The organism is Archangium violaceum (genome assembly GCF_016859125.1).
In the GTDB taxonomy this organism is placed as follows: Bacteria; Myxococcota; Myxococcia; order Myxococcales; family Myxococcaceae; genus Archangium; species Archangium violaceum_A.
This window is the reverse complement of record NZ_CP069338.1, coordinates 12,543,445-12,598,960: the sequence shown is the minus strand read 5'-3', so window position 1 is coordinate 12,598,960 and position 55,516 is coordinate 12,543,445. Positions and strand designations below refer to the sequence as shown.

At 66.6% G+C, this 55,516-nt stretch carries 57 protein-coding genes and 1 pseudogene (2 of these 58 running past the window's edge); 24 read left to right on the top strand and 34 right to left on the bottom strand.

The features are described from left to right. The 23 genes from JQX13_RS53270 to JQX13_RS53160 form a co-directional block, all read right to left on the bottom strand. Positions 1-1,471 carry the 5' portion of a baseplate J/gp47 family protein gene (locus tag JQX13_RS53270; protein WP_203412628.1) on the bottom strand. 35 nt of this gene lie to the left of the window's left edge, so only the first 1,471 of its 1,506 coding nucleotides appear in the window; it begins with the start codon at positions 1,469-1,471; the stop codon falls past the left edge of the window. 165 nt (positions 1,472-1,636) lie between these two features. After that, entirely contained in the window at positions 1,637-2,425 is a 789-nt protein-coding gene (locus JQX13_RS53265) for a DUF1643 domain-containing protein (RefSeq protein ID WP_203406988.1), read from the bottom strand. A gap of 71 nt (positions 2,426-2,496) precedes the next feature. After that, a complete protein-coding gene (locus JQX13_RS53260; protein WP_203406987.1) occupies positions 2,497-2,877 on the bottom strand; it encodes a hypothetical protein in 381 nt (126 codons plus the stop codon). A 10-nt stretch (positions 2,878-2,887) separates the two neighbouring features. After that, positions 2,888-3,562 (bottom strand): hypothetical protein, encoded by a 675-nt coding sequence (locus JQX13_RS53255; RefSeq protein ID WP_203406986.1) that lies wholly within the window; start codon positions 3,560-3,562, stop codon positions 2,888-2,890. An 11-nt stretch (positions 3,563-3,573) separates the two neighbouring features. Then, on the bottom strand, positions 3,574-4,152 hold the full coding sequence (locus JQX13_RS53250; RefSeq protein ID WP_203406985.1) for a phage baseplate assembly protein V: 579 nt from the start codon (positions 4,150-4,152) through the stop codon (positions 3,574-3,576). A gap of 13 nt (positions 4,153-4,165) precedes the next feature. After that, the gene (locus JQX13_RS53245; protein ID WP_203406984.1) at positions 4,166-5,449 is read right to left on the bottom strand and encodes a phage late control D family protein; all 1,284 of its coding nucleotides are present in this window, start codon (positions 5,447-5,449) and stop codon (positions 4,166-4,168) included. Further along, complete coding sequence (locus tag JQX13_RS53240; protein ID WP_203406983.1) at positions 5,446-5,787, bottom strand: LysM peptidoglycan-binding domain-containing protein; 342 nt, start codon at positions 5,785-5,787, stop codon at positions 5,446-5,448. Before JQX13_RS53240 ends, JQX13_RS53245 begins: the two co-directional genes overlap by 4 nt. Beyond that, the gene (locus JQX13_RS53235; protein WP_203406982.1) at positions 5,787-6,299 is read right to left on the bottom strand and encodes a peptidoglycan-binding protein; all 513 of its coding nucleotides are present in this window, start codon (positions 6,297-6,299) and stop codon (positions 5,787-5,789) included. Before JQX13_RS53235 ends, JQX13_RS53240 begins: the two co-directional genes overlap by 1 nt. A gap of 12 nt (positions 6,300-6,311) precedes the next feature. Further along, complete coding sequence (locus tag JQX13_RS53230) at positions 6,312-9,113, bottom strand: phage tail tape measure protein (protein ID WP_239014421.1); 2,802 nt, start codon at positions 9,111-9,113, stop codon at positions 6,312-6,314. A gap of 3 nt (positions 9,114-9,116) precedes the next feature. Continuing rightward, positions 9,117-9,308 (bottom strand): hypothetical protein, encoded by a 192-nt coding sequence (locus tag JQX13_RS53225; protein ID WP_203406981.1) that lies wholly within the window; start codon positions 9,306-9,308, stop codon positions 9,117-9,119. Further along, on the bottom strand, positions 9,305-10,078 hold the full coding sequence (locus tag JQX13_RS53220) for a hypothetical protein (protein WP_203406980.1): 774 nt from the start codon (positions 10,076-10,078) through the stop codon (positions 9,305-9,307). Before JQX13_RS53220 ends, JQX13_RS53225 begins: the two co-directional genes overlap by 4 nt. 56 nt (positions 10,079-10,134) lie before the next feature. Further along, complete coding sequence (locus tag JQX13_RS53215) at positions 10,135-12,279, bottom strand: DUF262 domain-containing protein (protein WP_203406979.1); 2,145 nt, start codon at positions 12,277-12,279, stop codon at positions 10,135-10,137. A gap of 97 nt (positions 12,280-12,376) precedes the next feature. Next, positions 12,377-12,838, bottom strand: a complete 462-nt coding sequence (locus JQX13_RS53210) for a phage tail protein (RefSeq protein ID WP_203406978.1) — start codon at positions 12,836-12,838, stop codon at positions 12,377-12,379. 11 nt (positions 12,839-12,849) lie between these two features. Beyond that, positions 12,850-15,072 (bottom strand): phage tail protein, encoded by a 2,223-nt coding sequence (locus JQX13_RS53205; protein ID WP_203406977.1) that lies wholly within the window; start codon positions 15,070-15,072, stop codon positions 12,850-12,852. Positions 15,073-15,394: 322 nt separating this feature from the next. Continuing rightward, the gene (locus tag JQX13_RS53200) at positions 15,395-16,297 is read right to left on the bottom strand and encodes an IPT/TIG domain-containing protein (RefSeq protein ID WP_203406976.1); all 903 of its coding nucleotides are present in this window, start codon (positions 16,295-16,297) and stop codon (positions 15,395-15,397) included. Continuing rightward, positions 16,297-16,767, bottom strand: a complete 471-nt coding sequence (locus JQX13_RS53195; RefSeq protein WP_239014420.1) for a phage virion morphogenesis protein — start codon at positions 16,765-16,767, stop codon at positions 16,297-16,299. Before JQX13_RS53195 ends, JQX13_RS53200 begins: the two co-directional genes overlap by 1 nt. Positions 16,768-16,898: 131 nt before the next feature. Then, entirely contained in the window at positions 16,899-17,432 is a 534-nt protein-coding gene (locus JQX13_RS53190) for a hypothetical protein (RefSeq protein WP_203406974.1), read from the bottom strand. After that, the gene (locus JQX13_RS53185; RefSeq protein WP_239014419.1) at positions 17,432-18,034 is read right to left on the bottom strand and encodes a hypothetical protein; all 603 of its coding nucleotides are present in this window, start codon (positions 18,032-18,034) and stop codon (positions 17,432-17,434) included. Before JQX13_RS53185 ends, JQX13_RS53190 begins: the two co-directional genes overlap by 1 nt. 37 nt (positions 18,035-18,071) lie before the next feature. Continuing rightward, complete coding sequence (locus JQX13_RS53180) at positions 18,072-18,455, bottom strand: hypothetical protein (protein WP_203406972.1); 384 nt, start codon at positions 18,453-18,455, stop codon at positions 18,072-18,074. Positions 18,456-18,469: 14 nt separating this feature from the next. After that, positions 18,470-19,408 carry a phage major capsid protein gene (locus JQX13_RS53175; protein WP_239014418.1) on the bottom strand — a complete coding sequence of 313 codons (939 nt, stop codon included), beginning with the start codon at positions 19,406-19,408 and terminating at the stop codon, positions 18,470-18,472. Positions 19,409-19,429: 21 nt separating this feature from the next. Beyond that, positions 19,430-20,236 (bottom strand): hypothetical protein, encoded by an 807-nt coding sequence (locus JQX13_RS53170; protein ID WP_203406971.1) that lies wholly within the window; start codon positions 20,234-20,236, stop codon positions 19,430-19,432. Continuing rightward, the gene (locus JQX13_RS53165) at positions 20,233-21,576 is read right to left on the bottom strand and encodes an XkdF-like putative serine protease domain-containing protein (RefSeq protein WP_203406970.1); all 1,344 of its coding nucleotides are present in this window, start codon (positions 21,574-21,576) and stop codon (positions 20,233-20,235) included. The genes JQX13_RS53170 and JQX13_RS53165 overlap by 4 nt, the downstream gene beginning before the upstream one ends. Beyond that, complete coding sequence (locus JQX13_RS53160) at positions 21,569-21,751, bottom strand: hypothetical protein (RefSeq protein ID WP_203406969.1); 183 nt, start codon at positions 21,749-21,751, stop codon at positions 21,569-21,571. Before JQX13_RS53160 ends, JQX13_RS53165 begins: the two co-directional genes overlap by 8 nt. A gap of 188 nt (positions 21,752-21,939) precedes the next feature. Between JQX13_RS53160 and JQX13_RS53155 the strand changes: the two genes are divergently transcribed. From JQX13_RS53155 to JQX13_RS53140, 5 genes and pseudogenes are all read left to right on the top strand, one after another. Next, positions 21,940-23,448: a PQQ-like beta-propeller repeat protein gene (locus tag JQX13_RS53155; protein ID WP_203406968.1), complete on the top strand. Its 1,509-nt coding sequence runs from the start codon at positions 21,940-21,942 to the stop codon at positions 23,446-23,448. Between the two features lie 29 nt (positions 23,449-23,477). After that, positions 23,478-23,756: a hypothetical protein gene (locus tag JQX13_RS53150; RefSeq protein ID WP_203406967.1), complete on the top strand. Its 279-nt coding sequence runs from the start codon at positions 23,478-23,480 to the stop codon at positions 23,754-23,756. Further along, positions 23,753-24,313: a helix-turn-helix domain-containing protein gene (locus tag JQX13_RS53145; protein ID WP_203406966.1), complete on the top strand. Its 561-nt coding sequence runs from the start codon at positions 23,753-23,755 to the stop codon at positions 24,311-24,313. The genes JQX13_RS53150 and JQX13_RS53145 overlap by 4 nt, the downstream gene beginning before the upstream one ends. Continuing rightward, a pseudogene (locus JQX13_RS56770) lies at positions 24,310-24,414 on the top strand (hypothetical protein); the annotation flags it as partial. The gene JQX13_RS53145 and the pseudogene JQX13_RS56770, both read left to right, overlap by 4 nt. A 72-nt stretch (positions 24,415-24,486) precedes the next feature. After that, complete coding sequence (locus JQX13_RS53140; RefSeq protein ID WP_239014417.1) at positions 24,487-25,434, top strand: hypothetical protein; 948 nt, start codon at positions 24,487-24,489, stop codon at positions 25,432-25,434. Positions 25,435-25,437: 3 nt separating this feature from the next. Here JQX13_RS53140 and JQX13_RS53135 read toward each other — a convergent pair whose 3' ends face one another. The 3 genes from JQX13_RS53135 to JQX13_RS53125 form a co-directional block, all read right to left on the bottom strand. Next, entirely contained in the window at positions 25,438-26,559 is a 1,122-nt protein-coding gene (locus JQX13_RS53135) for a head morphogenesis protein (RefSeq protein WP_239014416.1), read from the bottom strand. A 250-nt stretch (positions 26,560-26,809) separates the two neighbouring features. After that, positions 26,810-28,612 (bottom strand): phage portal protein, encoded by a 1,803-nt coding sequence (locus JQX13_RS53130; protein ID WP_203406964.1) that lies wholly within the window; start codon positions 28,610-28,612, stop codon positions 26,810-26,812. Further along, on the bottom strand, positions 28,609-28,818 hold the full coding sequence (locus JQX13_RS53125) for a hypothetical protein (protein ID WP_203406963.1): 210 nt from the start codon (positions 28,816-28,818) through the stop codon (positions 28,609-28,611). Before JQX13_RS53125 ends, JQX13_RS53130 begins: the two co-directional genes overlap by 4 nt. 301 nt (positions 28,819-29,119) lie before the next feature. Between JQX13_RS53125 and JQX13_RS53120 the strand changes: the two genes are divergently transcribed. The 3 genes from JQX13_RS53120 to JQX13_RS53110 all read left to right on the top strand — a co-directional run bounded on the left by JQX13_RS53120 (position 29,120) and on the right by JQX13_RS53110 (position 32,140). Further along, a complete protein-coding gene (locus JQX13_RS53120) occupies positions 29,120-30,205 on the top strand; it encodes a serine/threonine-protein kinase (protein ID WP_203406962.1) in 1,086 nt (361 codons plus the stop codon). Between the two features lie 313 nt (positions 30,206-30,518). Further along, positions 30,519-31,472: a serine/threonine protein kinase gene (locus JQX13_RS53115; protein WP_203406961.1), complete on the top strand. Its 954-nt coding sequence runs from the start codon at positions 30,519-30,521 to the stop codon at positions 31,470-31,472. A 278-nt stretch (positions 31,473-31,750) separates the two neighbouring features. Then, on the top strand, positions 31,751-32,140 hold the full coding sequence (locus JQX13_RS53110) for a hypothetical protein (RefSeq protein ID WP_203406960.1): 390 nt from the start codon (positions 31,751-31,753) through the stop codon (positions 32,138-32,140). 121 nt (positions 32,141-32,261) lie between these two features. Here the strand turns inward: JQX13_RS53110 and JQX13_RS53105 are convergent, their stop codons facing one another. Continuing rightward, entirely contained in the window at positions 32,262-32,600 is a 339-nt protein-coding gene (locus JQX13_RS53105) for a hypothetical protein (protein WP_203406959.1), read from the bottom strand. A gap of 173 nt (positions 32,601-32,773) precedes the next feature. Here JQX13_RS53105 and JQX13_RS53100 point away from each other — a divergent pair, with 173 nt between their 5' ends. Next, complete coding sequence (locus tag JQX13_RS53100) at positions 32,774-34,141, top strand: IS4 family transposase (protein ID WP_203406958.1); 1,368 nt, start codon at positions 32,774-32,776, stop codon at positions 34,139-34,141. A gap of 336 nt (positions 34,142-34,477) precedes the next feature. Then, a complete protein-coding gene (locus JQX13_RS53095) occupies positions 34,478-35,446 on the top strand; it encodes a DUF4268 domain-containing protein (protein ID WP_239015541.1) in 969 nt (322 codons plus the stop codon). Here the strand turns inward: JQX13_RS53095 and JQX13_RS53090 are convergent, their stop codons facing one another. Continuing rightward, on the bottom strand, positions 35,447-36,940 hold the full coding sequence (locus JQX13_RS53090; protein WP_239014415.1) for a terminase large subunit domain-containing protein: 1,494 nt from the start codon (positions 36,938-36,940) through the stop codon (positions 35,447-35,449). It abuts the gene before it with no gap. 29 nt (positions 36,941-36,969) lie between these two features. On the opposite strand from JQX13_RS53090, the gene JQX13_RS53085 reads away from it, so the two are divergent. Next, the gene (locus tag JQX13_RS53085) at positions 36,970-37,587 is read left to right on the top strand and encodes a tyrosine-type recombinase/integrase (protein ID WP_203406956.1); all 618 of its coding nucleotides are present in this window, start codon (positions 36,970-36,972) and stop codon (positions 37,585-37,587) included. Positions 37,588-38,340: 753 nt separating this feature from the next. Here JQX13_RS53085 and JQX13_RS55205 read toward each other — a convergent pair. From JQX13_RS55205 to JQX13_RS53065, 4 genes are read right to left on the bottom strand one after another with little or no spacing between them, the layout of a single operon-like run. Beyond that, positions 38,341-39,618: an AT hook motif domain protein gene (locus JQX13_RS55205; protein WP_239014414.1), complete on the bottom strand. Its 1,278-nt coding sequence runs from the start codon at positions 39,616-39,618 to the stop codon at positions 38,341-38,343. 11 nt (positions 39,619-39,629) lie between these two features. Further along, positions 39,630-40,427 carry a hypothetical protein gene (locus tag JQX13_RS53075; protein ID WP_203406955.1) on the bottom strand — a complete coding sequence of 266 codons (798 nt, stop codon included), beginning with the start codon at positions 40,425-40,427 and terminating at the stop codon, positions 39,630-39,632. Continuing rightward, the gene (locus JQX13_RS53070) at positions 40,424-40,630 is read right to left on the bottom strand and encodes a hypothetical protein (RefSeq protein WP_203406954.1); all 207 of its coding nucleotides are present in this window, start codon (positions 40,628-40,630) and stop codon (positions 40,424-40,426) included. Before JQX13_RS53070 ends, JQX13_RS53075 begins: the two co-directional genes overlap by 4 nt. A 50-nt stretch (positions 40,631-40,680) precedes the next feature. Beyond that, the gene (locus JQX13_RS53065) at positions 40,681-41,115 is read right to left on the bottom strand and encodes a hypothetical protein (protein ID WP_203406953.1); all 435 of its coding nucleotides are present in this window, start codon (positions 41,113-41,115) and stop codon (positions 40,681-40,683) included. A 704-nt stretch (positions 41,116-41,819) separates the two neighbouring features. Here JQX13_RS53065 and JQX13_RS53060 point away from each other — a divergent pair. From JQX13_RS53060 to JQX13_RS53050, 3 genes are all read left to right on the top strand, one after another. Next, on the top strand, positions 41,820-42,593 hold the full coding sequence (locus tag JQX13_RS53060) for a hypothetical protein (RefSeq protein WP_203406952.1): 774 nt from the start codon (positions 41,820-41,822) through the stop codon (positions 42,591-42,593). Positions 42,594-42,610: 17 nt separating this feature from the next. Beyond that, positions 42,611-42,814 carry a hypothetical protein gene (locus JQX13_RS53055; RefSeq protein WP_203406951.1) on the top strand — a complete coding sequence of 68 codons (204 nt, stop codon included), beginning with the start codon at positions 42,611-42,613 and terminating at the stop codon, positions 42,812-42,814. Positions 42,815-42,973: 159 nt separating this feature from the next. Next, on the top strand, positions 42,974-46,069 hold the full coding sequence (locus tag JQX13_RS53050; RefSeq protein WP_239014413.1) for a hypothetical protein: 3,096 nt from the start codon (positions 42,974-42,976) through the stop codon (positions 46,067-46,069). On the opposite strand, the gene JQX13_RS53045 is transcribed toward JQX13_RS53050, so the two are convergent. Beyond that, complete coding sequence (locus JQX13_RS53045) at positions 46,035-47,180, bottom strand: hypothetical protein (protein WP_203406950.1); 1,146 nt, start codon at positions 47,178-47,180, stop codon at positions 46,035-46,037. The two genes, JQX13_RS53050 and JQX13_RS53045, sit on opposite strands and share 35 nt — an antisense overlap. Before the next feature lie 58 nt (positions 47,181-47,238). Continuing rightward, positions 47,239-48,429, bottom strand: a complete 1,191-nt coding sequence (locus tag JQX13_RS53040; RefSeq protein WP_203406949.1) for a hypothetical protein — start codon at positions 48,427-48,429, stop codon at positions 47,239-47,241. A 150-nt stretch (positions 48,430-48,579) separates the two neighbouring features. Here JQX13_RS53040 and JQX13_RS53035 point away from each other — a divergent pair, with 150 nt between their 5' ends. The 10 genes from JQX13_RS53035 to brxC form a co-directional block, all read left to right on the top strand. Then, positions 48,580-48,831: a hypothetical protein gene (locus JQX13_RS53035; RefSeq protein WP_203406948.1), complete on the top strand. Its 252-nt coding sequence runs from the start codon at positions 48,580-48,582 to the stop codon at positions 48,829-48,831. A gap of 94 nt (positions 48,832-48,925) precedes the next feature. Continuing rightward, positions 48,926-49,459, top strand: a complete 534-nt coding sequence (locus JQX13_RS53030) for a DUF2924 domain-containing protein (RefSeq protein ID WP_203406947.1) — start codon at positions 48,926-48,928, stop codon at positions 49,457-49,459. Continuing rightward, the gene (locus JQX13_RS53025; protein ID WP_203406946.1) at positions 49,456-49,638 is read left to right on the top strand and encodes a hypothetical protein; all 183 of its coding nucleotides are present in this window, start codon (positions 49,456-49,458) and stop codon (positions 49,636-49,638) included. Before JQX13_RS53030 ends, JQX13_RS53025 begins: the two co-directional genes overlap by 4 nt. Beyond that, positions 49,635-51,212: a recombinase family protein gene (locus JQX13_RS53020; RefSeq protein WP_203406945.1), complete on the top strand. Its 1,578-nt coding sequence runs from the start codon at positions 49,635-49,637 to the stop codon at positions 51,210-51,212. The genes JQX13_RS53025 and JQX13_RS53020 overlap by 4 nt, the downstream gene beginning before the upstream one ends. After that, a complete protein-coding gene (locus JQX13_RS53015; RefSeq protein ID WP_239014412.1) occupies positions 51,209-51,664 on the top strand; it encodes a hypothetical protein in 456 nt (151 codons plus the stop codon). The genes JQX13_RS53020 and JQX13_RS53015 overlap by 4 nt, the downstream gene beginning before the upstream one ends. 155 nt (positions 51,665-51,819) lie before the next feature. Further along, positions 51,820-52,029 carry a helix-turn-helix domain-containing protein gene (locus tag JQX13_RS53010; protein ID WP_203406944.1) on the top strand — a complete coding sequence of 70 codons (210 nt, stop codon included), beginning with the start codon at positions 51,820-51,822 and terminating at the stop codon, positions 52,027-52,029. After that, complete coding sequence (locus JQX13_RS53005) at positions 52,026-52,589, top strand: BrxE family protein (protein ID WP_203406943.1); 564 nt, start codon at positions 52,026-52,028, stop codon at positions 52,587-52,589. The genes JQX13_RS53010 and JQX13_RS53005 overlap by 4 nt, the downstream gene beginning before the upstream one ends. Beyond that, a complete protein-coding gene (locus JQX13_RS53000) occupies positions 52,586-53,371 on the top strand; it encodes a BrxA family protein (RefSeq protein ID WP_203406942.1) in 786 nt (261 codons plus the stop codon). The genes JQX13_RS53005 and JQX13_RS53000 overlap by 4 nt, the downstream gene beginning before the upstream one ends. Then, positions 53,368-53,946: a BREX protein BrxB domain-containing protein gene (locus JQX13_RS52995; protein ID WP_203406941.1), complete on the top strand. Its 579-nt coding sequence runs from the start codon at positions 53,368-53,370 to the stop codon at positions 53,944-53,946. The genes JQX13_RS53000 and JQX13_RS52995 overlap by 4 nt, the downstream gene beginning before the upstream one ends. A gap of 11 nt (positions 53,947-53,957) precedes the next feature. Next, a protein-coding gene (brxC, locus tag JQX13_RS52990; protein WP_239014411.1) for a BREX system P-loop protein BrxC crosses the window boundary here: on the top strand, positions 53,958-55,516 show its 5' end (the start). The gene runs 1,981 nt beyond the window's last position; 1,559 of the gene's 3,540 nt are visible here — the first part of the coding sequence; it begins with the start codon at positions 53,958-53,960; the stop codon falls past the right edge of the window.

Below are 55,516 nucleotides of genomic sequence, written 5' to 3'. Positions count from 1 at the left end.
TGACATTGGCCAGCACGGGGAACTCGCGCACGCTGAGCTTCACGTCGGCGGGTAGCCCGTTGAGCGTCAGATCCAGGCGCGCAGAGCCCATCTTCCGCACACCTGGCGTGTCGCGGATGACATCGAAGATGTCCGACCAGGCCACCTCGCCCACCGGGTTGCCCTCGGCGTCCTTGAGGTTGAAGCCGAAGTCCACGCGAGGGTTGGGTGTGCCGTCCGGCTCGCTCACGCGGAAGTAGGCGGCAAGGCGCTCGCGGATGCGATCCCTCACCTCAGCAGCCGAGGAGCCCTGCCGAAGGAAGAGGCGCGCGTCAATGGCGATGGGCCTGTAGACCGGGGCCTGCACGCTCACCTGGAACGTGAGGGTGCAGGGGTAGACCTCCGTGACTTGCCGGAGGACTTGGTTCTTGAGCGCTGGCGTAGGCAGCCCGCCACCCTTGGGGATGACGTAGAGGATGCCCGAGTTCTCGGAGATGCTCGGGTCCTCGTTCGAGGTGAGCATGAGCGCCCTGGCGACGCCTGGCAGGCGGCGGGCGTTGAGCTCAAAGTCCTCGCGCGCCACGGAGCGCGTGAGGGCCCGGAGGCTTTCGGGGGCGAGTAGCTTGGCAGAGGCCACCGTCTGCCTATCCGAGCCGCCCGAAGCCGAGGCAGGGTTGCGAACCGAAACCTGCACTGGGTTGCCGTGGGCGTCCTTGAAGGCGCCCTCGATGACGACGAGGCGCTCGGCGTCGACGTTGCCGGCGCTCCCACCGCCTGTTTTGTAGGTGATGGTGATGGTACCGCTGGGAGGCATGCCGCTCACGCCGTTGCCGAAGCGAAGGGTGGCGCGATCGTTCTGGTCCACGCTCACGACGAAGTGCAAGTCACTGGGACGTGAGTCGAGGAAACTCTCCACCTCGGAGAAGGTCCCCTGTGGAGTCGTCACGCGGGCGGAGCCGTCGAGGTAGGGGGTGAAGTCGAGGTGCACCTCGAGGTCCGCCAGCCCTCGCGAGTCGAAGAGCTGCGTGTACATCTTCGAGTGCTCTGCGAGAGCAAGCACGCGCGGTGGGGTGAGCCCTGCCGGCAGAGTAACGGGGGCGAGGAGCTGGAAGCGGATGGGCTCGGTGACTTCCTGCGTGCGAATGAGGGTACCCGCGGGAAAAGTGACGGGGGCAGCGGGGGGCCGTGCGAGCTGAAGTTCCACTTGGGCGGTCGCGGCCTGGGCTCCGTGGAGCCGGTAGCCCAGCATCCGCGCGAGTGCCATGACGTTCTTGCGCTGCGTGGCGGTGACGAGCCGTGACTCGCGCGCCAGGTTGTCCTGGTAGAAGGTCAGCACGTCGCCGACGAAGGCGTACATCTCCAGGAGCACGTTGCCGAAGCTGGCGACGGCGAAGTCCGTCCAGTCGGGGAAGACACTCTGAAGGAGGGAGATGAGCCGTGCCCGCAGGGCATCGAAGTCCTTGTCGGTGTAGTCGACGGGCTCGGGGAGCATGGCCACGGCGCAGGAGCCTCCGGGATGGCAAAGTCGAGGCCCTCCGCAGCCCGGGGACGCCAGGGGCTCAGCGAGGCAGGGGCACGTCCACGCTCGCGGAGACGTCTTGCTCGCGCACCCGGAGCCGTAGGGTGCTCGCGGCTCCCTCCTGCTCCACGTCGAGGCTCACGAGCTGGGCTCTTGGCACCCAGCGCTGGAGGGCGTCGCGGACGTAGACGTGGCCACGCGGACGAACAGAGGCTTCTCGTAGAGCAGCTGCGGTTTATGGCGAGGGAAGCGGCGCGGGCTCGGGTGGCCCGGCGGCCGGTATCCGTCACCCTTCAATACCTGGTTGGCCAGGACGGTGAACTCATCGTCCGCGTTCTGCCGTGCCCAGACCATGCTCAGGACGCAGTCTTCGCCTGTATTCCAGGCGTCGCAGCAGGAGTCGGTGCAACCACGTGGTCTGGAGCCCCAGGCCAACCAGACGGCGGAATTCGACAGGACGCAGGTGATGGCCGCCCAATTACCCCGATCCTGGAGATCCTTCATGGTAATGCGGACCTGATGGGAATCGGTCTTGTAGACGGGGCTCAGGTTGCACTGGTCGATGCCGCCGAAGCCCCACAGGTAGGCTTGGTTCACCGTGACGTGAAGGGTCTCGTCAAGCACCCGGCGGGTGGCCCGCGAGGGGTTGCAGGAGATGACGCCCAGCAGCGGTTTGTTGAGGTCCCAGACATACCGCAGTCGGTGGCGGCAGAGCGGCCGCGTCTCAGGGGCCTGCTCCTCCGGAAGGCTGTCCGGCAGGTTCCTGGGCCAGTGCCTGCCGCATACTGCGCCGCTCGACAAGTTTGCCTCGAAGCCAGCCCAGTCGAGTGGCCAGGCCCCCGTGTACAAGCGTGCTTTCGCAGAGGGCTGCCCCGCCGCATTGGCGACCTTCTTCTCGATGATGCGGTAAGGCCGGCGTGCGGGCAAGGTGACCTCCCTGCGACAATGGTCCGAAAGCCATCCTAAGAATTCGTCCCAAAGGAGGCAAAGCCAGGACGTCAGCGAGGCAGGGCCACGTCCACAGTCGCGGCCACGTCCTGCTCGCGCACACGGAGCCGGAGGGTGAGCACGATTCCCTCCTGCTTCATGTCGAGGCTCACCACCTGAGCCCCCGGTACCCAGCGCTCGAGGACGTCGCGGACGTAGACGCGGGCCAATTCCTGGAGAGGAGCGTCGTTGCGCTGGTGGCGCAGGAGCGGCAGCGCGGCGCCGAAGTTCGTGCGCCAGGGCAGCTCGCCGGAGGAGCGCGCCGTCGCCCCCTCTGTGAGTAGCGCCTGTCGCACCTTGGAGGCGAGCAACTCCGGGCCCGAGCCCGCGGCAAAGTCCCGCTTCTTGTCCCTCCGGAAGGGGACGAGGAGGTTCTGTGGCTTGCGGCTCACGGGTTCTTCCTCACGGCAGCGGCACGGCCCGGCGCACAGCCTGGAGCGCCTCCACGATCGCATCTAGTGGGGCAATGGCCTCGTTCAGCGGGCGGCCCGAGAGGCTGGTCAGGTCGGGCACCTCAGGCGCTCCCACCATGCCGAGGAAGATGTTGAGCAGGGCCACGAGCTTGCTGAGACTCGCGAGCGCCTTGCCGGTGTTGGCAGCCTCCTGAGCCACGTTCGCCTGTGCGCAGCCAGCAATGGCCAGGAGCCCCGGATCGCCGAGCTGTCCTGCCTTGTCGATGGCGCCCTGGATCTGCTGCATCCGCTGTAGGAGGTGGAGCAGTTGGCCGCGCGCCTTCTGGAGCGTGTCGAGGATGAGATCGATGGTGCCGATGATGGTGTAGGGGAGCGACAGCTGGGGGATGAGCCTGAGCAGCTTCATCACCTTCTCTGCCAACTTCGAGATGCTGGCGACGAGTGCGGAGGGGTCTGGTGGCGGCCCGAGCGAGTCGGGGATGGCCTTGATGCAGTCGAAGACCGCAATGACAGCATCGACGATGTCGAAGAGGGGCATGAGCGGCGTGAGCGCCGGCTGGATGGCCTTGAGCAGTTCCTGCTGCTGGAGGGTGATGCCTCCTGGCAGGGTTACAGCCAAGGGCTCGGGGGCCTCGGGAATGTGCAGGCAGATGGGCAGCGCCATGGCGGGCCTCCTCAAATAGGGTCTGCGATGGGCCGCACGACGCGGCCGGCGATACTGACTTGCGTGGCCTCAATGGAGATGGCGCCCACCGCGCGTAGGGTGAGGGCCGTGGTCGCCTCGAGCGTCACGGTGTTCTCCTCGGCGTCGAAGACGAGGCGATCCCCGGTCTTCTTGTTGGTGAGCTGGAGCCTGCGGCCCCCCTGCGACTCGTCGAGCTCGATGCGGAATGTCTGCGTGGCAAAGACGCGGTTGTCCGGCGACTCGAGCTGGGCCTCCGCGGGCACCTCGCTCTGTCCGTTCGGCTTCCCCCAATGCGCGCACAGGTAGTAGGGGGCATCCACATCGCCCTGGTTGAAGAAGACGGCCACCTCCGCTCCCTCCTCGGGGACGGCGAAGAGGCCGCGATCCTTTGAGCCCCCACCCACAGTGCCGAGCGGCCAGGCCCAGGCGCTCTCCGGCTCGAGCAGCCCCGGGATGCAGACGCGAACCCGTCCGAGCCGCTCCGGGTCGTCGCGCTTCGTTACGTACCCCACGTACATGCCGTACAGCCGGCTGTCGTGTGCGTGAATGTCGTCGTCGAAGGTGCTCATGGGGGAGGCCCCTTCATCGAGGGATGCTCATGCGGGCCTCCGGATCCTCGGCACCGAGGGGACGCCCGTCGCGGCGGTACTCGAGGTGCGTGGCTCCGGACTCCGGGTCCACCACCTCCAACTCGGTCATCGCCCCACCTGTGGCTGGGGCACTTTGGTTGGGCTGTCCGCCCTGTGGCTGTCCCTGTGCCTGGGGGCCTGCTTGGCGCCGCGGGCCGGTGCCGTCCCGCGTGAGCTTCAGGTCGACGGTGTAGCCCGAGGCGGAGATGACGTGCTTGGCCTCGTTCACGTAGTACCGCCCTGACAGCAGGCTGGAGATGCCGCGTACCTCCACCACCGTTCGGGCGCGCAGGGTGGGGTCGCCCACAACCTGGAGGGAGAGTTTCACTGTGTCCCGCTCAGCGCGCCGGTAGCGAGCGGCGGACTCGCGCTCAGCACGTGCAGCCGTCGAGGCCGAGGTGGGATGGACGCTGGTTGTCGCGTTGCGCTGCTGGAGGGAGGTGGCTCCAGTCTCCGGGTCCACCACCTCAAGCACCTCCCCGAGCGTGGCGCGCTCCACGCTGGCGCTGCTCGCTCGGGACTCCCGGGTGGCCCGCCGGAGCGGATCTCTCCCGCGCACTTCGACGCGGCCCACTCTGCGGACGAGGTCGGACTCGACGTTGAGGGAGAGGATGTCGCCCCGGCCCGGGTCCGAGTACCAGGTGAGCACGTGCATGGGCGCGCTCGACGGATTGCGCGAGCGCCAGTGCAGGCCGCTGTCATCGATAGAGAACTCGAACTCCTCGCGGGCCGCCAGCCGCCGCAGGAAGCGGGCATCCGTCTCCGCAGCCTGGTTGATGACGTCGAACACCTCCCGGGTGTCCTCAACGTCGAGGGAGGCCCCTTCGTAGCCGTACTCAGCGGCCACCTGGCGAACCACCTCGGAGCGCGTCTTGTTCTCCCAGGAGCGCGTCCGGGCCTCACGGTTCATCAGCACGCTGGTAGCCAGGCCCTCGACTGTGAGCGTCTGGAAGCCCTTGAGCTTCTTGAGCACCACCCGGCGAGGCGGTGCCATGTGACCGGGGTAGCCCCAGGACACCTCGAGCACCGCACCCCCAACGAGCTCCTCTCGCTCGAAGAGGGCCAGGTCGAAGTTGTCGAGCAGGAGGGAGACCTGGTCCGCCTTGCTCGCGGTGTCCTCGTAGGTGAATGAGAGGAGGCGTCCGCTGAGCTCGAGCGGCTCTCCGCTGTGGGCTCGCTCGCTGGGCAGCAGCGTGAGGCGCACCCCTGGTGCACTGCGGTCCAGAGGGGCCGTCATGCCTCGAACCTCCGGCGCTGCTCGCCAAGGATGACGTCGGTGAGCACACGCAGGCTGGGGATGAGAAGGCGGCGCCCGGGCTCCAGCTCCAGCGTCGGGTCGATGATGGGGTCGGGCTGGAAGTCGGCGATGGCCCACCAGAACCCACAGGCCCTGGGCAGTGAGGCGAAGTAGCGCCCGGCCAGGTCGAAGAGAGTGTCGCCCTGGGCAACGACGTGGATGCGCGAGTCAGCGTGCTCCCGGAAGCGGTACGGCTCTCGCTCGGTGAGGAAGAGGCGCCCGCCCGCATCTCGAATGCCGAGCGTGAAGGAATGGCGGGAACCGGCATGTGGGGCCATTACTCCACCTCCTGCCGTAGCGCTTCAGAGGTGACGCGCGTGTCGAGGATCTCCTCGAAGGTGACGCTGGCTGCGTAGACGAGCACAGTGCCGTCGATGGCGAGCTGCCGGTACTGGAACTCGATGCTGGCAACCACGCACTCGACTGTCACAACGCGCGGCCAGATGAAGAGCACCCGAGGCGGTGCGGTGGCGGGAACTCCCTCGGTGCCCTGCGGTGGCACCGTGAGCGCCCGGAGGAACGCTCGGAAGTCGAGAATGTCGACGTCCCCGGGCTGCTCGGCCGCGAAGAAGCGGTCCAGGTAGAACTCCACCCCCGCGAGCTGGCGATTGGAGGTGCCCTGGAATTGCAGCACCTGATGGGAGAGCCCCGGCACCACGAGGCGGTTCCAGTTGACCTGCAGCTTCTCGGAGAGCTGGGTGGGGTTGAAGAGGCACTGCATGGACTCGCCGCTGGCGACATTCACGAGCCAGCAGCGAGGGGCACGGGCAAGAGCGGCTGCGAGCGACACGGTGTGTCCTCCTCAGTACGCCGGCACCGGCGAGAAAGAACGGGAGGCGGCCTCGCGCTCCGCACGGTGGGTGGCTCGGGCGATGGTTTCGCCGTCCACCTGGACGTTGATGGTGAAGGGCGGCGCAGCCCCCTGGCGCCCTGCCTGGGGGCTGGCGAGCGCGAGCAGCCCCTGCTCAAGCTGGGCCAGACTGCCTGCACGGCTCCGTGCATCCGCAGCGGCGGGCATGGCCCACGTCGCCACCTCGGCGCGCGCCGCAGGGCCTGGGGCTGCCAGGGTGAGCGGGGTAGCCGGCTGCACCTCTGCCGAGAGCGGTAGCCTGGCGAACTCCTCCAGGCTGGAGGGGAGCAACTCGCTGGGGAGCTTCCGGAGCAACCTGATGACGGAGTCAGTGAGGGCGTTGAACACCGCATGGAGGGCTCGGCCAACGGCGCTGAAGAACTCCACAACGGGGCTGAAGAAGGCCCGGAGACCGTCAGCGATGGAGCTGAAGAGGCCGAGGAACCATTGGCCAGCCCCAAGGAAGAACTGCCGCGTGGAGCGGAAGAAGCCGGTGAGCGTGGACCACGCCGAGGAGATGGCAGCCGGGAGGGTTTCGGTGAACCACAGGTAGAGCCTCGCTGCAGTCTCGCCAATCCACGTGCCAGCGATGACGAAGGCATCCTTGAGGGCCACCACCACCCCGAGGGCCACGGTGGCAGTGTCGATGAGGACAGCAAGGGCATGGACCGTGAGCGTGAGGGCGCCCCCCACCACCCGCCCGAGGAGCTCGCCGAGCTGGCGCCAGGCGCTCGTCGACTTGTCGGTGGCACTCGTGGAACTTGTGGTGGCCCCGATGAGGTTGTCCCACACCCGTCGGAGGCCGGCGAAGGCCTCGCGCACGGAGTCCACCGCAGGAGCGAGGAACACCTGCATGGCGCGGAAGCCCGAGAGGAAGCCGGCGTAGACCCGTGCGGAGAGGGCGATGACCTGGGCACCCCAGGACACAACGGTCGCCAGCGCCGAGCCCACGGACTGCCCGAAGCTGCGGAACTCGGACGAGGGCAGGCTGGCGGCCTTGCCGGTGAGCCCTGCGAAGAGGGTGGCCAGCTCCTCTCCCAGCGAGGACAGGGCGTTCACCAGATCCTCGAAGACGGGGCGTGCCTCCTCAAGGGAGCGCGTGAAGCCGGCCTTGAAGCCCTCCCAGATCTGCTGGAGGCGGTAGACCACCTGGTAAGTGGAGATGAGGAAGCGCTTGAGCCCCATGCTCTCGGCGCGGCTCAACTCCTCGCGCACGGCCCCGGAGAAGGCTCCCTGCTCGAAGAGCTGCATGAGCCCTCGGAAGAACAGGCTCACATGGCTCATGAGGCGCCGGGCGAAGTCGGCGATGCCGCCGAGGTTGCTCCGGAAGGCGTGGACGAAGCCGGCGACGGCAGCTCCCAGCAAGGTGACGGTAAGGATGGCCGGCAGCAGGGTGGCGATGAGCCCACCGGCAGTGATGCCGAGCGCCTTGAGGCCGATGGCCAAGAGCGCGATTCCAGCCTTGGCCGAGATGGTAGCCCCTACGAGGGCGACAACGGCTCCGGCGCCGACGGTGAACGCCGCGAGCGCCCGCTTCACCGGGGCAGGGAGTTGGCGGAAGACGCCGAGGAGGGCGTTCACGACACCCACGAAGGCCGTCACGAGGGGCTTGAAGACCTGGGCGAACGGCTCGCCGAGGACGATGGCGAGCGTCTCCAGGGAGCCCGCGAGGAGCTGCTTCTGTCCCTCGAAGGTGTCGAGCATCTGCTCGCGGAAGCGAGCGGCCGTGCCCCCGGCGTTCTCGAACTGGTCCCGCAGGTAGCGGATGGCCTCGGCCCCCCGGAGCGTCTCGCCGGTGCTGGTGCGCAAGCCGTTGGTAACCTGGGTGAGGATGGCGTTGACACCCCCGAGCGCTTCGCGGCCGAAGGTCTGGAGCAGAAACGCCGAGCGCTGGGCCTCGTTCATCCGGTCGAGACGCGGAGCCATTTCGCCGAGAACATCCAGGAAGCTGCGGAAGCGGCCCGCCGAGTCCGTGACCGCTACACCCATGCCCCGCAGGCGCTGCTGCACCTCCGGGTCAGCCATGCGCTCCATGGCTACGGCCACGGCGGTGGAGGCGCGCTCGACGCCGGGGATGACGTTCTTCACCAGTCCGAGGGCGATGAGCGTCTCGGAGAACGACTGGTGGAGGGCCTGGGCTCCGCGGGAGGCCGTGCCGAGGGCGAGTGGTAGCTCGCTGGCGTTGAGAGCGAAGACGTTGACCGACTGCAGCATTCGGTCGACGGAGATGGAAGCCTCGTCGACGGAGAGGCCGAAGGCCTTCATCGCCTGGGCAGCGAGGCCCGCGGCCTGCTGAGGGGAGAGTTCACCGAGGGAGCCCCCTGCCAGATCGAGCACGGGGAGGAGGAGCTTCATGGACTCCTGGGCGTTGAAGCCGGCCTGGGCCAGCTCGCGGAGGCCGAGCGTCGCCTCGGTGGGGGAGAACTGGGTCGCCATGCCGGCCTCAATGGCGGCGTCGCGCAACTGCGCCAGCTCGGTGGCCGAGGCGCCGGAGACGGCTGCCACCGCCGCCACGGCCTGGCCGAAGCGCCCCGCGGCGTTGGCCAAGTAGAAGGCTGCTGCCACGGTGGCGGCGCCTGCGGTGAAGACGGAGAGCCCCACACCCAGTTGCTGGAAGGCGCTCTGGATGCGCTCGGTGCCGAGCCCGACGCGCCGGTCGAGGCTCATGAAGTTGCGCTCAAGGTTCTGGATGGCACCGGATGCCAGGTCTCTCGCAGTGAAGACGAAGCCCAGGCCGAGGTTGTTGAGCGCCATGAGCTACCTACCCTTCGCGGCCTTCTCGAGTTCCTTGGCTTCGCGTGAGCGCTGCTGACCGATGCGCTCGAGAAGCCAGTCCCGGTCAGAGGTGGGTAGCTCGAGAGCGTCGCTCAGTGAGAACGCGAGGCCCGAGCCGCCATACTGGTGCCAGCAGAGCTGGAAGAGCCCCTCGCGCCATACCTCCAGGGTCACCTCGGGGAAGAGGCGCTCCGGTCCCGACGCCTCGCTATCCGCTCCTTCCCAGGCAGGAAGAAGCCCCTGTCGAAAGGGAGGTCCACGTCCTGTACGAGGAAGCACTCGGGGCATTCCACCTCGATGGTGGTGTCCACCCCGCAGTCAACGCGGTCGAACTCGTTCATGAGGAAGTCGGCATCGCGCATGGACAGGTCCTCGAGGAAGCGGCGCTTGTCGCGCGGCTCCACGCCGTCGATGTCGAGGACGCGATAGGCGAGGACCGAGGACAGGAGCTTGTCGGGGGCGGCACGCTGGAATTGGGGGAGCCGGCGCTCGTCATCACCGGTCAGGAGCTTGAAGCGCACCCGCTTGTCGGCGTCCGGCAGCAAGGTTTCGAAGCGATTCCCACCAACGAATGCGGCGCGGCTCTCGTCGGGGAGAGGCCGGACGGGGAGCTTCGTGAGGTCGAGTTCCCACTCGAAGCGGGCCCGACAGGCATCGCTTCGACACTGGAGCGCGAAAGCGTACTCCGGCCCGTAGGTGAGGGCCCGAACCATGAGGAGCGCGAAGAAGCGGTCACCCTGCAGCACTCTGCCCCAGTCCAGGGGTTGGTCGCCGAGCGCATAGGGCCCGGGGGTTAGTGTCTCCTCCCAGCACGCAGAGAGGAGTTCGTCCATTTGGCCTCCGCTCCTGGCGAGCTTCCGATCAGCAAGGACGCGCTCCTCGCGAACCTTCATGCCGCGAACGCGGCCTGAGAGCCCCGAAGGGCACGTGATGACGTCTGCCATTCGCTGCCTCCTCGGGGGCAAAGTCCACGAGAAGGCGAACGGGGACAGCCACTGCGCTAGATGTCCGCCCGCTGCCGAGTGCCTGCGATGTACTCCTTCAACTCAGTCTTCATCTTCGCCGTTCGACCCTCGACTACCAGCCGAATCGCCGCAGCGGTCTTTCCACTGGGATCGACGAGGTCGGCATCCACGCCGATTGCCTTCGCCCAGTCATTGACCTTGAGAGCGCCGGTCTTGAACTCGTGGACACGATCAAGGAACGCGCGGAGCGGTTCAGCGCCCTTCGCGATGTTGAAGGATTTCTCAAGGAGGCAACAGTTGCCGAGTGCGTTCATCGTGGTCGACAAGTCCTCCATCGTTAGCGCCGACTCGTCCTCGCCCTCTTCCGCAGCCGTCTGAGGGGCGCCCTGGAGCGTCTCCCAGAGCTTCACAGCGACAACATGATCGACGTCGAAGCTCAGGCTGCCTCGCTTCGACTCCCGCAGCGGCAACGCGGAAGCTTTCCAACGCGCCGCGTCGAGTCGGTGCCACAGCCAGAGAGGCAGGTAGTACTGGTGTACGGCGTCGCGGGTGAGTACGCCGAGGTCATCGATGTACTTCGACGACTCCGCTTGGAGCCCGCTGATCCAAGCCTCCATTCGGTGCTTGAGGATCGCGATCACGTCATCGGGCGCGGTCAGCTTCCGGATGCTTGCCCAGTCCGCCGACAGGTCCTTGATGTAGTCAGCGAATGCCTTGTCGGTCGACTTTCCCCATCGACCGGACCATTGAGACAAGAGGATCCAGCGATCGCACGAAGCTGCGAACGCGGCATCCAGAGACTTCTCGAAGCTATCCTTCGCTGTGACACCGAGAGAGTGCTCTGCCAGCCACTGGCGACCGAGCAGGCGCCAGGAGAGGAGCAGCGTGAGCACGTTCAGCGAGCGGTAGTGCGTCCCGAAGAGGAAGCCACGATCATCAACGAGCTTCGCGCCGTCCACTGCGTTCGCCGCTAACGTCTCCCAGTTCTGTACGAGGTCCTGCACCATCGGGCGAACCTTCTCGCCGCGAAGCAGGTCGTTCGCCGTGAGCAACGCGCCATCGCGGTGGAGGACCGACCACATGGCGGAAACGGCCCCAACGAGGGCATCGATGTCGAGTGCTACGCCTTCCTCGGCAAGAGCCTCACCGAGTTCCTCGAAGCACTTGCCAGCGGTGCGGTGGCCCGTCTTCGCAGAGTCCCACCCCGTCTTGATCCATGCGAAGGTGATCTCCTGACGTGTGAGAGCACGCCCGGCGGTGTTGAGGCGGGTGAAGATGTTGACGATCGCGTCGTTGTAGAGGTCCTGGCTGAAGACTTGGTCGTTAAACGGCGCGAGCTGAAGGTAGCTCACTTTCGACTGCTTGATCGCGACAAGCGTAACAACGAGTTCCGCGAGGGGTTCGAGCACGGCGTCGATCACGTCCTTCGGAACATCATGTTGCGCGAGCAGCGGGGCGAGCTTTTCGCGGAAGTGCTTCTCAAAGAGCCCAGGCTGGGTGGACGCCAGATCCCACAGGCGGCTCAAGCGAACGAAGCGGCCCTTGTTCTCCACGTCGAGGCTGCTTGCGATCGGGTGTTTGTAGTTCACGGGGCGCTTCAGCGTTGAGCGCCCACCATCTGGGCTCTGAACGACCCACGCAAGAACATCGCGAAAATCAACCTTCGCTACTCCTCCAACTGCCTGCACGCGCTCGCGGAAGGTCCAGACATCGAGGCATAGGTGACCAAGAGACCAGTGGCGCTTCGCGTTGCGGCCGCGTGGGCGCTCAGCGTCGAGCACCGTCGACCACTCGTGGTCGAGCAGGCGGAACCCCCAGCTGTCACCGCCGAACGCGAGCAGGAGGCTCTGCAGACGCTGCTGCCCGTCGAGAACCATGCGGAACTGAGCTGGAGGGTTGCTCTTGCTAACCTGCGCGTCGTCGAACTCGCCGGTTCGATCCACTACCCGCCAGAACGGCCTCGATGGGATACCGGCGAGGTCCTCCTTGTGAACGCTCCAGAGCAGCAGGGTGCCGAATGGCCAACCCCGGAGCAGTGAGTCGACAAGGAGGGTGACTTGGCTTGGGCTCCAAACGTACGGCCGCTGTAGGTCAGGAACGAGCAGGGTCGCGCCCTGGTCCGAACTCGCGGCGCGGAGAAGCTCGTGGAGTGGTTCGGAGCCCTCGTCGTAGATTTTCATAGTGCTCGCTCGATGTCCTGGACGCTTATCCCACATCCGGCCGACAATCGGCCGAGAGGAGCTCCCGGCGGATGCTCCAGAATCCCGGACTACCGGGCTATTGTACCAGCTCGAAGTAGTCGTAGGTGAGCGTGGCGGACTCGATGACGTTCTCGTCGCTCTCGTTGTCCCACTCGCCGGCGACGAACTTCACCGGCCAGGCCCGCGAGAGCGACCAGCGCCGGAGCGTTGTCCCGTCGCGGTCCTGCTGGACGATGTCGAGGTTGCGCTTGTAGGCCGGGTCGGTGAGCCCCACGCCGCTCGCGGCGGTGGCGACGTCCTGGAACCAGTCGTAGAGGTCTCGGTCCTGGGTGGCGCCCCTCTCGAGCGTCACGTCCGAGAACGTGAGGCGCCCCGGGCTCTTGTTGGGGATGAGGGAGCCTCCCTCGAAGTACTGGACGTTGGCCACCTCGACGGACAGCTCGCTGCATTTCTGGAAGCCCGCGTGCCCCACGCTGTCGATCTCGACGACGAACTTGAAGCGCTTATGGAAGCTCCTGGGGTTGCCGATGACGGCCATGGCTTACCTCCTCATGCGCCCGTCGCAGCCAGCTCGGCCTCGAGGGCCCGGGTGTCCTGGCTGATGCGGAGGATGATGAACTCGGCCGGCTTGTTCGTGGCGAGGCCCACGCGGGCGATGAGCTTGCCGGCGAAGATGACCGTGGGCGTGTTGAGCTGCTCGGAGACGTCGACGAAGAACGCCTTCGCGGGCTCGCGCGAGCGGAACGCGCCATTGTTCATCTGCGCGAGCAGGAACGCGGTGATGGTCCGCCGCACCTGCGCGCGCAGTCCCTCGGTGTTGTTCTTGTGGCGCGCAAACTGGAGCCCCTGCTTCAGCGAGCGCTCGATGAAGATGACGCCGCGACGCTCCGCGACGTACGGGAAGTTCCCGTCTCCCTTGAGCGTGCGCGAGCCGTCGATGTAGCGCGGCAGGCCCGGCCCCGTGGTGAGCGGGTTGATGCGGTGGGGGTAGACGAGATCCCTCTTGCGCTCCTGGAGCGCCTCGTCCGTTTCGAAGCCCAGCACGCCGAACAGCCGGCCGCTCTCGATGCCTGCGGGCGGCTCGTAGATGCCGCCAGGGCGGGCCGCATCCGTTCGCGCGTAGACGCCCGCGATGATGCCTGAGGGGGCCACCACCAGCTGCTCCGCCGCGCCGAAGACGCTCTTCTGCGGGTTGAGCACCTTCACGCGCGGCCAGTAGAGAGCGCCGTACTCGGAGGCACCCTCGAGTGCAGCCGTCGTCGTCACGTACGTCACGATGGCCGTCGCGCTCTGGTTGGCCGGAGGGTCGAGGATGGCGAACACCATGCCCTCCCGGTCGACTTCACAGTAGCGCAGCATGGCATTGTGGACGGCGGACGTCGCGTGACCTGGAACAAGGAGGAGCGAGAGGTCCTGCACCTGGTCGAGGGCATGCAAGCCCGTCTTGCCAGCCTCGGAGCCGATGAAGTCGCTGTCGCCGAGCTCTACCAGCCCATCATTTCCCCCGGTAAGGGCCACCGTTTGCACCGTGGGTACGGGAGTGGCAGGGAGCCGCTGGTCAGCGACTCGGATGTAGATGGAGCCCGTGCGCTCATCATTCACGATGCGTTCGATGTAGCGCGGAGCATCCGGCTCCATGGAGAGGTTGGGGAACGTCTCTCGGTAGACGCCGTCCTCGACGACGAGTAGGTCGAAGGCGCTCGGTGAGCCATCAGTGGCGGTGCGCACCTCGACCTCGATGCGGTTGGCGTAGGCGCCAGGATCTTTTCCCTCCACGCGGATGGCGTTTGCGGTGCCTGAGGCACTGCCAGCCTGGAGGGTGCTGGGAAGGCCGAATGCTGCTGCAGTCCCCACCCGGGCCTGCAGGGTGGCTGAGGTGCCTGTGGCGATGGTGCGGACCTGCAGCACACCACCGGGGCCCGCCTCGGCCACGACTCCCGCGACGGCTGCCTCGATGAGCGCCTTCGCCTCCACGAGCTGGACGGCGCGGAGGCTCGCGACATTGCCGCTCCCCTGGACGGCTGTGGTGGCGAAGCCGAGAGCTGTGTTGGCCGTGCCTCCCGTCACTTGGATGCGACTGGAGGTGCCCGCGGTGTCACTCGCGAGGTGCACGATGCCTCCGGTCGTTGTAGCCCGGCCACCGACAAGGGCCGCATTGAGGGCGGCGGCCACTTCAGCCGCGGTGGCATTGGTGATGTCGGCAAAGTCCGTTGCACGGAAGGTCACTGCCTGCTCGGGTCCTCCATCCACGCGCAGCAGGAGCATCTGCCCGTCCGAGAGCGGATACGGCTCCGCGGCTCCGGTGGACACCGTCGCTGGAGTGCCGTTGAAGGCGACATCCACGTCGGCGCCTCCGTTGGCGGAGAGCACGAGGCGGTCGCCATCCTGAAGGGCGAAGGGCGCGGGCGTCACTCCCGTGAGGACGGCAGGCGTGGGGCCGTTGCCGGCGACGAGGAACCCCGTGGCCCTGAGCGCTGTGTGGGAGGCCGGGTCGGCCGTATTGGCGTAGTGCACCGTGCGGACCACCCAGAGCTGGCTGCCGCCGTTCTCGAAGAAGCCCATGGCGGCGAGCGCCAGGTCCGAGTCCGGAGTGAAGCCGCCGAACCTCGTCTGGTACTCCTCGAAGGAGGAACAGAGGGTCGCCTGCCCGATGGGGCCTCGCTCGGTGAGACCAACCGCGCCCGCGACGGACGTGGGCACCGTGGGGATGCCCCGGATCGTCGGCTCTTCCTCGATGATGACGACCTTGGATGACAGGAGCTGTCCGCTCACCCTGTACCTCGCTTCTTCTTGGCTTGGCGGCTCGGTGACTCGACAGCCGGAGCCAGCGTGGGAGTAGTGAGGAGTTCAGGCTTGCGACGCTGCACGGAGAGTTCTCCCCGCCGTACGGCAGCGGCGATCTCCGGGACTGCGAGCATGGCGTCAGGGAACTCCTCGGAACTCATACCGGTGGGCAGGGTGAGCGAGCGTGCGATGCGTCTCCCGCCACGGCCGGGCTGCATGTCGCACATGCATTCGCCGAGCGCGCGGCAGTATGCCTCGTGTGCGAGCACGAAAACCTGACAGCGACCGCTCGTGTTCGTGAGCATCACGGTCATGGAGCACCCCCGGAGAAGGCGTTCGTCTCGAGCTGGGGCTCGGTTACAGCCTTGCCGAACTCGAGTGGCAGCCCCTCGTCGACATCAAAGCCTCGGATGACGAGCCCACAGGTGAAGGCCCGCACATCGTCCCTGCCCTGTAGCTGCGGGCGGAACTCACCCTCTGCATCCATTTCCCAGCGCGTGGTGCCCTTTTCAGGGGCCTCAGCATCTCTCGGCATCTCCAGCCACCGGTTGCGGTTGAGAAACGCCGCCACCGCGGCCATGAGGTTGAAGAGTTCGGCGGTGCGCTCGGAAGCGCCGGTGAGGGTGAAGACGAGGTCCACCGTGTACGAGGGCCTGCGGCGGAGCAACTCAGGCCCGCCTGCGCCGGGCACTACGTCCTCGTGGGGGACGTTCGCCGAGTAGAAACGGTTCTCCCGGAGCGTAGGCCCCGAGAGGACGAGGGCGGGGAGGGTGGCGAGGGCGATGACGTTGAGGCCGTCGATGACGGTGTCGTCGTAGTCCACGGAAACCGTGGTGCTGACGTTGGCGAGGACTTGCTTCTTGAGCTCTCGCAGCAGCGTGCGAATGAGACGGGTGAGATCTGCCTCACGAGCCACGCGCGGCCGGAGGAACCTGTATGCCCCGGACAGGACGGAGACTTCGCCAGGCACGGGGCTGCCGCTGCTGTCGAGGTTGCGCAGCTCGACATCGACGATCGCCGGCTCGTGGGCGGGCGTCCGCACATCAGCGAAGGAGGTGCCTGCCTCGCTGCGGACAGAGAGGACCTCGGCCATGAGCCCACCGAGGCGAACCTGGATGCGAGAGCCGAAGCTCGTCCCGGCGAGTCGGAGGAGGTCGCCTCCGCTCGTCGGGCCGCTCGCAGGCTGCACGCTGGTGAGGGTGGGCACCGCCATCAGCTTGGTCCTCCCATGCCCAGGTGCTTCGCCACGCGCTCCAGGAAGCGGCGCCCTGCACCCTGGCGGAACTTCTCGAAGGCGGGCCGGAGGAACGGCCGGGCCGGTACCTGCACGACGACCACGCCTCGCCCCGTGCCCCCAGTGGGCTCCTGGCCGGCTCTCTTCAGCAGGGCGAACAGGTAGCGGCGCATCCGCGGCGTCAGGGGGATGACGATGGGGGCCGAGCCATACTCGTGGACGCGCGCGAGCTCCACGAGACTCTCTCCGTTGCGGCTCCGCGCCGAGCGAGGCACGCCGATGAAGGCCTCGTCGCCTTCGACGATGACGGTGATGGAGTTGCGCAAGTCCCCTCGGACCAGGAGGGCCTTGGTGCCGCCGAAGCCCTCGAGCTGGCGCGCGGCGAGGGTGAGCGGCGAGGGGGGACGCAGGGGCTCTCCGCCCGGAGCCTGCTGAGTCAGGCCCTGCACGATTTCGTTCCTCAGCAGGTGCGCCTCCTGGCGCAACGCGGTGTGAATGGCTGTACCCAGCCGAGAAGCCCCTGCTGAGAGGAGCGCGCGGGCACGGGCCCAATCTCCAGAGCGCTGGACAGCCATGGGACTCACGCGAGGACCCGGCCTGCAGGCCTGTCCTGGAAGGTGACGATGAGGAGGTTGCGGCGGGGGCGCTGGCGGTGGAGGCCGAAGCCGCTGGGGCGCGCTTGTGTCACGTACAGGCCCGGAGGAGTCCGGACTGCCTGTACGAGGTCTCCCAGCACGTCGTAGAGGGCCCCGAGGCGGTCACTTGGGCGGATGAGTGCATCCCCTGTAGCAGCGTCGACGAGGCCGAGCCGCTCGAGGTCCTTGAAGTGGAAGACCAGGTCGATGTTCGACCGGGGCGTGTTGCCGGAGGGGAGCATCCGCAGAGCCTCAAGAGCCTCCGGCTCTACCTGACAGGGGACGCGCACTGGCGGGTACTCGCGGCGTATGGGCTCCGCGACACCATCGTCGTCTGCGTCGAGGAGCACAGGTTCCTTGAAGTCCAGGTCATAACCCCCTGTGAGTGGGCCAGCCCCATCGGGGTCGGTCATGGCCATGGCCTGGGAATCGAGGCGGTACAGCTCAGCGAAGAATGAGAAGATGAGCCGGCCCCGCATCACGCTGCTCCGAAAGGGGAGGGCTTCATGTAAGGCTCGAGGAGAGCGTCGATCTCCGGGTCGCCGGTGAGGAGCCGGGGCTGCTGGTGGAAGCCGTCGAGACGGTAGCTCTGGTCGCGAGTGCGCTCCTCGAGGATTCGCCAGCGGTTGCGCGCCTCCAGCGAGGCATCGTCCGCGAGCGGGGGGAGGTTCCGGAGAACCAAGAGCATGCAGGCCCGCCGAATGGCAAGCGGCGTCCGGCCCTCCGGGGAACCGTCCTCCTCGGTGAATCCCCAGCGCCCCTCGGCGATGACGTTTCCATGGCTGCGAGGGAAAGCGCGCCCATAGCGCAGTGTCAGCCGCGGGCCGTCGAAGCCAGGACCTACTGGAGCCCCCACGACGACGAGGGACTCGGGCGTGAGTGGCAACTCGCTCCCCTCAATGGCGAGCCGGTCCAGTCGGATGGGAGGAACAGGCGGCTCGATGGATGGAGTGCCTCGCCCGTCCAGGCGCAGCGTTGCCTGGCGGGGCTCGAAGAACCACCCCGTGAGGCGGTCAATGGCTCGAGTCGCCTCGTCGAGGAGCTGAGCGAGGCGTGCGTCGCCCGCTACGGTTGCCGTCACGCCCTCCCCACGCAGGTCGGCCACCGAGGCGTACACGTCACTCTCGCTCTCGCTTGCCGCGGCGGTTGTCCTTGTCGTCCGCAGGGGGGCTGGGCTTCGGCAGGTCTTCCGTGGTGACTGCCCCCACGGGCCGCGCCGTGACGAGCTTGATGTCGTCGGTGGCGCTACGCTTGATCTTCGACTCCTCGGCCTCACCCGCCTCGAGGGCCTTGGCCTCGGCCTCGGTGCACACGTCAAAGGCGAGCGGTGAGTGCTTGTCGCTCGGCAGCTGGCGCACGGTGCGCAGGTAGTCCGCGACAGCCTTCTCCACGCGGTACCAGCCGCGCTCCTCCTGGAATTTGATGCCGGCGTAGGTGAAGCGCCGCAGCACGTGGCCACGGCGCGCGTCATAGGGCTTGAGGCGGACGAGCAGCGTCTCCATGGAATTTTCTCCGCTCACAGCTGGACGTTGATGGCCTTGGCCACGCCGGGCTCCTCGGCGTACTTCACGTCGAAGCGCAGCGTCGCCACGATCTTCAGCGTCCCCTCGGAAATCTCCCGCGCGGACTCGATGCGGATCTGCCGCCAGATGCCGACGTGGATGTTCTTCGGGTTGCACAGGAGGATGACGGAGCGGTCAGCGCTCGGCCCCAGGTTCTCAGGGAAGAGGGGGATGGGCTGGAGTGGAACGCCCGAGTAGAGGACCGGTGCGTCGCCCTCGAGGAACTTGTCGCCCACCGCGGTGGCGCGCTCGGCGAGCGTGTTGCGGTAGTCGAGGTCCGCATCCACGCTCGTCAGGAAGCGCATCGCGCTCTTGTCGCGCAGGTGCTCCGAGGGGATCGTCTTGAGCATGTCGCGCAGCAGGTCCTTGGAGATGGGAGTGCCGGCGGCATCGACGACGTGGCTCGTGGCCTGCTTGATGATGCCATCCAGCGTCGCGAGGAACGGATCCACGGAGGCGGTGTCGCCGCTGACGAGCACCTCTTCCATGTCGCGGGCGATGGCGTCCGCCATCATCTCCATGAGCGTCTGGCGTAGCTCGCCCCGCTCGATGCTGTCCTCGAGCACCTCGTCGGAGAGGCGGACCTCGGCCTTGAACAGCTTGGCATCCAGCTCGACAGAGGACAGGTCGGGAGCAGCACGCTGGGCTGCGGGTAGCGCGGTGGCCTCCTGGCCGGGCCGGAGGATGCGGCTGCCGAACTTGATTTTGGAGGTCTGCTGCTTGGGCGAGGCCATCGGGACGACGGTGACCAGCTGCATCAGCACGGACTGCTTGATGAGCAGACGCATGAACTTCAGCGCCTGGGCGGGCTTGAGAATGCCGCCGCCCGCAGTGAGGTCCGCGAGCGCGAGGTCGGCCTTCTCCAGGATGGTGCGGTTGTCGAGGTAGCTCATGGCGAATGTTTCCTGGGGGGCTCAGAGGTCATGGAAGGAGACCGCCTTGTCGACGCTCTCCCGGCTCATGGGCTTGTTGAGGTCAAGGGGCCACCCCACGTCCTCGGGAGCGGCCTTGGACACGCGTTCGGCGGGCGCGGCGCTGTTGGGCAGGCCGGAGTGCTTCTCCAAACGGCCGAGGCGTTGCTGCTGCTCCCTCACGGTGTCCGAGAGGGTGCGCAGCGACTCGGTGAGCTTCGCGAGGCCCTCCGTGAGCGCGGTTGGCTCGGAGCCCGGAAGCGGTTGCTCACGCTTCTCGGCTCTGGCTGCCTGGGCCTGGGCCGTGAGTTCGTTCAGGCGAGAAAGGGCGTTCCTGGCGGCCTCCAGGTTCTTGGCGAAGGAGCTGTCCGCAGGCGGGGCTTGGTTCGACTTGGCGCTTGCCTCGACGGGCTCAGGTGGGGAGTCCGGTCCTACGGGAAAGCCCGTCTGCGCGAGGATCTGCTCCGCTGTCGCCCGCAGTTGCTGCGCGAGCGCCGCCAGCCGGGTATCAGCGCGGTCGGCTCCGAGCGAGCCGAGCAGCTCAACGATGGCTGTCAGGCTTTCGAGCGCCGAGAGCGCGGCTCCCAGCGGTGAGTCATCCGGAACGGTCCACGGAGCAGCGTTGGGGCGCATGGAACCATCGGCACCCTCCGGAGCCTTGTTGACCTGGGTGGTGTCATCCATCGCGTCATCCCTCTTCACGATGAGGAAGCGGTGTTGGTTGGCGGCTCGGTCGACGAGAGAGACTTCCTCGACGACCATGTCGAGGAGGCGGTGGACACCCTCGGTATCCTTGGCAGGGGTGCTCATGCGGCCTCCGCCTGTGGCTGTTCAGTGGGGGAGGGGGGACCGGCGGGCTCGGGCACGCGGCGGGCTGAGCCGCCAATGGAGAAGCCCGTCAGCGCGCCGTTCTTCACCCGCTCCCAGAGCTCATCGGACAGGACGCGCACGGCGAGCAGCCATGTGCCTTTGCGAACCTGCACCTCGCCCACGGTGAAGTCTGTGGGGGCCAGGTAGCTCTCGAGCACCTTCACTTGGCCATTCACGCGCAGGCGGTGCATGAGCCCGAGGCCACCGAACTCCTCCATGAAGCGGTGGGCTGCGCGGCGGATCTCCTCGGTGGAGTAGATGTCGCCCTGGGCGTCCACCACCTCGGGCTCCAGGACGATGCCGAGAACGTAACGCTCGTCATTCGGATCGAGCCCTTTGAGGAGCAGCGTGCTCTTGGTGAAGGGCTGCGCGGAGGCCTCACTCGCGCCCTGCTCACCATGCGACCAGTCGTCAAGCTCGAAGTCCTCATCGAGCCCCTTCTGCGCTGGCTCGTAGTTCGCCACGAGGAGCTGGGTAAGAACCGAGGAGCCCCCTACGCCGCGCATGGAGGCGATGCTGCGCGGCGTGCGGATGCGCTTGACGAAATAGCCGGCCTCCTTCAGCAACCCGGGGAGCTTGCCCCGGATGCCGTAAGTCATCAGGAACCTGCCCCGGAGCGACTTGAGGACGCCGAGGAAGCGCTCCTCGTCAAACTTGGACTCGCCGACGTCGACGTTGTAGCCAGGGTAGGGTGGGTCTAAGAAGAAGACCGTGTCCTTGGCGTCGTACTTGCGGACGACGCGCTCGTAGTCGCCGCTGTAAACCTTCACGTGCTTGAGGCGGGGGGCGAAGCGCTCAATGCGCGTGACGGTCTGCGCCTCGACGCCAGCTCCCGCCGGGCTGAAGCTGCGGCCGCGCAGCCGCCCGTAGGAGAAGTGGGACAGGTAGAGGAAGCGATACAGCCGCTCGAGATCGCTCTTGGGCTCGGAGTCGTAGAGGCTCTTGAAGGTCTTTTCGTCGCCCACCCAGGGCATCTTCCGCAGGCGCTCCACCTGCTCGGGGGAGAGCTTCTTGAGGAGCCGGAAGGCCTCGGCAATCTCCGGGTCTGCGTCGTTGATCACCTCAACCCTGGAGGGCTCCTTGGCGAACAGCACCGCGGCGCTGCCGGCGAAGGGCTCGACGTAGGTTTTGTGGGCCGGGAGCATCGCCACGAGACGGTCGGCGAGGCGCTTCTTGCCCGCGGGCGAGCCCCAGATGGTCTTCTCGACCTCCGTCTCGCCCCGGATCGCGGCGAGCACTCGGCGGGCGTAGGCGATGGCTGCCTCGCGTCGGTCACGCATCGCGAAACGCCTCCGGGTCGGAGCCCCAGACCGGGTCCTTCGTCGTAGGCGCATTCATGTCGCGCGGCCAGACCACGGGCTCATCCCGCTTCTGCTCGCGCGAAGCCGCGGACGGAGCTTTCCCGGCGCCCTCGTCGGGGCGCTCGAGTTCGCGCGGCTTGGCAGTCTCGGGCATGCGTCGACCTCCGCTGGGGGCAAAGGAGCCGCCCGCACGCGGAGGGGACAACCCCGCAGAAACACATCGTGGACCGGAGCTACCATCCGCCGGCTTAGTAGATGATGTTGGATATAGTTGACATTGCGTTTTGAGCCGCTCATTGTTGGCAGGTGAGGTTACCCATGCCCAGCGAACCGAGGTCGCGCATGCCCGACGAACCGAAGCCGAAGGATCGAGCAGACAACACGGCAGCAGCAGGCAGCGCGGTTGCCGCCGCGAACGCCGTTCATCCAAGCGTCACCGCTCGTGCAGTGACGGACCCCGGGGTGCTCGACCAGGGCCGCGTCTTCGCAGAAGCCCTCAACCAGACGCGTCCTATCGCTGCCCCAGGCAGCGCCAACGCGCTCCGAATTGCGGACATGATTCGCGACGGGACGGCGAGGCTGAACGGCCTAACCCAGACGGCTGCCGAGCAAATGGCGACCTCGGGCCGGTCTCTGGACTCGTTCATCAATGGGGCCAACCCCGGCGGCAAGGCAGCAGAGGTCATCGCTGCGTCGGATTACCGAGCCCTCCACGCTGGGCATGAGACAGGCATCGTCAACCCGCCCGAGCATGTCGCGGCGAACGTCCGCGACATCCGCCTCGCGCCCGACTCTTCGAGCCGCAAGGACGTCGTCTTCGCCTTCAACACCAAGAACGGCGAGGTGGTGTGGAAGTACAACGGGCAGGTGAAGACCGGTGGCCCGCGGTACGTCGCGGACACGCTTGTCGAGATGGCGAAGACTCCCGGCTACGGCAAGGTCGGCTATGTCGACGCACGCTACGTCAACGCGGATGGGACACCCCGTGTCGCGCCCGACGCCTTCACGGAGGGCCAGGCGCGCCGCCTTCAGGAAGCCAAGGTCCGTCTGCGCGGGATTCCGAGCCTGGAGAAGCGGGCCGAGCAGTTGATGGCGAACATCAAGGCCGGCAAGGTCGACGGCCTCGACCCCGTTGCCCGCCAGGAGCTGAAACAGCTGCGCGACGATATCACCGCCGCGTACAGGGCGCGTGGTGTCATCGGCCGCATCGGCGGTGGCGCCGCGATTGCCGCCGCGTCTGCGGCCGTCGTGTCCCTCGTTGTGCAACTCGCCACCGAGGGGAAGGTCAACGCGAAGACCGTCGGCAAGGCTGCTGGCACCGGGGCGATCTTCGGTGCTGGCGGTGCAGTGGCCGACGCCGGGCTCTACCACCTGGGCACCAAGGCGCTCGAGATGGCGCCGGAAGTTGCAAAGGAGTTCGCCAAGCAGGGCGTTGCGGTCGGCTTCTGCGTGCTCGCTGTGGGCACAGATCTTCTCTCGGAGATCCGTGCTGCACGACGTGGGGAAGTGACGGTGGCTGGCGCCATCGGAGGAACCGCCGCGAAGACCGCGCTGGACCTGCTCCCTCTCGTAATGGCGCCGCTTGGCCTCGTCGGCCTTCCCGTTCTCGTCGGGGCCCAAGTCGGTGGTCGCTGGCTCATCGGAAAGGCGCGCGAGGCGGATCGCGTGATCGAGCAGGCGATCACTGCGGACATGGCACTCGCCGACAGCCTCTCGGAGCGGATGAGCGAGTTCACGCGGGTCGTCGAGGACGTGACCGCTGACTGCGCGACCACCGACGCCCTCTTCAACGAGCTCACCGGCAGCGCTCTGCCCGTGGCGCACCCGACCCTGCGTCTGGTGAAGAGTTGATCAACGACCCAACAACCAGGAGAACGAACATGAACCCCATCGTCCTTTGGCGCATCGTGGCAGCGGTCGGAGTTCTTCTCGGGATCGGCGGTACGGCGTACGGTGTCGACCAGCACCAGAAGCGGAAGAAGGAGCAGGCTGCGAACCGTGCTCGCCTGCAGCAGCTCGAGGCCGAGCTTGCCGCCAAGGAGCAGCAGCTCGCTTTGCTCCGCGCTCTCCTCGGGGACAAGAACGAGCAGGTGCGCATTCTCGCTGCCGAAGTCGCGCGTCTGCGCAGCGCCGCTAACGACATGAGGCGCTCGGCATGACGGATCGCGCTCCTGACTTGGTGCCCCTGGCCCTGCCGCTCGAGGAGGTGCGAGACACGCTCGCTCGCAACCTCTCGGCGGCGCGCAGCGCTCTTGGGCTGTCCCAAGACCAACTCGCCGCCGCTGGTGGCGTTTCGCGGGCGACGATCAACCAGCTTGAGGGGGCCGAAGGAGACCCTCGACTTTCGACGCTGGTCGGCCTCGCCGCCGCGCTCGGTGTCTCCCCCGTGTTCCTCTTGCTCGGCCGAGATGAACTCGATGCGATCGCCAAGGTGCCGGGTAGCAAGGAAGCCAAGGAGGTTCAAGCCCATCTGACGCCGGAGGAACTGGACACGATGCGCCGGCTTCTGCGGTCTGGCGTGGCCAAGAACCGGACGAAGGCCGTCGCGATGGGATCAACGGCCGTCGCCACCGCAGGTGTGACCGCCGGAGCGCTCGCAGCAGCAGCGATCGGAACGGCGCTCTTGCCGGGGATCGGAACGGCCATCGGGGCAGCATTCGCTGCCTCCTGGCTAGCGAGGAAGAAGGCCGAGGAAGAGAAGGACGACGACGAGTGAGCACGCCATCTCCTACCACCATCACGTGCATCTACTGCCGCCAGGTGCGCGAGCCAACGCGGGAACACGTCCTTCCTCGATCGCTCGGAGGCGACTTTGTCCAGCCCATCCTCTGCGGGGACTGCAACTCCCGGCGGCTCTCCCCGTTGGACCAAGCACTGGCGGAACGGTCGTTGGTGGCGCTCTCGCGGATCGGCTTCACGCCGAAGGCTGCGTTCGACGTGCGACTTGGCGGCGATCATTTCGTCAAAGACGAGGCCACGGGGCTCATGATCGACGTGGCCCTCACGAACGAGGTGCGCCCCGTGGTTATGCCGCAGGTCCACGTCGCGCCAGATGGCAGTCTCGCGAGGATCTGCATCCTCACGGCCGACACCGACTCCCTGAAGCGCCTTGATGCCTTCGTCATGAGGCAGATAAATGCCGGTCGTCTCTCCAAGATGTACGTCAAGCTCGGTCCCAGCGACGCTGGTCCCTATGCGCGCCTTGTGATGCACCGCGAGAACGACGGCTACCTCCGGGCCCAGACGGCCGAGGATGCCCAGCAACTCGTGGCGGTGCTCCAAGCGAACTGGCAGGCAGCGTACGCACAGCATGCTTCTCGTGTGGCAAGTGGCGAGGCGATTGCCGAGGGGCAATCGATTCCCAACCCATCGGTTCACGTCAACATGTCGTACTGCCCCGACGACGTGAACAGAGCTATTGCCAAGATCGTGCTCAACGTCCTGGCTGCCCGCGTCGGCTCCCAGTTCGCGCTTGCACCCGAGTTCGACGAGTTGCGCCGCTATATCTTGGGCGAAGACATCCGCCATCCCGAACGCCTCGCACCGGACCAAGTCGCGGTCGACTCCAGGTTCGTCTTGCAGCTTCCCCACGGTACGCAGCCGATCGTCCCGACAGACGAACACGCGGTCACGCTCTTCTATGTCCCGCCCTCGCTGTACGGATGGGTGACGCTCTACGGATCGCACAACTTCATCGTGAAGCTCGGAGAAATCGCGCTCTCGGAGAACCTCTTCGCCGTCCATGAATTCTCATCGATTCGTCGTGGAAACGAAGCGCTCGATATCTCGGAGACCTACAAGCGAATTCGAACTGTTCGCCAGGACGGCCAGGAGTAGCCCTCAAACGACCGCGAGCGTCGTGGTGCGGCAGAGCCCGTGGTACGGCGGGAATCCGATGCCGGCCTCCCGGAGAGTTGCCTCCGAGGCCGTTGGCCGGAACTCGCCGCGATCATCTCGGGTGCCAGCGGCGGAACGGAGCACCTCAGCAAGCGTCGTTTGTTCGCCGCCTCGGTCCACGTAGAGCACCGTTCGCCCCGTCCCCGTGTCCATCCGCTCCCGGACCCAGGGCAACTCGCGCTTGATGTCCTCCGGGCGCTCAAGGCTTCCGAGCCGGTCGAAGTGCCGCAGGGCTTCGCCTACGGAGAATGTCTTTCCGTGTAGGTACCGGCAGATGTGCGTGGTCCGCTCATCGAGCACTGCTTCGATGCGATAGCGGTCGATGCCTGCTTCGGCGTAGCTGCTCATCTGAGCGAAGGAACGCCCCTGGCCGATGAAGGCGCCGGCCACTACCTCCCAATAGAAAGGCGCGCGGCCAACGAGGGCAGCCCGAGCCGCTCGCTCCAGGTCTGCGGCGATGTCGGCTCTCCCCAAGCCAGCCTTGAGCCCCTCGGCGACGATGCGCCGGGCCTGCTCGCTGAAGGAATCCAGGCGCCGGCCGTACTCGTCCCGGACGAAGTTCGTCTGCGAGCGCACCACGTGCGCGAGGATACGGCGGTCGAGGGCGTTGAACTCGGCCCGGATGGCGAGCCCCTGGGCCTGTCGAGTATGCGAGCGCGTTGCTGCAACGACCGAGGTGGCTGCTTCTCCAAGGGGGGCCTGAATGCGCTCGGGGATGATGGCAGTGGCACGGCTGGCTGCGACGAGGGCATCGTTCACCAGCCGGCGCCTCTGCTCCGGTGTCGTCCGAGCCCAGTTCACGTCCAGTACGGCAATGGCCTCCCGGACGGCCGCGAGGTCCGAGCGCCCGGTTGCGCGCCTCAGGCGGCTGGCGAGCGCAGCCACAGCACGATCGAAGCCGGCAGGAGTCCCAAGGTCCAGAGCCTTCTTGACGGGCAGCCGCAGTACGCCATTGAGGATGTCGTCCGCGAACTCCCGTGCTTGGTGGACGAGGAGCAGTCGGTCAGCGGGTGGAGACAGCTCAGGTACCGGCGGTGCCCCTGGAATCTGACTGGGAGGGCTCACCTGTGGCCTCCGACAATGAGGGGCCCGCGGCGCCTGGCACGGACCTCCACGCCCGCCTCAGTTGGGGAGAACGCGATGTCGTGGCTGCCTGCACACCGGTCGCAGAGCGCGAAGACAAGCATTCCGTTGCGCCAGAGCGTCGTCGTTTCGTCGAGGCCAGAGCGGTGCTTGCACATCCGGCACTCGATGACTCCGTGCTCCGCATCTGCCTGCGCCTGGCGTACCCACGCGCGTTGCAGTTCTTCAGGCGTCATCCCGCTCCTTCCGAGAGCCAGGACTCGAACTCCTCGCGCGGCACTGCGACACGCTCGGCATCGAGATAGCGCCGCGCGAGCTCCATCCGTCCGAGTGCGAGCCGCTCCTCCTCGGCACGGAGGTTCTCGCGCAAGGCAAGGAGCTGCTTCGCGTCCTCCAGCAGGTGGCCCTTCGCCGTGCGGGCGCGCAGATCCTCGACGCCCGTTTGGATGCCCGCGAGCGTCAGGGTGATGGGACGCTTGGTCCAGTCATCCCCTATCTTGCGGAACTCGCGGTTGAAGATGTCGCCCGCCAGGATCCTGCCCTCTTCGGGGGTGAGCACGCCGACACGGACGAGGCGCTCGACCATCTCCGTCATCCGCTCCGGGTCACGCGTGACGGGCGTCTGCGAGCGGAAGCGCCAGAAGCGGATGCCCATGTCGGCCAGGAGCTTGCGGTTGACGAGGAAGTCGAACTCGTCGCGTTCCGGCTGGAAGACCTGGTCCTCGGCGAAGCGCAGGGCGCTCTCGGCCGTGGCGCGGTTGAAGTCCTTGCTCTCGCCGCGCAGCATGCGCGGCAGGCGGAAGGCGCTGCCGACCTTGTCAATGTTCCGCTCGTCGTACTGCTGGAAGAGAGCGTCCTGTTGCTGTGCATCCGTGAGCGGACGCAGCTCGATCTTCGCCCGGCCCCCGTCGCCGGTGCCCGAGCCATCGGCCTCCAGGATGAGAATCTTGTGGAAGTTGGCCTTGCCCTTGAGGTTCTCCTCAATGAAGCGCTCGATGCGAGGCACCGAGGCCTCCGAGAGCCGCCCGCCGGATACCAGGAGGGCCATGGGTGGGACGCTCTTGTTTTCGAAGTAGAGGTAGTTGACCTCCTCCATCTGCCGCGAGCCGAGGACGGAGAGCAGAGTGCCGACCCACCGCGGAATGCCGTAGGGCGAGCGCGGCGAGTGGATGGCGAAATGGAGGAGCTCGGTGGCCGGCCCGTCAGTGGGGGCCGCTGCGCGAAGCGAGGCCACGTCCGGGAAAGTGTGCCCCGTGGAGCGGGAGAGCACGCGCGGATCGCCGAAGGACTTGAAGTACACGCGCTCACTGCCCTGGAGTTGCACGTAGCGGCGCAGGCGCCTTCGGGCTCCCACGGTGTCGTAGCTGACGGCGGACACGCGCACCCGCTCACGCACTTCAACGGGCTCGGAGTCCAACGGCAACAAGCGCACCGTGTATGAGGGCACGTACACGAGCCGAGCGATGTCACCCTTGCCGTCGCGGAGCACCTCCCAGAAGGCATTGCCAGTGACTTCAAGGTCCTGCCGCGTGCGGCGGCGCAGGTCGACGAAGGAGTGGTCGAAGCAGCAGAAGTCGAAGAAGGACTCCAGCCGTGCACGCTCGATGCGGGCGAGCTTCTGCAACTCGGCCTTGCGCGCAGCTACCTCCTCCTCAGAGGGGTAGGGCGGGGTATCTGCCGGCAGCAGCCCTGAGTCACGTGCGACGAGGCGCTCGAGCATCATCGCGTCGGCGACTTTCTGCGTGGCGTCCTCGGCGTCGAAGTCGATGGCCGGTTCGAAGCGATGGCCGAAGCCATCGATGTTGGTGGCGTAGGCGTCGACGTTCTGGCGGAGCGAGTTGGAGTGCTCCACGAGGAGGCAGAGGGACTCCGGCTCATAGGGGGGGTGGAGCGCGCCAGCGGCGGCGAAGGCTGCTGCGACCTCCTCGCCAGCAGGGCGGCTCGCCGGATCCTGCACGCGGGCACTGACGACGACGGCCTTGAGCAACGTCTGCAGGCGCTCCTCGGCCTGGTGGATGGCCCCCGGAGTCGTCACGGGTGGCCCTCCATGTACGCCACGAGGCCTGTGGGGGAGAACGAGAGCGAACGGAGGCGGTATCCGCGCGAGGCCAGCTCGGTGCGAGCCGCATCGAGCAGCCCATCCTCCGTGCGGGCTTCGACGGTGAACTCGGGGGCTGGCTCGGGGGGCGCGGCCGGGCCACGTTGCGTTGGGATGATGAAGACCTTGACCACGCGCCGCATGGGTTGACCCGTGAGCCAGTGGAGGCTGCGTGTGCTCCTGTCTCACAGGGGGACAGGCCCCCTGGCCTCCTGAGGTGGCAAAGCGTGGGGAGGAGGAGATGGGGACACGACAGGTGACTTCGCCGCGAGCTGGAGCCGATCGTGTCGAGTAGGCGCTGGTGAGCCGCTTCCATGAGAGTTACAGGGTAGGGGCAGCCTCTCCTTTCGCAGGTGTTCCCACTCTGGAGGTAGACACCATGGCTGCACTCTGTCCCCTGGCCAGTAAGTCGGCTCCAGGCGTCCTCTGCTTTGGAGAGGGCCTGTGAGGAGCAAGCCGAAGGAGGGGATGGTGGTCGCTGGCTACCGCCTGACCCTGAGGCTTGGGGGTGGTGGCTTCGGCCAGGTGTTCCTGGCGCGGTGGAGAAGGCACCGCCGCGCGCTCAAGTTCATCCCCCTCCGGGACGCCGGGGAGTGGGGCCGGCGAGAGCTGTCGGTGCTGGTGCACGTGCGGCATGCCAACGTGGTGAGGCTGGTGGGCCATGCGGAGTGGCCGGAGGAGGCGCCGGAGTACCTGGTGCTGCTCATGGAGTACGTGGAGGGGCAGCCCCTGTACGAGTGGGCACGGGAGGAGAACCCTTCGGCTCGCCAGGTGGCGAGGGTGGTGCTGAAGCTGGCACGCGCGCTCGCGTTTCTGCACCGAGAGGGAGTGCTGCACCGTGACCTTAAAGGCGACAACGTGCTGGTGCGCGCCGGGGAGCAGGAGCCGGTGCTGGTGGACTTCGGCTCGGCGGCGTGGGGTGGTGCGCCCCGCGTCACGCGCGGTGCCTTGGCTCCGGGCACCCTCCACTACCGCAGCCCCGAGTCCGTGCGCTTCTTCCTTCGGCAGAGCTGCGGGCCTGGAGCGCGCTACGGCTACACGCAGACGGATGAGCTGTACGCGCTGGGCGTCATCCTCTACGTGCTGCTCACCGACGTGCACCCTTTCGACGGCCCCGAGGATCTCATGCTCGGGGAGATTCTGGGGCGTGTGCCCGCGGCCCCGCACCAGATCAACCCGCGCGTGCCGCGAGCCCTCAGTCAATTGTGCATGCGCCTTCTGGAGAAGGAGCCGATCACGCGCCTCGCGAGTGCGGTGGCGCTGGGGCAGGCGCTGGAGGAGGTGCTGCAAGGGACAGAGGCCACCTGGGACATGCCGCTGTTCTACGGCTGGGGCCAGGAAGTGCGCACCACCGAGGACGAGCCGGCGCTGATAGATGCAGGGGCGCCACCGTGGTTGGTGCAGTGGACCCGACAAAGGCCCCGGCGCGGCAAGCCTCCGGCTCCAGCGGCAAGCCCGCTCAGCCCTGCTGCCGCCGTGGCCGCATTGCGCTGGGCTGCGGAGCGAGTTGTTGACAGATTCTGGAGCTGAGACAATGGTTGAGAGGTTTTGAGAAGGGTTTTCCTTTCGCTGCTTCCAATGCTAGCCGTCCGAGCGCGCACTCTCATGCAAGGCTTTGCTGGGTGCTGTCGGAGGTGTAGCTGTGAAGACAAAGACATCCAAGGCGCCGGGCTCATTCCCAAGGCCCCGGGGAGCCTCTCGGCTCCTCTTTGAGGGGCAAGAGTACCGGTACGAGTTCATTCGCACCCTGGTGGAGCACGAGGACCACGAGCCTCTGGTCATCGCCCGGCGTCGACCACGCCAGGGCGGAGCACCTCACCTTGTCCTCATCAGGCGGGTGGTGATGCCTCCGGGGGAGGAGCGCCGGCTGCGCGCAGCCGAAGAGGTGCAACTGGCCACTCGGCTGCACCACCCCAACATCTCCCGGGTGTTCACGCTGGAGGAGTACGAGGGGGAACCCTACGTCATCATGGAGCACATGTCGGGCTGCTTCCTGGCTACCGCCATGGACGTGGCGCTGTTGCAGGAGCGGAGGCTGTCCCCGGCCTTCGCCTGCTACATCGCCGCCGAGGTGGCGGACGCTCTGCACTACGCGCACCACCTCGAGGGGGAGGAGGGTCGGCCACTGCGTGTTGTCCACCGGGCTGTGAGCCCTATGAGCATCCGGCTGGGGCGCAGCGGCGAGGTGAAGTTGGGTCACTTCGGCGCGGCATACTCGGAGCAGCCTGGGCGCCTGCGCACGCCACCGCTGGTGCTCAGGGCGGACCTGACCTATGCCGCTCCCGAGGTGTTCCTCTTCGAGCCGCTGGACGGGCGGGCGGATCTCTTCTCTTTGGGGGTAGTGCTGCTGGAGATGTTGACGGGGCGCTACTTGCTCGATCTGCCCGACCTTCCCCCGGTACCCGGCGGCCCGCCGGGCTCGGCGCAGTACAGCGCGGAGGTGCACGCCGAGAGGAGGGCATGGGCTCCGCCGGGGGAGTTGGCGCACCACGTGCTCAGCCTCCGCCCAGAGGAAGTGGAGCGAGCAGCGGGGGATGTGCCCGAGCCGCTCAAGCGTGTGTTGCACAAGGCGCTGCGCCCGGAACCAACCGAGCGGTACCAGACGGGGGGAGAGATGCGCGAGGAGCTGCGCAGCTACCTGCGCGATCTGGGGCCGCCCTTCGGCCCTCCGGAAGCCGCGGAGGAACTGGCCTCCTTGCTCGAGCCAGGTTCCCTCCGGGAGATAGCTGCTCTCCCTATTGAGCGGGGCGTACTTCGTGCTTCCGGGAAGGCTGCGACGAAGAAACGCTTGCATTGATAGACATCATCCGTGGTGCTGGGCGAGGCGAGAGCAAACTTGGCTGAGTTGCAGTGGAAATGAGTTGCTTGTCACCGCAGATGAAGCCCTACTCTTGAAGTGGGCCCGCGACGCGCCAACGTCCGGGCCCGTGGGCAACCCTTCACCAGACAAAGGCTCGCCGGATGCGAAAGCTATCACCACAACGACAGCAACACCATCGCAAACGTCATCTCCCCAAGCACCCCAACTACTTCGAGCAGGTGGAACGCCAACACAGTGAGGAACACCCTGTGGACGTGGCTGCTGCGCGCCGCGTTGACCACAAGGCAGCCCGGAAGCGGATTCAGCGCCTGCAGCAGCAGGTGCTGGACAGGCTCGGCGATGACAAGCAGCCCATGTTGGAACTGGAGTCCCTGCTCGACGAAGTCCGGAGCAAGCGGGAGGCGACCTACTTCAACCTGGGGTACGAGCACGGGCTGAGCGAGGCGCTGGCCCGAGGGCGTAGGGGCTCCACGAGGTTGTCGCAGGAAGCTGCGGCGTTCGCGAAGGAGACCCGGGAGCGACTCACCCAAGCGCAGCTGCCGCCCCGGCAGGCCATGCTCGGCCTGCTGGAGTGCCTCTGGAGCGTGGCCTTCGTGGAGCAGGACGCCCAACAGGGCCAGTTGGCGGGAGCGCAGCCAGGGTAGGAGGGAGTCGAGTTCCCACTCAAGGTGGCGCTCGCATCAGCGCGCGAGCGCCATCGCCTCGCACAGGAACAGCCGAAAAGCTGTGTCCCGTGCGAGCTTCCCAAAGGCAAGCATCTGCAGCCTATTCTCCCACGAGCACGTAGAGGTAGTGATACCGCTGCTCGTTTCCGATGCCTTCCCCGCCAGGGTTGATGTTGTCAGGGGGCATCAAGAAGTTGCACCGATGAGCGTAGTCGATCAGATCTCGTTCCAAGTCAATGGCGATATCCGGCCTGTACGCTTCGTAGAGGAGCACCATCTTCGCCCAGCCATTGCGTGAGTGCTTCGCCCAGCGCTTCTCCGGACTGGCTGTGACCCCGATGTAAACCCGGTTCCAGAAGCGCCGGTATCCGTTGAGCATTGGCTTGAGGTGCGACATGGCCTCATCACGGCCAACGCGCACGATGTTGTCTTCGATCATCACATTTCCCCCCTGCCCACACCAAGGGCTCAAGAGCCACCACTTTCAAGGTCATATGGAGGATGCTACCATAGCGGTCAGGTGGGAAGGTGAATGCCCATCTGGGCGGAGGTGGGTCCGGGACGACGGACGGCCAAGACGAAGTCCTCACGCCCCGACGCGGAGGAACGAACGTGGCCTTGAATGCAATCGTAGAGCGTTTCACGCAGCGCAGTCCGGTGACGGTGATGGTGCGCCGCACGCTGGAGCATGCCCTGAGTTCGCAGTGGATTGACGAGGTATTTGAAGCACAGCGGGACAAGCAGTACACGCGCGAGCTGCTCTTCTCCTCGGTAGTGGACTTGATGGGGCTGGTGGCGATGGGCTTGAGACCGTCGCTGCACGCCGCGGCCCAGTCGGACCCAGGCTTGAGCGTCTCGCTGGCAGCGCTCTACGACAAAGTCAATCGCACCGAACCCCAGGTGGTGCGAGCGCTGGTGCAAGGGAGCGCGGAGAGACTGTTGCCCGTGGTGCGGCCGATGAAGAAGCAAGGGCCGTGGGCGGCGGGCTACCAGGTACGAGTCTTGGATGGCAATCACTTGCCGGCCAGCGAGAAGAGGCTCAAGCCACTGAGGAACTTCCGAGGAGCAGCACTGCCCGGGCAGTCCTTGGTGGTGTACGCGCCCGAGGTGGGGTTGGTGGTGGACGTGCTGCCCGCGGAGGATGCACATGCGCAGGAGCGGGCGTTGACGGGGCCCGTGCTGGAGCGAGTGCGGGAGGGAGAGCTGTGGCTGGCCGACAGGAATTTCTCCACGAGTCGGATTCTACGTGCGGTGCACGAGAAGCGAGCGGGATTCATCATCCGAGAGCATGGCCTGTCGCCCAATCCCATGGCGTTGGGAGAGAAGCGGCAGATAGGACGAGGAGCAACAGGACTGGTCTACGAGCAAGCGGTGCGCCTGGAGGGGGAAGAGCCGTTGGAATTGAGGCGAGTGGAAGTGCACCTGGAGGAGCCAACGGAGGATGGGGAAACAGTCATTCGGTTGCTCACGAATGTGCCCGAGGAGAGACTGAGCGCCCTGGAAGTAGCGGAGCTGTACAGGAAGCGCTGGAAGATTGAAGGGATGTTTGGAGAACTGGAGGCGGTGCTCGAGAGTGAGGTGCGGAGTTTGGGGAAGCCGAGAGCGGCGCTGCTGGCCTTTGGGGTGGCGGTGTTGGCCTACAACGCGTTGTCCGTAGTGAAGTCAGCGGTGGAAGCCAGCCATGACTTGGAGGCAAAAAATATGCAAGTGTCCACCTATTACATCGCCGCCGAGGTGAAATTCTCCTACGGAGGAATGATGGTCATGGTGGAGCCAGAGGAGTGGGCGGAGCAGGAAATACAGTCCGCCGAGCAACTGAGTGCGGCCCTTTTGGAAATGGCGAAGAAGGTGAAGCTCAAGACGTTGCGCAAGCATCCTCGGGCAGCCAAGAAGAAAGTGAAGAAGGGCTATGCGCCAGGGGAGGTGGCGCGCAAACACGTAGCGACAGCGCGTGTGCTTAAAGGAGAAAAGCTCTCCTGAGCTGGGAGGGAACTGAGACATCCAAAAGACTAGACGACCCCAAGAGTGTCCAGTGATGGGCGCTCATGTGATGGTCATGTCTTGATGGAGAGCCAAGGCGCCTTGGCTCTCCATGACTTCCCTACTTGTCCCTTCTGAAATAATCACCCGCCATCGACCTTGAAAGGGGTGGGCTCAAGAGCCTCCCTTCTACCGCATTTGCTGCCGACCGTCTCGACAGCAGTGTGGCTGCGGACGGCTGGGGCGTCCTCCTTGACTTCGGGCATCAGGGGGCCTCGTTTCCCGCAGAGGAGATCCAGTCGACGGGGTTGCTGGGAGTGCGGTAGCTTGGCGGGCGTGACAAGCACGCTCGGGAAGCTTCAGCGGGTTGACCCCCGCAGCATCTGGAAGCATGAGGCCCACGACTTTACCCCCTGGCTCGTGGACAACATCGACATACTCGGAGAGGCGCTCGGCATGGAGCTGGAGGTTGTCGACCGCGAGGCCGATGTCGGCGACTTCTCGGTCGACATCCTTGCGAGGGACCTTGGCCGCGACCGCCTCGTCGTCATCGAGAACCAGCTTGAGGTGACGGATCACTCGCACCTCGGGCAACTCATCACCTACGCGGCCGGCCTTGAGGCCAGCGTCGTCATCTGGGTCTCGCGGGACTTCCGTGAGGAGCACCGCCAGGCGCTCGATTGGCTCAACCGGGGAGATGGGGTGACGACGGAGTACTTCGGCATCGTCATCGAGCTTCTGCAGATCGACGATTCGAAACCAGCCGTCAACTTCCGACTCGTTGCGTCCCCGAACAACTGGTCACGCCAGTCGAAGCGGGGCCCCGGCATCGATGAGGTCTCGGGCAAGCGCTCGTCCTACCAGGAGTTCTTCCAGTCGCTGATTGATGAACTGCGCGAGAAGCACCGCTTCACGAACGCCAAGGCCGGGCAGCCACAGAACTGGTACTCGTTCTCATCTGGCACCCGCGGGTTCACCTACGGCATGAGCTTCGCGCAGAGCGGTGAACTGCGTGCGGAGGTCTACATCGATCTCGGCGATCGGGCGACGAACGAGCACGTGTTCGACAAGCTGGAATCCCAGAAGGAGGCGCTCGAGAAAGAGTTTGGTGAGCCACTTCGGTGGGAACGCTTGGACACGCGAAGGGCGTGTCGTGTGGCGTGCTACACGACAGGGTCCATCGAAGATCCTGCGGAGATGCAAGAGCAGCATCGCAAGTGGGCAGTGGAGCGCCTCCTTCGCTTCAAGAAGGTCTTCGGCCCGAGACTCCCGGAGCTCGCCAAGGCGGTGCATCCCGCGAGCTGATTACCCCAGGACGCGGACAGCGATTTCGCCGCTCCGTGGGCTGCTGGGGGCCCGCTCTCGCTGGCACGCCAGCGCCACGGCCCAGAACTTGTCCGCGTGCCCGCGGGCGTTGCGCTCGGCGTCGAAGCTCACCTTTCCCGAGGGGAGCACTCGGCGCTTGATGGCGTGGACCTGGCCGACGAGGTTCCGGTCCCTCGGCAGCACGACGTCCCGGCGCTGGAGCAGAATCTTGAAGTCCGTGGCCCAGCGCTCCTTGGCCTCGTTGGTGAAGTTCTCGGCCACCACCTGGGGGAAGTCGCGCTCCAGATTCTCGGCGAGGTTCATGCCAATGCCGCTGCGATCGATGGAGAGGCGAGCCACCGGCAGCACCGAGAGCAGGCGCCGCAACTCGGCCTCCTGCTCGGAGAAGGGCACCCCGTCGAAGCTGCGCATCATCCTGCAGGTGAAGCGGCCCTCTACCTCCTCGAACACGGCCAGCTCCGAGCGGTCGCGCGTGCGGCCGACGTCGAAGCCGGCGACGAGGCGTCCCTCCGGCGTGGGGATGCTCGCCGGCTCATCGGCCAGCATCAGGTCATCGCTGGTGCACGGGAGTATGAGCTCGTAGGGGTAGAAGCTGTACGTCTCGTCAACGAAGCGGCACTCGAACTCCTGCTGGAAGTCCTCGAGCGGCAGCGAGTCGAACTGCTCGATGAGGGTGGGCCGGCCGAAGCGAGCGACGCGATCCTCTGTGGGCATGTCCGGGGCCTCGGCGGCCGCGCGCTTCACGTCGTGGCAGAAGAAGCGACACAGCCACCAGGGGACGAGCTGCCGCGTGTGGTGCGGGAACTGGCGCAGCTCCTCGTTGGCGATCTCCCAGAAGATGCCGCGGCGCCCGAGCGGGGTGCTGCAGCCGGTGAGCTGTCCTTGGGCACGGAGGATGAGGGCCGTCGAGCCGCGGTACACCTCGCGGTCGTTGGCGTAGTGGGCCAGCTCGTCGAGGTAGACGTCGCCCTTCTTTCCGCGAGGGGCCTTGGAGGGGTGGGAGAGGATGCGGGACAGGCGCTTGCCGGCCCCGTTGGACTCGAAGGCCAGCTCCGTCTTCGAGTCCACCACCAGCCGCTTCTGGTAGGCCAGAGGCAGCTCCTCATGCACCTGACGCGCGACGAGGATCTTCTCCTTGGCGTCGTCGAGGTTGTAGCTGACGAAGACGGCCGTGTGCTTCTCGCGCAGGTGGCAGCGGGCAAGGGCCTCGAGGGCGAAGAGGAAGGAGAAGCCCACCTGCCGGCTCTTGGTGACCCAGCGGAAGCGCGAGCGGTTCTGGAGGAATGCGAACTGGTAGGGCTCGAGTGCGACGGGCTCGTCATCGTAGGAGGCCAGGCCCGAGAGGAAGCCCCACTCCGTGGAGAGCCACTCGGCGAACTCCTCCTCGGTGCGCTTGACGATGCCGAGCATCAGCACGTCCCCAGCAGGAGAGGGGTGGACGGACTTGCCTTCCTCGCGCGCGGCAGCCTGCATGAGGGCGTCCACTGCTTGGAGGAACCCCTATGGCCGCCTATGCCGAATCCATCTCCCGCCCCCCAAGGACACTCACCGAGCGCGAGGTTGCAGCCCTGCTGCGCGCGTCGGGCCAGCACCGGGAGGGTTTCCGCGATCACGTGCTCATGAGCCTGGCGTTGGCGACGGGCCTGCGTGAGCACGAGCTGCTGGCCCTCAACCTTGGGGACGTGTTCGACGAGGCTGGACGGGCCCGGCGCCACGTGCGCCTGCGCGTCTTCAAGCGCAGCAGTCCAGAGCCGGCGCCCCAAGAGGTGGTGCTCTCGGACACCGTGCGGGCGAAGTTGGAGAAACTGCTGCGCGCGCGCCGCGCCAGCGGGGGAGAGCTTGGCTCCGAGTCCCCGCTCTTCGTGAGCCGGCTGGGCCGGAGGCTGTCGGCGCGCCAGGTGCGGCACGCCTTCCGCGTGTGGCAGGAGCGGGCGGGATTGGAGCGGCGCTTCAACTTCCACGCGCTGAGGCACACGGCCTGCTCGGGCGTGTACCGGCGAACGAAGGACATCCGGCTCACCCAACGCTTCGCCCGCCACCGCTCGCTGCTGTCCACCGCCCGCTACACGCACCCGACCGATGACGAGCTGGTGCGGGCCGTGCAGGAGCTGCCCTGCTGAGGTGGGGGCAGGTGCGCGCGGGACAGGTTTGGATGCCAGAACCTGTCCTCGCGGGGGCTGGTTGGTGGTGGAGACGATGTAGGGAAGCACTTGTCGTTCGAAAATGATCAGGGGGCGTTCAATTTCCCCGAGGGGGACCGTTCAATTTCCAAAAACCTACCCACTTGAAAGGTTGGCCAAGCACTCCAGCCCGCGGGGTGCGACTCCCGAAAAACGCACCCTCCCCCCCCATGGTGAGCGGTTGTAGGCAAGATGCGGCCTGTGGAGGCCCACCTGCCGCCAGCGCCTCCCAGCCAGGGGCCTCGGGGGAGCTGACCAGGGGCTGCGCTCCATCCGTCCCGGAGCCCGGGGAGGTGCTCCAGACCGGGCTGCTGGTGGCCCTGCGCCGGGGGCGCCACACTGAGGAATGCGGCCATTCGTCCCCGCGCCTGGGCCGCCACCAAGGGCCCATAACCCCGCAGAAACACAAGCTGCCGCGTGCGCCAACTGCCGCTTTTCTCCCTTCTCGGCCATTCGGCGCAGCGCCCCCAGGCTGCGAGGCCTCCGTCGGGGGCACGTCCAGGGCGAGCCCGCCGGCACTCCCGGCCCGGCTGCCCGGACTCCGCGCAGGGGGCGCCAGGGCGCCGCAGCGCGAGCGCAGCCGCAACGGGGCGATCCTCGGCCCTTTCGCGCGCCCTGGGCCAAGCACGGCGCTCTGGGGCCGGAGCTGGAGGACCTGGCGCTGTGCCTGGAACTGGCGGCGCGGGCGGAGGCTCACGGCTCGTCCTCCTCGCCCCCGCCTGCGCTTCTGGCCTGGGGCGTCAATTCCCCAACCGCGTCCTCGGAGGGGCGGGGCGGGGGCTCCCCATCCCCAGTCGTAATTGAACGAGCCCCGGAAAGTGAACGCGCCTCCCGTGGAACTGAACGGCCCTCGGGAAGTGAACGTGCCTCGGGAAAGTGAACGCCGCCCTCGCTGGAGGGAGCCGGGCTGCTCGCGGGCCGTGCATCGAGAAGTCCCTGCTCGCGGGCTGTCGCCTCCCGCACCTCGCGCATCATCCGGGCGTGGCGCGCCTGCAGGTCCTCGAGCGAGAGCGAGGCGTGGATCTCCTGCCGCGAGTCGGCGCCCCCGAGGACGTACTCCTTGAGGCGCACCATGGTGTTGAAGTCGGTGGGGTTGTCGAAGCGGACGCGGCCCTCGCCGAGCGCCTTCTCGAAGTTGAGCAGGTAGCTGTCGATCATCCGCACAGCGTCGTCCTTGGAGACGGCGATGGCGGTGGCGCGCAGTTCGACGAGCTTCTGATCGGCACGCGCGGCGATGCGAGCTTTGGCCTCCTCGCGGCGGCGCTTGCAGTTGTGGCTCTGGGCGTAGTTGCCGATGAGGCTGGTGCTCACGCCGTAGCGCTCAGCCAGCTCTCGGTGCGATGGGTAGACGGTGGTGGTGGAGCCATCCGGCAGGGTGACGACCTCGCCGAAGACGAGCAGCTTGTCGAGCTCCTCGTAGGGGATGCGCGGGGCGTCCGCCTTGTGGGGACGACCGCGGGGGCGGCGCGAAGGTGCAGGGGCAGATTCCGACTCAGGGGGGAACTGGAACTGCCGGGCGGCGGGCTGGGGCTCTGGTGTCGCGCTCTCTGCTTCGAGCGGTGGAGGCTCCGCCCGATGCTGGAACGTCACCCTTTCTGCCTGGGACGGCGGGGGCGGCTCGTCTTGAGGCGGCGAGGGCTCGTCTGGGGTGGGTAGGGACTCCTCCGCCTGGGGAGCGAGGCACTCGGGCCTGCTCTTGGGGAGCACCACCCGCTCTACGGGCTCTCCTGCGAGGAAGCGCTGGCGCCGGCCCTGGCAGTCATACTGCTTGGCGTACTGGGCGATGAGGCTGTGGGCGACGCCGAAGCGCTGGCCGAGTTCGCGCAGAGAGGGGAAACGCCGGGTTGGCTTCCCATCGTCCCCAGCGACTTCCTCACCCTCAACGAGGAGCCGATCCACCTCCTCGTAGGGCAGGCGCGGGCCCTCGCTCTTGCGTGGCCTTCCCGCCTTCTTCTGCGCCGCGTCCGGCATGCTCGCCCTCTTCAGAAGCCACTGGCCTGGGCGAGCGGGGACGCGGAGAAGAGCGTCCGCAGTCGCTGCAGGGCCCGTGTCCGCTGCCGCTTGAGACGCTGGTAGGCGCGCTCGCGCGTCTGTTCATCCCCGGCAACGGTGCGATGGACGTAGTCTCGGAGTCGCTCCCTCCGTAGGACGGTGGCGACGAGCACCTCGCGCCCACGCGCGGAGAGCGCCCCATCTGGCAGCTGCGCCAGCAAGGCAGGCAGTGTCTCCCGCTCTTCCTCGGGAGGCTCCTCCACGCTGGGCTCGAGGAGCCCCAGCTCGGCGGCATCGGAGGCCAGCTCGTCCGCAGCGGCGGCAAGTTGCTGTTCCGCTCGCTCGCGGCGAAGGGTGCGGAACACGAGCCGTTCCGTCCGTTGGCGGAGCCGGAGGGCGGTACGGGCCTTGCGATCGTTGAGTGGGACTTGCTCCAGCGCCGAGAGGAAGGCCGTGAGAACGAGCTGGTCGAGATCCTCTCGCGACAGGGAGCTGGCCACCAGCCGGTGCCGGAGCCGGCTGAGCATTGGGTAGAAGGCGGCGACGAGCGCCTGGGTCCAGAGGGGGCCTGCGCCAGCGCGGTGCTCGGCCAGGAGCGCCTGAGCGAGGGCTTCGCGCTGGGGGTAGGTGTCCTCGCGCTCATCGGCGAGCGCCTCCAGCACCGAGGCCATGTTCTGGTGGCACGCAAGGGCGGGCTGCTGGGGGCGGGCCGCTGCGAACGCCACCAGGTGCTGGGAGGAGAGGGCCTCCCGCCGCAACTGGTCCACCATGCCGCGCAGGCTGCTCATCGCTCCCGCCCCTCCTGCCGCGGAACCAGGGGGCCGTGCTTCTTGAGCCACTCCACGCACATGAACTCGTCAGCGCGGGCGCAGCCACCGTTGGATAGGTAGTGGACGCATCGAGTGCTCTCGCTGCGGGTGTACTTGTCGCAGGTGATTCCGGGGGGACGGTCCGACTCAGGGGTCGGCTTGATGAGGTCTGTGAGCGCCATCCGCGATCCTCGTGGGGTGAGCTGCTGGTGCAGAGGAAAGGCGGGGGCGGTCAGCGAACTGGGACAGCGGGGTGCCTGCCGAGTAGCTCCGAGAGCTGCGGCACGGCGAGCACGAGGGCGCGTCGGCGGTCACCGGGGCGGAAGCGGACCCGAGCGGAGCAACTCAGGATGACTTCGGGCCAGAGCTGGCGGCCCTGGCGCACCAGATGCCGCACCTCTCGCCGGTGCTGCGAGATGCGGCCGAGACGCTGCAACTCGGGGATGACCTTCTCCAAATGCAGCGCGAGCCGGTGTTCCTCCGGCACGGCGTAGTGCACACCCTCAACGAGGAGGCCCTCCGCGATGGCGGCCTGGATGGCGAAGAGCAGGTGAGGCAGCCGACCCCGCTCTTCCTCGGCACGGGCGCTGGCTTGGCTCACCGTGCGGTTGAGTCGCGACGCCGTAGTGCGGGTGACGAGGCCGGCGCGCACGAGCTGGGCGAGCACTCGCTGGAATTGGAGGACGAGCGCGCTGCTCCCCGCTTCGGGGGCTTCAGGGCTGGGGACATCTGGAGGGGCGGCGACGTGAGTACCTTCCATGCCCGGTGAAAGGCGGCCTTCCGCTTCGCGGTGGGACACGCCACCTACGCCGGGCCGCCGTGGCCACCTCCAATCCCGTCCCGTCCTCGGCGTGGCCACCGGATTTCGCTCGTACTTTCAGTAGGTTGTCTCGCCCGTGGACAGTGGACAGCGCTTTGGAGGGTAGGCACAGGGTTGAGCCAGGAGTCCTTCTTCGGTGGGCGGGGTACCCCAGTGCCGCTCGCAAGAAGGCACGCGCTTGGTAGCCCTATGCCCAAAATGGCTGTCCACCCGTCCACTCGAACTCTTTCTCTAATAAACTATTGAAATATCTAGACTCTTTGGGTGGACAGAAGGGTGGACGGGACAGAATTCAAACCGTCCACCGCGTCCCGGTTTTCAGTGCAGTGAACCCTCTCGTGTCGGCCGCATACCCCTGGGGGTAGCCAGCGGCGGTAGTGCTCCGCCCCCTTGTGCCCATCTCTGGCTTGGGCTGTTGGGGCGGAGCTGGGCCAGCGCAGGGGGGAGGGGGGAGAGGGGGGCCGGATCTTGGCCCGACTTCCCCTCCTGCACTCCCCCCTCCCTGCGTCCGGGATGCAGGGGCCATGTTTGCGAGATGGCGTACTTTGCATTTGAGCTTCGATCGCGAAATCCGGACCCCGCTGGCGCTCCACGCGTTCAACACCGCGAGAAGGAGGCGGGGGGAACTGGCGCCCTTCCCCGAGCCAGCGGCTCTCGTGGCCTTCTTGACGGGGAGCGACGGCAGTCCGGCCGACAAGAACCGCATCCTGGTCGCCCTTGTCGAGATGGTTCAGCAGCACGAGGCGCCCGTCTTGGCGTCCTCATTGCTGTGGCTGGCGCTCTGGCCTGGACTTGATCGGCGCTTCCGTCTGCTGCGGCGGTACTTCACGGGGACTCAGGACGAGCTCGTCTCGGCGATCACCACCGCCTTCACGGTGCTCGTGGCCGGCCTCAACCTCGGCCGGGTGAGGCACGTCGCGGGGACGCTCTTGCGCAGCACCATGCGCGAGGTCATCACGGAGGCGCGCCGCACCAGCAAGGCCCTGGTGCCTGCCGATGGGGGCGTGCACCTACACCGCGCAGAGGTCGGTCTCCCAGCACTGGAGGACTCGGTGCTCGGCGTGGGCCTCATTCTCCCCTTCGAGGAGCAGATGGCCCAACTCCTCGGCCGGCTGCGCCCCATCCTCGGCATGGACGCGGAACTGGTGCTCTACGTGGTCGTCCTCGACGAAACCCAGCGAGAGGCGGGGACGCGCCTCGGCCTGTCGCACGAGGCCGCCCGCAAGCGGTTCCAACGCGCCCTCACCCGGGTGCGCGAGTGGCTTGAGCAGCTGCTGTCCCAGTCGTCCCTGCCAGGCTGCATTTCTCAGGGGGGTAGGGCTTGAGCGCCAGATGGAGGCCAATGATGGACTGTGAGCACGAGAGCCGGGAACCGGACGACTTCATCCGACTTCCGGGGCTCTTCCGGCGCTGGGAGATCGATCAGGTCGTCGATCCCGAGGCTGACTTCCACCTTGAGGAGGCTGGGGCTACTTCCGATGGCACGCAGCTCTTCGCCGTGTACCGCCGCGAGCGGGCTCATGCGTCCACTGGGAGGGAGGGGTGAGATGAGCCCTCACCTGTGGCCGCGAGCTGAGCAGCCAGCAGCCTGTCCCCCTCCGAAGGGGGGCTCTTGGTGCGGGAACGCCTGCGCATGAGCGCACCTGCTCCGAACCCCGAGGCTATTCGCTCGACATGGCGCTGGCTCGCTCATGCCGCGCATGGCGTGAGCGAGGTCCGCGTCATTCTCCCGGGGGCTGGCATCCTCGGTATCGGCTTCTTCGATGACGAGGAGGCCTTCGTACGCGAGTGCATGCGCGCGAACGACAACGGGAACGTCTACGTCGGTATTCAGCCGAGGCCGCTGGGCCTTCTCGCCCGTGCGCCGAACACCATTCGACCTCTCAAGACTGGAGCGGGAAGCAAGGACGTGGAGGTGGTGACAGCCACTGTCATCGATCTCGACCCTGTTCGCCCGAAGGACACCGCAAGCACCAACGAGGAACTCGCCCTGGCCGTCCAGAGCGCTGAGGCTGCCGCGGCATGGTGCGAGGCACAGGGGCTCGTGCGCCCTCGGCTCGTCATGAGCGGAAACGGGGCTCAGCTCTGGTTCGCGCTGCCGCCGCTTCGGCTCGAGGGGGAGCGTCGAGGCCTGGTCCAAGCTGGCTTGCGAGCCTTCGAGGCAGAACTACGCGCCCAGGTTCAGTCCAAGAGCATCAACGTCGACTCTATTCATGACGTCGCGCGCATCATCAAGGTTGTTGGCACCGTCAGCCGGAAGGGCAAGCCGACCGCTGAGAGGCCTCATCGCGTTGCAGCTGCTCCCGGAGGGCTCATGCGCATGGAGGATGCGCGGCTGGCCGAGCGGCTCATGCAGTCGGTGCCCGCTGTCCAGGGGGCTGTACGAGAGCGGAGCACGCTCCCCCGTGTACAGGGAGCGCGGGGACTGGAACTGGGCGCAGTGAAGGCTCGGAGGACACCCGAGGGCGAGTACGATTGGAAGCGCCCTGTTGAGATGTGTGGGGCGATTCAGCGCCTATGGGATCAAGGTGCTGAGGACCGGAGCCTCGCCATCTTCGACATGGTGCGCTTCTTCATGCACAAGGGGCTCGGGCTCGACGAGCTCACCCTGCTCATTCTCGACTACGACCGGCGGCTTCTCGGCAAGCTCGAGGGCAGGGACGGGCCTGCGTATGTTCGCCAGTGCTACGAGAAGATCCTCGCGACAGCTCATGAGGATGGTTGGGTGGCGCCCCCATGCCGCTCACTCCAGAGACTCGGCTACTGCCAGGGCGGCGGCGAGCCAGGTGCTCGCTGCGAGGTCCAACAACTTACTCCGGACATCGAGAGGAGCATCGACGCCGTGCCGACGGATGCGCCCGTGCGCGAGCTCGAGCAGCACCTCAAGCCTATCCTCGGTGCCATCGCGCAGCGAGACCCCGCCGTGCAGGGGAAGTATCTCGGGCTCATCGAGAAGCGCTTCGGGCTCAAGCAGAGGGATCTCCGACGTGCTCTTGAGCGTGCTTCGACTGGGGCTGTGCGGCAGGGGAGGAACAGTCGGGAGGACGGAGCTGCGGAGGAGGAAAGTGCCCTTGAGGGCGAGATCCACGAGGGAACGAACTGCTACTACTCTCTTGGAGCACGTGGAGAACGAAGGGTTGTCTCTTCCTTCATCATTACACCAACGGCGCGGGTGGAGACCGAGGATGGTGAACTCCTCGTTGGAAATGTGCGAACGGACCAGGGGACGGCTCTCGAGGGGCTGCGATTCCCGCTCTCGGCCTTCCACTCCAAGCGCGACCTCATCCGGCACCTCCCATCGGCGGACCTGCAGTGGACGGGGAACGACAACAATGTCCAAGGGCTTTTGCGCTTGCTCGCGCGCCATCCAGCACCTCGCCGCCCGGGCGCCTCGATGCTCGGCGACTACAAGCAAGGCGATCACCACATCTGGCTTGGCCCTGACTGCACCATCGGGGTGGATGGATTCCTCTTTCCTCCACCCGTGGTCTACGTTCCAAGCGGCGGCTCGCTGGACCAGCGCGTGCGCTACCAACCAGCGGAGGATGTGGCTTTCCAGAGAGTTGCGCGCGTCGTCTTCGAGCATCTGCCGAACGTCAATCGCCCAGAGGTGTTGCTGCCCATCCTCGGCTGGTTCTTCGCAACGCCGTTCAAGCCCCGTCTCATGGAGCGAGTGGGTTCTTTCCCCAGCCTCTTCATCTGGGGAACGCAGGGCTCGGGCAAGTCGAGCCTCTGCATGGACGTCTTCTGGCCGCTCTTTGGCGTGCGCGCCGCCGAGCCCTACAGCGCGACTGAGACAGAGTTCGCGCTACTCAAGCTCCTTTCTTCGACACGCTCGGTGCCCGTTTTCATCGACGAGTACAAGCCGTACGACATGCCGCAGCAGCGGCTCAATGTGCTGCACCGATACCTGCGGCGCCTCTATCGCGGCGAGACGGAGGAGCGTGGGCGTCCGGACCTGCGGGTGAAGACGTACCACCTGCAAGCACCTGTCTGCATCGCAGGTGAGACGAGGCCCACGGAGGCGGCCATTCTTGAGCGCATCCTGACAGCGAACCCTCTGAAGACGACGCTCAAGGAGAAGCCGGCCTGCCTGGCTGCGTTCAAAGCGCTCAGAGCCGTGGAGCTCTCGCTCTTCGCACCGCGCTACATCCAGTTCTGCCTCGGGCGTGACTTCGACACTGACCTTCGGCTTGCGCGTGCGGTCGCCACCACGCTTCTGGATGGCAGGGAGGTGCCCGTCCGCGTCGCGGAGAACATCACCGCGATGCTCCTTGGCATCCACCTCTTCGAGGAGTTCGCGAGCTTCTGTGGGTACTCGCTGCCGGTCGACTTGGGGGCTCGCGCGGCAGTAGATGCCGTACTCGTCGATGTTCTTGAGATGGGACAGGGCGTCAAGAACGCTCTCGATCACTTCGTTGAGATGCTCGGCGTCATGGCCATCCAGGGCGAACTTCGGCATCGTGTCCACTACGTTTTCGATGATGGGCGGCTGTGCGTACACCTTGAGAGTGCCTATGACTCGTTTCGGCAGCATTGCCGTCGCATCGACTACACGAGCGAGGTCGTCGACCTGAAGGCGCTCCGGCGCCTCATCCACGAGAACCAGCTCCAAGGTGGCTACGTGGTTGCCGAAGGCGAGCGCATCTGCTTCGCCGGTAAGGCGAACCGTAGGCGCGCCATCATCATCGACCTTACCCGTACTTCGCTCATCTCTCCCGACGACTTCCCACAGCCTGATGACGAGCGCGACACGCGCGAGAGCTTCAAGTCCCGCTATGGCTGGAGCGACGCCTCATAGCAGGGAGTGGTGGCACGGCATCCACGCTGCCAGGCGCACCGAGGCGCCGAGCTTCGCTCAGGAGGAGCGCCGCCTTCTCAATACCCTCCTCTTGGCTGGCATTGGGTGCGATACGCCTCCCAGATTTCGTCGTGGTCGTCGTCATGCTCACCCATGAGAAATTCGCGAGCGACGCATCGAGCACAATATTCTCCGGGGGGACGCCGAGTCGCACGCGCCCCGTACCTCGGCCGGCTTTGATGATGGCATCGAGTTCGTCCTCTGACAGGCCGGGCACGTCATGAGAGGCGAGTTCTTCTCGGAGACGCTCAAGGGCTTTGTTCGCCTTCTTCACGACGTCTGCCGCTGGACGCGGGGTGAAATCACCAACGAGGGCTGCTTTGTTTCGCCACCCATCGCGCCTACCGCCGATGCGTCCCGCGGCGAGGAGGAGCAGCTGCGTGAAGAGCACGTCGCTCTTGCGAAAGCCGCCGAAGTCGTGACCGTTCACGAGGAGAACGTGGCGATCGGGTTGTGTCTCGAAACGGAGGTGGATGAAGTCGACGTCAAGTTCGGAGTTCTCTCGCGAGGCGGCGCGGGTTCGGTAGTCGGGGTCGAACATGTCGAGCCCGCGGACGAGACCAAGGTGGCCGTCCGCACCGTCGAGCAGCTCAAGGACGGCAATGCGCTCACTTGGGTGGAACGGTACGCGCGGGTCCTTTGCAACGAGCACAATGAGGCCGTCGCCGCCCAACTGCTTCCTCAGTCCAAGACATGCTTGCTCGAAGCCGAGCTTCGCTGACCGGAGCCAGACAACAGGAACCGTGCAGCCACGCTTTTGCAGCAGCCCGACGGCCACGAAGGGAGCGGGCACGGGCTGGGTGAGTTCGACGAGGCCGTTCAGCTTCCGCAGAGCCGCGAATACAAGGGACGCGCGGCAGCGGAGCGAGTTCACCTCATGTTCCGGCACCCACATCCATCCAGGCCAACAGTAGGGGGCATTCGGGCAGGCCACCCCGACGAGTCCATCGCTGATTCTCGTTTCAACGTCGAGATTCGGTGTGCATCCGTGCTCACAGCCAGGAGGCTCGTACCCGTCGGCCTTGCCGTACTCAAGGACTCCCTCGGCCACAAGGAGCGAGGGCTCCAGGTGCGCGGCCAGCACCTCGGCATAGCTGACGCGAGCGGGATCAGCTCGCCGTATCTTGGAGAATAGGAGCGGCCACGGCCGCCTGGTGGACGGTGGCATCGATGCCCCACTCCTTGAGGTAACGCCTGATCACTCGATCGCGATCTGTGTCGCGTAGGTTCGAACTGCCGGGATTGAAGAGGCTCACCGTCCGCCACTTCGAGCGACCGCTCCCTTCGAACTGGAAGCGCAATTGGACGCCTTCAACGACGTCGTTGGTGAGGTCGATGCCGTAGCCGTCGAGCGCCTCGTGCGTCTCTTTGACGGACAGGCCCGGCTTCAGCTGAATGCTGATGCGCCGCACATCATCGTGCTGCGGGCGTGCGACGATCTTGACGACACAGACATCCTCAATCTTGTCCGCGAGGCGCGTTGGGAAGTCGAAGTTCGGGCTGCGGAGAGGGTCGAAGCAGAACTTCGGGTTCTTCGACGTGTCCTCGAAGTAGTCGGGCTCCCCGACGAAGATCTTCGCGAAGAGGTCGCGCAGCTTCTCTCGCTCTACCTTGCGCGCTGCCTTCACTTGGAGGGTTGCGGTCTCGAAGTGGAAGACAGCGGCAATGCGAAGAACCGGGCGCTGCCATTCAGGCGCAACGACGCCCTCGGTGTTGAACCGGTCCATCGGCGTCACTTCATCCTCGTAGTAGACGAAGAGCGCGAACTTCTCCTTGTTGGCGTAATCCTCGATCTGGCAGCGTGCACCCAGGGCTGTCTCGCGGAAGTGCTGCTGCATCGCCTCCCTCATCTGTTGCTTCGACGTCGAGGATGGCTCAAGCGCCACGTGGCGCCGCCCACGATACTCCGTGCCGTGCTCCATGCTATCGACGGTGTAGTTCTTGTAGGCATCGAAGAATGAGCGGCGGCTGTCGATGAAGAGTCGGAGCGCGAGGTCCTGCGTTGTCCATGCGCGGCTCTCCTCGACAAGATTCGCTTTGCCGTTGGTCCAGACGGCGCGGGCGGTATTCTCGAGATACGGTCTTGCGTGCGTCGAGCACATGTCGTTGACCGGCAGCAACTCTGTCTCGAGGCGGCGCTGCTGATCTTCGGGGAGTGCTTTCCATGCTCGGTAGAGCTGGTCTCCCGGTGGTCCCTTGTCATTCACCATGAGATTGACGCCCGAACTGCCCGTGAACAGAGTGACGACCTCAGGAGTCAGGTGGCGGAAGAACGATTTCGGGTTCCACTCTCTATGCATCCAGCGTCTCCCCCAGGCTCCACCTCCAGGGCGGTGCTCCTGGGGGAGCGTCGGAACCCGTGGGGTAGAGCGGTTTCGGTAGGACTGATTCCGACGATCTACGGCGGGGAAGGGGGCTCGTCCAGGGGGGGGGCGGGAGCGAAAACCAGGATGTCCCACTCTGGAGTCTTCGCCTGCTTTTCCCTGGTGATGAGCGCGAAGACCCTGTCCCCCATCACCTGGAACAGCCAGCCAGCCTCCATCACCGACGAGGCGCGCTCGGCCCGCTTGGCGGATCTTCGCCAGCGCCGCGCTGAGGCGCTCGACGTCATCGCCGAGGGACTCTTCACCCTCCTTGTGCGCGAGCAGCAGGCGCATCCAGAGGAGCGGGCAAGCAGGCGAGGGGGTGGTGTAAGTGCCTGAAATCACTCTGGCTCTCGCCTTGTCTTCCAGCGGGGACAGAGCCGTCATGCCCCCTGCCCGCGAGCATGAGGCTCGCGAGGAAGGAGGCACCACCATGGCCAACCACCCCGGCCGAGCCCGCGCTGCCGCACGCGAGCTCGGCGACGTTCCCACCCAGCTCGCGGCGCTGGAGCACATGTCCGTGCCCGAGCTGGCGGAGAAGTACCGCGAGCTGTACGGCGAGCCCACAGGCTCTCGCAACAAGGACTACCTGCGTAAGCGCCTCGCCTGGCGTATCCAGGAACTCGCCGAGGGGGGGCTGCCCGAGCGGGCACTGGCGAAAATCGTCGAGCTCGGAGACGAGCTGCCGGAGCGGTGGAGGATGCGGCAGGCGGCGCTCCACCCCACGCCGCCCGCCCAGAAGAGAGACCCGCGGCTCCCACCTCCCGGAACGGTCCTCGTCCGCCTCTTTCAGGGAGTGGAGCACCGGGTGACGGTGCGCGAGCAGGGTTTCGAGTACCAAGGCGAGCTGTACAAGACGCTCTCCAGCATCGCCCGGCGCATCACCGGCACCGCGTGGAATGGCTTCCTCTTCTTCAACCTGCAGAAGCCCACCGGCCCCCAGCCGAGCCCGGAGGCAGAGCGATGAGCAGCGAGATTCCGTTCCACGCCACCCGTATGGGGTACCGGTACTACGAATCGACGCTGCCGGCGCTCGTGCGACAGCTCACGCGGCTCAATGACAATCTGGAGCGGTTGCTGGCGCTCGCCGAGCGCGGCAAGCCCTCGGAGGGTGAGCAACCTCAGCCGAAGCGGGAGGGCGTATGAAGCGGCGACAACCGAAGGCACCCGCCCCCAACGAGACGAAGCGGTGCGCCATCTACACCCGCAAGTCCACCTCCATGGGGCTGGAGCAGGAATTCAACAGCTTGGAGGCGCAGCGCGAGGCGTGCGCGGCCTACATCCAGCGGCAGCCCGGCTGGGTGCTCGTGCCCGAGCGGTACGATGATGGGGGCTTCACCGGCGCCAACCTTGAGCGCCCCGCCTTCCAGCGGCTGCTGGCGGACCTCGAGGCGGGCAAGGTGGACGTGGTGGTCGTCTACAAGGTGGACCGGCTGAGCCGCTCACTGCTGGACTTCGCGAAGGTGATGGAGCGGTTCAACGCCGCGGGAGCCTCCTTCGTGTCGGTGACGCAGAACTTCTCCACTGCGGATGCCATGGGGCGGCTCACCCTCCACATGCTGATGAGCTTCGCGGAGTTCGAGCGGGAGATGATCGCCGAGCGGACGCGGGACAAGATGGCGGCGGCGAGGAGGAAGGGGAAGTGGACGGGGGGCCCGGTGCCGCTGGGGTACGAGGTGCGGGACAAGCGCCTGGAGGTGAACGAGCTGGAGGCGGAGGTGGTGAGGGAGGTGTTCGAGCTGTACCAGCAGCACGGGGGCCTGGGGCAGGTGGCGCGGCTACTCAACGAGAAGAAGCTGCTGCCGAAGCCGACGCGGGTGAGGAGGGGGAAGAAGGCGCTCGGGTGGACGAAGGGGGCGGTGGGCAGGGTGCTGCGCAACCCGGTGTACGCGGGGTTGATGCAGAGCGGGGGTGAGCTCTTCGAGGGGGAGCAGCCGGCGCTGGTGGAGCGCACCCGCTGGCAGCGGGTCCAGCGGATGCTGGAGGGGCGGGAGAAGGCGGTGGGGACGCGCGGCCTCAACCCGGCCTACGTGCTGCGAGGGCTGCTGCGCTGCGGAGCCTGCGGGGAGGCCATGACGCCCGGCTCCACTCGGCGGGGGCAGAAGGAGTACCGCTACTACCGCTGCACCACGCGCGACAAGCAGGGCAAGGAGGCGTGTCCGGTGAAGGCGCTGCCGGCGCCCGCCATCGAGGAGTACGTCATCGCCCGCATCATTGAGGCGACAGCGGACGGGACCCTGGTGGCGGAGGCGCGAGCTGCGCTGGAGAAGTACCTCCAGGTGCGGCGAGAGGGGCTGAAGAAGCGTCGGGCACAGATGCCAGCGGAGATTGCAAAGGCCTCGACCAGCGTGGCGCGGTACGTGGCGGAACTGACGCAGGTGGAGGGCAGGGCGCGCGAGGCGGTGGCCCAGCGTCTGGAGCAGGAGAGCGAGCGGCTGGCGGTGCTGGAGGGGAACCTGGCCGAGGTGGAGCGCACCCTGGAGGCGCTGGAGGAACAGCGCGCCGAGGGGGAGTGGGTGGCTCGGGCCCTTGGGGACTTCGCCCGCGTGTGGGAGGTGCTGACGGCACCCAACCGGGGGCGGCTCCTCCGGGCGCTGGTGGAGAAGGTGGTGGTGGACGAGCAGGGCGAGCAGGTGGAGGTGCACCTCGTGAACTTCGCCGCGGACCCCGAGGTAGGCGCCTCTGCCCCGGGGGCTGAGGGACAGGAGGTTGCGGCATGAGCGACGCCACCCCCGAGGAGAAGTCGCAGCCCGCCGATCGCCGAGTGCTGGTGGGGACACTGTTCCGCGAGAAGCGGAAGAAGCGCGTGGTCTTCCAGGAGGCCCCGCCACCCCCGCCGCCAGCTCCCGTTCGCCGGCCGGCGCTCGTGGCCCGGATGCTCGCCCTGGCGCACCACATCCAGGGGGCCATCGACCGGGGGCTGGTTCCGGACCGGGCAACGGTAGCTCGGCGGCTGGGGCTGACGAGGGCTCGGGTGACGCAGTTGCTGGACCTGCTGCTGCTCGCGCCGGACCTGCAGGACCAGGTGCTCCACCTGGAGGCGGTGGATGGGGTGGAGCCGCTCAGCGAGCGGGCCCTCCGGGCGGTGGCCCACGCCGGGCGCTGGGTGGAGCAGCGGGCGGCGTGGGCGAAGCTGATGGCGGAGCGCGCCGACGAGACGAACCGCCTATGACCCGAAAAGGGCACGCGCGCGTCCACCGGTAGCCCGTTCGGACTCCCGGATCGCTCCTCTGGTCTTTTCGACTCTAGTCGGCTCTTGTGGGCTGGGCTGGCTCCGCGTACCCTGCTCCGGTGCGCAGTGGTCCCCACCCAATCGGAGCGGAGCCGATGACGACAGAGCCTTGGGCTTCCGTAGAAGACGTCGCCAAGCACCTCGGGGTCGCGAAGGATTCCGTCTACCGCTGGATCGAGAGCCGGAACCTCCCCGCCCACAAAATCGGGCGCTTGTGGAAGTTCAAGCTCTCTGAGGTCGACGAGTGGGTGCGAGCGGGCGGCGCTGACGCCGACGATGGCGCCGACAGGGGAGGCGCCCGGTGAGCACGGATCTCGACCTCGATCGCTTGCTCAAGCTGCGCCTCGTCGTGGCGCGCTTCGGCGAGATGGACCTCGCGAAGTGGTGGAACACTAAGGGCCAGCTCGGACGCCTCGGTGCTGCTGCCCTTCGGCGTGGCTTCCCGCGCACGCACCGCTTCGCGCAGGCGCGCTCGGTGTTCGCGGTCGCCGCCCACCGCTGCTCCGAGGTCTTCGAGCCCCCCGGTTGCGTCACGCTCTGGCGCCTACCCGAGTCCATCGAGGAGGCCTTCGACGCGCGCTGGGAGCACTGGCTCGACCACGCGGGAGAGTGGACCGCGTTCTTCGAGAAGCTCGAGTCGCTCTTGGGCACCGACCTCATCGAGGTCCTGCGCGCCTTCGAGCTGGTCGAGGCGCGCGACGTCGAGGCCTACGGCAAGCTGAAGCGCTCGGCCGAGGGCCGCGCCGTCCCGTTGCCAGGCATCTTCTCAGGCACCGACGCCGACGTCGCGCTCCTGGCGCTCGGCTTCGCGCGCGGCGAGCCCTCCGCGCTGGCCGTCCCCTACGCGAGGAAGGCCGAAGCATGAAGGCTGGCTCGCGCGCGAACGTCGCCTCGTCCTTCACCGTCGTGAAGGGCGCGATGATCGAGGAGACCTACGCCGTGTTCGCGGCGTGGGACTTCGAGCGTTCGAAGCGCGAGAACCTCGACCGCCTGCGTGAGCAGAACTTCATCGGCGCGAAGAGCGCCACATGGCTCCGCGACGTCGCCAAGGTGCTGAACCGTCGCTTTGACCCCGACCGCCGCGACCGCCCCCTCGTCGTGCTGGCGAAGCGCGGTTTGCCCATCGAGGAGTGGAAGCCGCTGCTCCTCTGGCACATGACTCGCGACGAGTTCCTCGTCCGCGACTTCCTCGAGAGCTGGCTCTTCAGCGCCTACGACGGCGGCGCGTTCCGCGTCCACACCGAGGACGTCGAGAAGTACCTGGGCGACATCGGCAAGCGTGGCGGCACAACCGAGCACGCGTGGTCCGAGCAGACCACCAAACGCGTGGCGGCGGGCCTGCTCAAGATGGCCGTCGACTTCGGCCTCCTGCGCGGCTCGGTCGCCAAGGAGTTCGTCTCGTTCCACCTACCCGAGCGCAGCTTCCTCTACCTGCTCCACGCGATGCGCGACGCGAAGCTGAGCCCGTCGAAGCTCGTCGCCTCGGCCGAGTGGCGCCTGTTCCTCATGCGCCCCTCCGACGTCGAGCACGAACTGCTGCGGCTCCATCAGTACCGCAAGCTCGAATACCAGGTCGCTGGCAGCCTCGTGCAGCTCTCGCTGCCCTGCAACACGACCACCGAGTACGCAGAGAGGATGGTTGCATGAGCGACCTCGAACACCGCATCAAGCAGAACCTTGAGCCCGTCCTCGAGCTGCCCGACCCCCGGCAACGCATCAGCGCGTACCACGACATGCCCTACGCGATCTTCCGCTATGACCCGGAGGACGAGTTCCCGCTGCGCCAGCAAGTGAAGCTGCTGGAGACTCGCCTCGAACAGAAGGGCAAGCGCGTTCACCGCATCTCGCTGGCCCAGTGCCTCGACGCCGCCATGCGCCTGCAGCGCCCGCTGCCTGAGTGGTTCGACGTCGAGCGCGAGCTCGGCACCGAGACCGTGGTCGAGACGGTCCACGCTGTGCTCTCCGAGGGCGAGTCGTCGCTCGTCGACCTCGTCGCGTCGCAGCTCCCGGAGGATGGGGACCCGCTCCACGACATCGTCTTCATCCTGCGCACCGGCGCGCTGTTCCCCGTGTACCGCACCTTCTCGCTGCTCGAGCAGCTCAAGGGCCGCGTCCACGTTCCAACCGTTCTCTTCTACCCCGGCGACCTCGATGGCGCGGCAGGCCTGCGCTTCATGGGCGTGCTCGACGCGGAGCACAACTACCGCCCGAAGATCTTCTGAGGACCATGACGATGACGACGCCCATCAAGACCCTGTTCGCGAACGACATTCACCGTCGTATCGAAGAGGTCATCAAGGTCGACCAGACTGACGAAGAGATCATCCGCGACGAAATCAACGAGTACGTCATCACGGACGCAATCCGCACGCACTACACCGGCATCTTCGAGGCGTACCGCGAAGCTCCGAACAAGCCGACCGACGGCGTCTCCATCTGGGTCTCGGGCTTCTTCGGCTCCGGTAAGTCGAGCTTCGCCAAGATGCTCGGCCTCTCCGTCGCGAACCGCACCGTTGCGGGCGAGTCGGCCGCCGAGCGCTTCGCGGACCGCGCCGGCGACAAGAAGCTCCAGGTCCTGCTCAAGGCCATCAACGAGAAGATCCCGACGCACGCGGTCATCTTCGACGTCTCGACCGACCGAGGCATCCGCAGCGGCAACCAGACTCTCACCGAGATCATGTACGGGCTCTTCCTCCAAAGCCTCGGCTACGCGAAGGATCTCGATCTCTCGGAGCTGGAGATCGGCCTCGAGGAGAAGGGCCAGCTTCAGAAGTTCGAGGACGAGTACAAGCGCCTCTTCAAGAAGGAGTGGTCCAGCGAGAAGGGCAAGGTCGCCTTCGCTCTTTCCGAGGCGAGCCGCGTGCTCCACAGCCTCGACCCCGACACCTACCCGGTCGCTGATTCGTGGGTGAAGGCCGTCAAGAACAAGGCCGACATCACGCCGGGCAAGCTCGCAGAGCGCGCTGGCGAGCTGATGAAGCGGCGCAAGCCCGGGCTCTCGCTCATCTTCGTGGTCGACGAGGTCGGCCAGTTCGTCGCCCGCGACGTCCAGAAGATGCTCGACCTGCAGGCCATCGTGCAGCAGCTCGGCGTGAAGGGGCGTGGCAAGCACTGGGTCGTCGTCACGTCGCAGGAGAAGCTCGGCGAGCTCGTCTCCGGCCTCGACGACAAGAAGATCGAGCTGGCCCGCTTGATGGACCGCTTCCCGCTGCAGGTCCACCTAGAGCCGAGCGACATCTCCGAGGTCACCAGCCGCCGCGTGCTCTCGAAGAACGCGACCGCGCAGACTGCACTCGGGAAGCTCTTCGACGAGCACCGGGGACGCCTCACCGAGCACACACGGCTCACCGCCGACATCAAGCTCCCCGAACTGACGCGCGAGGCCTTCATTGACCTCTACCCGCTGCTGCCGTACCAGATCGACCTCATCATTCAGGTCGTCTCTGGCCTGCGAACCCAGGGCGGCGCCAGCAAGCACGTCGGCGGTGCGAACCGCACCATCATCAAGCTCGCGCAGCAACTCCTCATCAACCCCGCGGTGAACCTTGCCGATGGCGCGGTCGGCGACCTCGTGCGGCTCGATCAGGTCTACGACCTCGTCGAGGGCAACATCGGCTCCGAGGTGCGCGCGAAGATCGCCGCCATCTCGAAGATGGTCGACCACCCGCTCGCTCAGCCGGTCGCCAAGGTCATCTGTCTCCTCCAGTACGTGAAGAGCGTCCACCGCAGCGCGGAGAACATCTCGGCTGCCTTGCACGGCAGCGTCGGAGGAGACTCGCAGCTCGCCTCGGT

Bases quoted from the DNA above. Each gene is read 5' to 3' on its own strand.
- JQX13_RS53105 (WP_203406959.1), bottom strand. From the start codon at position 32,600: ATGATCGAAGACAACATCGTGCGCGTTGGCCGTGATGAGGCCATGTCG.
- JQX13_RS53035 (WP_203406948.1), top strand. From the start codon at position 48,580: ATGTCCCACTCTGGAGTCTTCGCCTGCTTTTCCCTGGTGATGAGCGCG.
- JQX13_RS53070 (WP_203406954.1), bottom strand. From the start codon at position 40,630: ATGGCGCTCACAGACCTCATCAAGCCGACCCCTGAGTCGGACCGTCCC.
- JQX13_RS53115 (WP_203406961.1), top strand. From the start codon at position 30,519: ATGCCTCCGGGGGAGGAGCGCCGGCTGCGCGCAGCCGAAGAGGTGCAA.
- JQX13_RS53090 (WP_239014415.1), bottom strand. From the start codon at position 36,940: ATGCAGGCTGCCGCGCGCGAGGAAGGCAAGTCCGTCCACCCCTCTCCT.
- JQX13_RS53145 (WP_203406966.1), top strand. From the start codon at position 23,753: ATGACGGATCGCGCTCCTGACTTGGTGCCCCTGGCCCTGCCGCTCGAG.
- JQX13_RS53125 (WP_203406963.1), bottom strand. From the start codon at position 28,818: ATGCGGCGCGTGGTCAAGGTCTTCATCATCCCAACGCAACGTGGCCCG.
- JQX13_RS53245 (WP_203406984.1), bottom strand. From the start codon at position 5,449: ATGACGGCCCCTCTGGACCGCAGTGCACCAGGGGTGCGCCTCACGCTG.
- JQX13_RS53075 (WP_203406955.1), bottom strand. From the start codon at position 40,427: ATGAGCAGCCTGCGCGGCATGGTGGACCAGTTGCGGCGGGAGGCCCTC.
- JQX13_RS53255 (WP_203406986.1), bottom strand. From the start codon at position 3,562: ATGGCGCTGCCCATCTGCCTGCACATTCCCGAGGCCCCCGAGCCCTTG.
- JQX13_RS53165 (WP_203406970.1), bottom strand. From the start codon at position 21,576: ATGCGTGACCGACGCGAGGCAGCCATCGCCTACGCCCGCCGAGTGCTC.
- JQX13_RS53170 (WP_203406971.1), bottom strand. From the start codon at position 20,236: ATGAGCACCCCTGCCAAGGATACCGAGGGTGTCCACCGCCTCCTCGAC.
- JQX13_RS53250 (WP_203406985.1), bottom strand. From the start codon at position 4,152: ATGAGCACCTTCGACGACGACATTCACGCACACGACAGCCGGCTGTAC.
- JQX13_RS53160 (WP_203406969.1), bottom strand. From the start codon at position 21,751: ATGCCCGAGACTGCCAAGCCGCGCGAACTCGAGCGCCCCGACGAGGGC.
- JQX13_RS53215 (WP_203406979.1), bottom strand. From the start codon at position 12,279: ATGAAAATCTACGACGAGGGCTCCGAACCACTCCACGAGCTTCTCCGC.
- JQX13_RS53200 (WP_203406976.1), bottom strand. From the start codon at position 16,297: ATGGCGGTGCCCACCCTCACCAGCGTGCAGCCTGCGAGCGGCCCGACG.
- JQX13_RS53015 (WP_239014412.1), top strand. From the start codon at position 51,209: ATGAGCGACGCCACCCCCGAGGAGAAGTCGCAGCCCGCCGATCGCCGA.
- JQX13_RS53220 (WP_203406980.1), bottom strand. From the start codon at position 10,078: ATGGCAGACGTCATCACGTGCCCTTCGGGGCTCTCAGGCCGCGTTCGC.
- JQX13_RS53175 (WP_239014418.1), bottom strand. From the start codon at position 19,408: ATGAGCTACCTCGACAACCGCACCATCCTGGAGAAGGCCGACCTCGCG.
- JQX13_RS52995 (WP_203406941.1), top strand. From the start codon at position 53,368: ATGAGCGACCTCGAACACCGCATCAAGCAGAACCTTGAGCCCGTCCTC.
- JQX13_RS53240 (WP_203406983.1), bottom strand. From the start codon at position 5,787: ATGGCCCCACATGCCGGTTCCCGCCATTCCTTCACGCTCGGCATTCGA.
- JQX13_RS53230 (WP_239014421.1), bottom strand. From the start codon at position 9,113: ATGGCGCTCAACAACCTCGGCCTGGGCTTCGTCTTCACTGCGAGAGAC.
- JQX13_RS53030 (WP_203406947.1), top strand. From the start codon at position 48,926: ATGGCCAACCACCCCGGCCGAGCCCGCGCTGCCGCACGCGAGCTCGGC.
- JQX13_RS53210 (WP_203406978.1), bottom strand. From the start codon at position 12,838: ATGGCCGTCATCGGCAACCCCAGGAGCTTCCATAAGCGCTTCAAGTTC.
- JQX13_RS53055 (WP_203406951.1), top strand. From the start codon at position 42,611: ATGATGGACTGTGAGCACGAGAGCCGGGAACCGGACGACTTCATCCGA.
- JQX13_RS53025 (WP_203406946.1), top strand. From the start codon at position 49,456: ATGAGCAGCGAGATTCCGTTCCACGCCACCCGTATGGGGTACCGGTAC.
- JQX13_RS55205 (WP_239014414.1), bottom strand. From the start codon at position 39,618: ATGCCGGACGCGGCGCAGAAGAAGGCGGGAAGGCCACGCAAGAGCGAG.
- JQX13_RS53180 (WP_203406972.1), bottom strand. From the start codon at position 18,455: ATGGAGACGCTGCTCGTCCGCCTCAAGCCCTATGACGCGCGCCGTGGC.
- JQX13_RS53000 (WP_203406942.1), top strand. From the start codon at position 52,586: ATGAAGGCTGGCTCGCGCGCGAACGTCGCCTCGTCCTTCACCGTCGTG.
- JQX13_RS53010 (WP_203406944.1), top strand. From the start codon at position 51,820: ATGACGACAGAGCCTTGGGCTTCCGTAGAAGACGTCGCCAAGCACCTC.
- JQX13_RS53155 (WP_203406968.1), top strand. From the start codon at position 21,940: ATGCCCGACGAACCGAAGCCGAAGGATCGAGCAGACAACACGGCAGCA.
- JQX13_RS53085 (WP_203406956.1), top strand. From the start codon at position 36,970: ATGGCCGCCTATGCCGAATCCATCTCCCGCCCCCCAAGGACACTCACC.
- JQX13_RS53020 (WP_203406945.1), top strand. From the start codon at position 49,635: ATGAAGCGGCGACAACCGAAGGCACCCGCCCCCAACGAGACGAAGCGG.
- JQX13_RS53040 (WP_203406949.1), bottom strand. From the start codon at position 48,429: ATGCATAGAGAGTGGAACCCGAAATCGTTCTTCCGCCACCTGACTCCT.
- JQX13_RS53190 (WP_203406974.1), bottom strand. From the start codon at position 17,432: ATGCGGGGCCGGCTCATCTTCTCATTCTTCGCTGAGCTGTACCGCCTC.
- JQX13_RS53150 (WP_203406967.1), top strand. From the start codon at position 23,478: ATGAACCCCATCGTCCTTTGGCGCATCGTGGCAGCGGTCGGAGTTCTT.